46 protein-coding genes are annotated in these 56,671 nt (G+C 34.2%); 31 read left to right on the top strand and 15 right to left on the bottom strand.

Going from position 1 to position 56,671, the window contains the following annotated elements:
• Positions 1-138: 138 nt before the first annotated feature.
• Positions 139-432: a helix-turn-helix domain-containing protein gene (locus OEA66_RS19955; RefSeq protein ID WP_267283066.1), complete on the bottom strand. Its 294-nt coding sequence runs from the start codon at positions 430-432 to the stop codon at positions 139-141.
• Between the two features lie 183 nt (positions 433-615).
• Between OEA66_RS19955 and ccoN the strand changes: the two genes are divergently transcribed.
• The 5 genes from ccoN (at position 616) to OEA66_RS19930 (ending at position 12,925) form a co-directional block, all read left to right on the top strand.
• Positions 616-2,895: a cytochrome-c oxidase, cbb3-type subunit I gene (ccoN, locus tag OEA66_RS19950; RefSeq protein WP_267283065.1), complete on the top strand. Its 2,280-nt coding sequence runs from the start codon at positions 616-618 to the stop codon at positions 2,893-2,895.
• Positions 2,896-2,913: 18 nt separating this feature from the next.
• Positions 2,914-3,786 (top strand): cbb3-type cytochrome c oxidase N-terminal domain-containing protein, encoded by an 873-nt coding sequence (locus OEA66_RS19945; RefSeq protein ID WP_267283064.1) that lies wholly within the window; start codon positions 2,914-2,916, stop codon positions 3,784-3,786.
• Positions 3,787-4,203: 417 nt separating this feature from the next.
• Positions 4,204-9,237 carry a translocation/assembly module TamB domain-containing protein gene (locus tag OEA66_RS19940; protein WP_267283063.1) on the top strand — a complete coding sequence of 1,678 codons (5,034 nt, stop codon included), beginning with the start codon at positions 4,204-4,206 and terminating at the stop codon, positions 9,235-9,237.
• A gap of 94 nt (positions 9,238-9,331) precedes the next feature.
• Positions 9,332-11,680 carry a translocation and assembly module lipoprotein TamL gene (gene tamL, locus OEA66_RS19935; RefSeq protein ID WP_267283062.1) on the top strand — a complete coding sequence of 783 codons (2,349 nt, stop codon included), beginning with the start codon at positions 9,332-9,334 and terminating at the stop codon, positions 11,678-11,680.
• A 312-nt stretch (positions 11,681-11,992) separates the two neighbouring features.
• A complete protein-coding gene (locus OEA66_RS19930; protein WP_267283061.1) occupies positions 11,993-12,925 on the top strand; it encodes a YihY/virulence factor BrkB family protein in 933 nt (310 codons plus the stop codon).
• A gap of 41 nt (positions 12,926-12,966) precedes the next feature.
• Here the strand turns inward: OEA66_RS19930 and argS are convergent, their stop codons facing one another.
• The 3 genes from argS to OEA66_RS19915 all read right to left on the bottom strand — a co-directional run bounded on the left by argS (position 12,967) and on the right by OEA66_RS19915 (position 19,299).
• On the bottom strand, positions 12,967-14,727 hold the full coding sequence (argS, locus tag OEA66_RS19925) for an arginine--tRNA ligase (RefSeq protein WP_267283060.1): 1,761 nt from the start codon (positions 14,725-14,727) through the stop codon (positions 12,967-12,969).
• Between the two features lie 84 nt (positions 14,728-14,811).
• Positions 14,812-16,272, bottom strand: a complete 1,461-nt coding sequence (locus OEA66_RS19920; RefSeq protein ID WP_267283059.1) for a SusD/RagB family nutrient-binding outer membrane lipoprotein — start codon at positions 16,270-16,272, stop codon at positions 14,812-14,814.
• 12 nt (positions 16,273-16,284) lie between these two features.
• Positions 16,285-19,299 (bottom strand): SusC/RagA family TonB-linked outer membrane protein, encoded by a 3,015-nt coding sequence (locus OEA66_RS19915; RefSeq protein ID WP_267283058.1) that lies wholly within the window; start codon positions 19,297-19,299, stop codon positions 16,285-16,287.
• A gap of 136 nt (positions 19,300-19,435) precedes the next feature.
• Here OEA66_RS19915 and rnhB point away from each other — a divergent pair, with 136 nt between their 5' ends.
• Positions 19,436-20,020, top strand: a complete 585-nt coding sequence (gene rnhB, locus OEA66_RS19910; protein ID WP_267283057.1) for a ribonuclease HII — start codon at positions 19,436-19,438, stop codon at positions 20,018-20,020.
• 329 nt (positions 20,021-20,349) lie between these two features.
• Here the strand turns inward: rnhB and yidC are convergent, their stop codons facing one another.
• From yidC to OEA66_RS19895, 3 genes are all read right to left on the bottom strand, one after another.
• Positions 20,350-22,173 carry a membrane protein insertase YidC gene (yidC, locus tag OEA66_RS19905; RefSeq protein WP_267283056.1) on the bottom strand — a complete coding sequence of 608 codons (1,824 nt, stop codon included), beginning with the start codon at positions 22,171-22,173 and terminating at the stop codon, positions 20,350-20,352.
• Between the two features lie 323 nt (positions 22,174-22,496).
• Complete coding sequence (pyrG, locus tag OEA66_RS19900) at positions 22,497-24,104, bottom strand: CTP synthase (protein WP_267283055.1); 1,608 nt, start codon at positions 24,102-24,104, stop codon at positions 22,497-22,499.
• Between the two features lie 172 nt (positions 24,105-24,276).
• Positions 24,277-24,843 carry a YceI family protein gene (locus OEA66_RS19895; RefSeq protein ID WP_267283054.1) on the bottom strand — a complete coding sequence of 189 codons (567 nt, stop codon included), beginning with the start codon at positions 24,841-24,843 and terminating at the stop codon, positions 24,277-24,279.
• Positions 24,844-24,949: 106 nt separating this feature from the next.
• Between OEA66_RS19895 and OEA66_RS19890 the strand changes: the two genes are divergently transcribed.
• From OEA66_RS19890 to OEA66_RS19865, 6 genes are all read left to right on the top strand, one after another.
• Entirely contained in the window at positions 24,950-25,078 is a 129-nt protein-coding gene (locus OEA66_RS19890) for a hypothetical protein (RefSeq protein ID WP_267283053.1), read from the top strand.
• Positions 25,079-25,357: 279 nt separating this feature from the next.
• Positions 25,358-26,710 carry a DNA repair protein RadA gene (gene radA, locus OEA66_RS19885; RefSeq protein ID WP_267283052.1) on the top strand — a complete coding sequence of 451 codons (1,353 nt, stop codon included), beginning with the start codon at positions 25,358-25,360 and terminating at the stop codon, positions 26,708-26,710.
• Between the two features lie 69 nt (positions 26,711-26,779).
• Positions 26,780-28,318 carry a zinc-dependent metalloprotease gene (locus OEA66_RS19880; RefSeq protein ID WP_267283051.1) on the top strand — a complete coding sequence of 513 codons (1,539 nt, stop codon included), beginning with the start codon at positions 26,780-26,782 and terminating at the stop codon, positions 28,316-28,318.
• A gap of 101 nt (positions 28,319-28,419) precedes the next feature.
• Entirely contained in the window at positions 28,420-29,091 is a 672-nt protein-coding gene (locus OEA66_RS19875) for a class I SAM-dependent methyltransferase (RefSeq protein ID WP_267283050.1), read from the top strand.
• Positions 29,088-29,795, top strand: a complete 708-nt coding sequence (locus OEA66_RS19870; protein ID WP_267283049.1) for a VanW family protein — start codon at positions 29,088-29,090, stop codon at positions 29,793-29,795. The genes OEA66_RS19875 and OEA66_RS19870 overlap by 4 nt, the downstream gene beginning before the upstream one ends.
• Positions 29,792-30,385 (top strand): acyl carrier protein phosphodiesterase, encoded by a 594-nt coding sequence (locus OEA66_RS19865; protein ID WP_267283048.1) that lies wholly within the window; start codon positions 29,792-29,794, stop codon positions 30,383-30,385. The genes OEA66_RS19870 and OEA66_RS19865 overlap by 4 nt, the downstream gene beginning before the upstream one ends.
• Positions 30,386-30,389: 4 nt before the next feature.
• On the opposite strand, the gene OEA66_RS19860 is transcribed toward OEA66_RS19865, so the two are convergent.
• Both OEA66_RS19860 and OEA66_RS19855 read right to left on the bottom strand, forming a co-directional pair.
• A complete protein-coding gene (locus tag OEA66_RS19860; RefSeq protein ID WP_267283047.1) occupies positions 30,390-30,890 on the bottom strand; it encodes a DUF6702 family protein in 501 nt (166 codons plus the stop codon).
• 273 nt (positions 30,891-31,163) lie between these two features.
• Entirely contained in the window at positions 31,164-31,406 is a 243-nt protein-coding gene (locus tag OEA66_RS19855; protein WP_267283046.1) for a hypothetical protein, read from the bottom strand.
• A 116-nt stretch (positions 31,407-31,522) separates the two neighbouring features.
• Here OEA66_RS19855 and OEA66_RS19850 point away from each other — a divergent pair, with 116 nt between their 5' ends.
• The 14 genes from OEA66_RS19850 (at position 31,523) to OEA66_RS19785 (ending at position 45,377) form a co-directional block, all read left to right on the top strand.
• The gene (locus OEA66_RS19850) at positions 31,523-32,050 is read left to right on the top strand and encodes a HupE/UreJ family protein (protein ID WP_267283045.1); all 528 of its coding nucleotides are present in this window, start codon (positions 31,523-31,525) and stop codon (positions 32,048-32,050) included.
• A 485-nt stretch (positions 32,051-32,535) separates the two neighbouring features.
• Positions 32,536-34,914 (top strand): M1 family metallopeptidase, encoded by a 2,379-nt coding sequence (locus OEA66_RS19845; protein ID WP_267283044.1) that lies wholly within the window; start codon positions 32,536-32,538, stop codon positions 34,912-34,914.
• A 151-nt stretch (positions 34,915-35,065) separates the two neighbouring features.
• Entirely contained in the window at positions 35,066-35,344 is a 279-nt protein-coding gene (locus tag OEA66_RS19840) for a co-chaperone GroES (RefSeq protein WP_076557986.1), read from the top strand.
• A gap of 107 nt (positions 35,345-35,451) precedes the next feature.
• Positions 35,452-37,077 carry a chaperonin GroEL gene (groL, locus tag OEA66_RS19835; RefSeq protein WP_267267484.1) on the top strand — a complete coding sequence of 542 codons (1,626 nt, stop codon included), beginning with the start codon at positions 35,452-35,454 and terminating at the stop codon, positions 37,075-37,077.
• Between the two features lie 241 nt (positions 37,078-37,318).
• Complete coding sequence (locus tag OEA66_RS19830) at positions 37,319-38,188, top strand: TIR domain-containing protein (protein WP_267283043.1); 870 nt, start codon at positions 37,319-37,321, stop codon at positions 38,186-38,188.
• A gap of 5 nt (positions 38,189-38,193) precedes the next feature.
• Positions 38,194-38,424 carry a hypothetical protein gene (locus tag OEA66_RS19825; RefSeq protein WP_267283042.1) on the top strand — a complete coding sequence of 77 codons (231 nt, stop codon included), beginning with the start codon at positions 38,194-38,196 and terminating at the stop codon, positions 38,422-38,424.
• Positions 38,425-38,452: 28 nt separating this feature from the next.
• Entirely contained in the window at positions 38,453-39,310 is an 858-nt protein-coding gene (locus OEA66_RS19820; protein ID WP_267283041.1) for a TIR domain-containing protein, read from the top strand.
• Positions 39,311-39,478: 168 nt separating this feature from the next.
• Complete coding sequence (locus OEA66_RS19815) at positions 39,479-40,408, top strand: Kelch repeat-containing protein (RefSeq protein ID WP_267283040.1); 930 nt, start codon at positions 39,479-39,481, stop codon at positions 40,406-40,408.
• Between the two features lie 161 nt (positions 40,409-40,569).
• On the top strand, positions 40,570-40,800 hold the full coding sequence (locus OEA66_RS19810) for a hypothetical protein (protein WP_267283039.1): 231 nt from the start codon (positions 40,570-40,572) through the stop codon (positions 40,798-40,800).
• Positions 40,801-41,156: 356 nt separating this feature from the next.
• Positions 41,157-41,690: a hypothetical protein gene (locus tag OEA66_RS19805; protein WP_267283038.1), complete on the top strand. Its 534-nt coding sequence runs from the start codon at positions 41,157-41,159 to the stop codon at positions 41,688-41,690.
• A 79-nt stretch (positions 41,691-41,769) separates the two neighbouring features.
• On the top strand, positions 41,770-42,360 hold the full coding sequence (locus OEA66_RS19800) for a hypothetical protein (protein WP_267283037.1): 591 nt from the start codon (positions 41,770-41,772) through the stop codon (positions 42,358-42,360).
• A gap of 420 nt (positions 42,361-42,780) precedes the next feature.
• Positions 42,781-43,206, top strand: a complete 426-nt coding sequence (gene arr / locus OEA66_RS19795; RefSeq protein ID WP_267283036.1) for an NAD(+)--rifampin ADP-ribosyltransferase — start codon at positions 42,781-42,783, stop codon at positions 43,204-43,206.
• 276 nt (positions 43,207-43,482) lie between these two features.
• On the top strand, positions 43,483-44,475 hold the full coding sequence (locus OEA66_RS19790) for a T9SS type A sorting domain-containing protein (RefSeq protein WP_267283035.1): 993 nt from the start codon (positions 43,483-43,485) through the stop codon (positions 44,473-44,475).
• A gap of 137 nt (positions 44,476-44,612) precedes the next feature.
• Positions 44,613-45,377, top strand: a complete 765-nt coding sequence (locus OEA66_RS19785) for a DUF3575 domain-containing protein (RefSeq protein WP_267283034.1) — start codon at positions 44,613-44,615, stop codon at positions 45,375-45,377.
• Positions 45,378-45,432: 55 nt separating this feature from the next.
• On the opposite strand, the gene OEA66_RS19780 is transcribed toward OEA66_RS19785, so the two are convergent.
• Positions 45,433-45,648 (bottom strand): hypothetical protein, encoded by a 216-nt coding sequence (locus tag OEA66_RS19780; protein WP_267267522.1) that lies wholly within the window; start codon positions 45,646-45,648, stop codon positions 45,433-45,435.
• A 375-nt stretch (positions 45,649-46,023) separates the two neighbouring features.
• Between OEA66_RS19780 and OEA66_RS19775 the strand changes: the two genes are divergently transcribed.
• Positions 46,024-46,374 carry an FEKKY domain-containing protein gene (locus tag OEA66_RS19775; RefSeq protein WP_267283033.1) on the top strand — a complete coding sequence of 117 codons (351 nt, stop codon included), beginning with the start codon at positions 46,024-46,026 and terminating at the stop codon, positions 46,372-46,374.
• Here OEA66_RS19775 and OEA66_RS19770 read toward each other — a convergent pair.
• The 3 genes from OEA66_RS19770 to truA form a co-directional block, all read right to left on the bottom strand.
• Positions 46,369-48,126: an ABC transporter ATP-binding protein gene (locus tag OEA66_RS19770; protein ID WP_267283032.1), complete on the bottom strand. Its 1,758-nt coding sequence runs from the start codon at positions 48,124-48,126 to the stop codon at positions 46,369-46,371. The genes OEA66_RS19775 and OEA66_RS19770 overlap by 6 nt on opposite strands.
• Positions 48,127-48,233: 107 nt before the next feature.
• Positions 48,234-48,590, bottom strand: a complete 357-nt coding sequence (locus tag OEA66_RS19765) for a hypothetical protein (protein ID WP_267283031.1) — start codon at positions 48,588-48,590, stop codon at positions 48,234-48,236.
• Between the two features lie 29 nt (positions 48,591-48,619).
• Complete coding sequence (gene truA, locus OEA66_RS19760) at positions 48,620-49,354, bottom strand: tRNA pseudouridine(38-40) synthase TruA (protein ID WP_267283030.1); 735 nt, start codon at positions 49,352-49,354, stop codon at positions 48,620-48,622.
• 199 nt (positions 49,355-49,553) lie between these two features.
• Here truA and lpxK point away from each other — a divergent pair, with 199 nt between their 5' ends.
• From lpxK to OEA66_RS19740, 4 genes are all read left to right on the top strand, one after another.
• Positions 49,554-50,582, top strand: coding sequence for a tetraacyldisaccharide 4'-kinase (lpxK, locus tag OEA66_RS19755; protein WP_267283029.1), 1,029 nt, complete (start codon positions 49,554-49,556; stop codon positions 50,580-50,582).
• 126 nt (positions 50,583-50,708) lie between these two features.
• Positions 50,709-51,224 carry a TlpA family protein disulfide reductase gene (locus OEA66_RS19750; RefSeq protein ID WP_267283028.1) on the top strand — a complete coding sequence of 172 codons (516 nt, stop codon included), beginning with the start codon at positions 50,709-50,711 and terminating at the stop codon, positions 51,222-51,224.
• 72 nt (positions 51,225-51,296) lie between these two features.
• A complete protein-coding gene (dinB, locus tag OEA66_RS19745) occupies positions 51,297-52,391 on the top strand; it encodes a DNA polymerase IV (RefSeq protein ID WP_267283027.1) in 1,095 nt (364 codons plus the stop codon).
• 42 nt (positions 52,392-52,433) lie between these two features.
• Positions 52,434-53,906 carry an alpha-amylase gene (locus tag OEA66_RS19740; protein WP_267283026.1) on the top strand — a complete coding sequence of 491 codons (1,473 nt, stop codon included), beginning with the start codon at positions 52,434-52,436 and terminating at the stop codon, positions 53,904-53,906.
• 140 nt (positions 53,907-54,046) lie between these two features.
• Here the strand turns inward: OEA66_RS19740 and OEA66_RS19735 are convergent, their stop codons facing one another.
• Positions 54,047-56,188 carry a S9 family peptidase gene (locus OEA66_RS19735; protein WP_267283025.1) on the bottom strand — a complete coding sequence of 714 codons (2,142 nt, stop codon included), beginning with the start codon at positions 56,186-56,188 and terminating at the stop codon, positions 54,047-54,049.
• An 86-nt stretch (positions 56,189-56,274) separates the two neighbouring features.
• Entirely contained in the window at positions 56,275-56,421 is a 147-nt protein-coding gene (locus OEA66_RS19730) for a hypothetical protein (protein ID WP_267283024.1), read from the bottom strand.
• Between the last annotated feature and the right edge of the window lie 250 nt (positions 56,422-56,671).

Below are 56,671 nucleotides of genomic sequence, written 5' to 3'. Positions count from 1 at the left end.
TTCCCATAGCCCCGATCGAAACGACATCCTTTTGTGATGAGGAACGATGAGCAAAAGATACAGTGGAGAGCGGGATAAAGCTCACAAAAATAATACCTCAGAAATTTCTGAGGTAATAGTTATTATATAATAGGTAAGTTATTGAAAATTCTGAGGTAAAGAAATATTGTTTTTTTTCATATACTCTACCAACTCATTGTATTTATCCTCGTAATCATTATTGCCGCATTTATGAGAAATACTGCAAATATCAGACGGTTTTATATTAAGAATGTCAGAAATTTTTGTGAGAATATCAAGATTGATTTTTACTTTGGAGTTTTCGATATCTGAATAGGCTTTCTGTGAAATTCCCATTTCAAACGCCATATATTCTTGAGTGAAATCCTTGTCACGTCTTATTTTTCTGATATTTTGTCCACAAATCTTCATCTCACAATTGCTTTAGTAGTTTTTGGTATATTTTAGAAGTATATCTAATAGCCTCACACAAAGTTAGTAAATACCTTTGTCAAAACATTACACACGCAGCATGATATTTATTTTTGGGTAAACAAAACCTTTATTAAAGGGAGATTCAACGAAAAGTATTGTTCGCTGCAAGACACAAGACTTATGGAGACGCAAAAATTTCATTATGACAATAATATTGTCAGAGCATTCCTCTATGCGACTATCGTATTTGGAATTATAGGATTTATTTTAGGCTTAACGGCCGCCTTGATGCTTTTTTATCCTGAATTGCCAGAATTTTTATTCGGAACTGATGATACTACCATCCAAAGTTTAAGAAGCGGAAACATTCAGGGATTGATTAATTCTCAGGGAGCTTTAGGTTTCGGAAGAATCAGAATGCTTCATACGAGTGCGGTAATTTTTGCCTTTGTGTGTAATTCATTTTTCTGCGGTGCTTATTACAGTATGCAGAGACTTTTGAAAACCAGAATGTACAGCGATACTTTATCATGGATTCACTTTTGGACATGGCAAATTATGATTATTGCGGTTGTTGTTACTTTTTTAATGGGAATCAACACTTCAAAAGAATATGCAGAGCACGAATGGCCGATTGATATTTTAATCACTTTCTCATGGGTAATTTTCGGAATCAATATGTTTGGAACGATTGCTAAAAGAAGAGTGCGTCATTTATATGTAGCGATTTGGTTTTACATTGCCACGTGGATTGCAGTTGCGATGCTTCATATATTTAATAATCTTGAAGTTCCATTATCATTTACAAGCTGGAAATCATATTCTGCTTATTCAGGAGTGAAAGATGCATTGGTTCAATGGTGGTATGGTCATAATGCAGTTGCATTTGTATTGACGACACCCGTTTTAGGTCTAATGTATTATTTTATGCCTAAAGCAGCAAACCGACCGGTGTTCTCATATAAATTATCTATCATTCACTTCTGGTCACTGATCTTCGTATATCTTTGGGCAGGACCTCATCATCTTCAATATACTGCTTTACCAGCGTGGGCTCAAGCGGTAGGAACTGGTTTTTCTATTATGCTGATTGCTCCATCTTGGGGTGGAATGCTAAACGGATTGTTAACGTTAAGAGGAGCATGGGATAAAGTAAGAGAGAATCCTATCCTTAAATTCTTTGTTGTTGCTGTAACCTGTTACGGAATGGCAACTTTTGAAGGACCGCTTTTAGCGACAAAATCTTTAAACAAAATTGGACATTATACCGATTGGGTTATTGGTCACGTTCATTTAGGTGCTTTAGGCTGGAATGGTTTCATGGCATTCGGAGTTGTATATTATTTAGTTCCGATTATGTGGAAAACCGAACTTTGGTCTAAAAAATTAGCAAACTGGCATTTTTGGTTGGGAACTTTAGGAATTATTTTCTACGCCGTTCCTATGTATATCGCAGGATTTACCCAAGGTTTAATGTGGAAACAATTTAATCCTGACGGGACTTTATTATGGAAAAACTGGTTAGATACTGTAACAGCTATTATTCCTTACTTTAAATTAAGATTTTTAGGCGGAATATTTTATTTAGGAGGTGGTATTTTAATGGTCGTAAATGTTTATAAAACAATAAAAATTGGATCATTTCAGAAAAATGTTCCCGCAGAAGCTCCGGCTTTAGCCAACGTTGGCTCCGGCAGAAAAGAAGGCGAAGGCGTACATCTATGGCTGGAAAGAACTCCTCATCTATTATCAATATTAGCTTTTGTAGCCATTGCAATCGGTGGATTGGTAGAAATTGTTCCAACACTGACTGTAAAAAGCAATTTACCACAAATATCTGCAGTGAAACCATATTCGCCACTGGAATTGGAAGGACGAGACTTATATATAAGAGAAGGTTGTAATTCTTGTCACTCACAAATGATCAGACCTTTCCGTGATGAAGTTAACAGATTTGACGGTAAAAACGGACAATATTCTAAAGCCGGAGAATTTATTTATGACAGACCATTTTTATGGGGATCAAAAAGAACCGGACCCGATTTACACAGAGAAGGTGATCGAAACCCAGATTCATGGCACTTTAAACACATGTATAATCCGAGAATTACTTCTGCAGGTTCAATTATGCCACGTTTTCCTTGGTTGATTACAAATAAACTTGACCGTTCAAGAATGGTAGATAAAATGTCTTTAATGAAAAACACATTCGATGTTCCTTACACAAAAGCACAAATAGATTCAGCCAATAAATGGGCAGATAATCAGTCACGAGCAATTGTAAAAAGAATTTATGCTGAAGCAACCGATGTAAAAGATCAAATGGATAAAGAGAAAGTTGCACGAGGAAACAGTTTCGTTCCAATGGAACAGAGAGAAATCATCGCAATGATTGCTTACCTGCAAAGATTAGGAACAGATATTAAGACAACAGACGTTAAAACAGCAAGTGTAGATTAATTTTAAACAGTAATTAAAATGAAAAAGAGAACACCTATATCTATATATATTGCAATAACAATAGGAATTACAATATTGGCGTTTGAAATGTTCGCACAAGAGACCAACTATTTTTCAACACCTTTTTTCTGGGCATTGCTGATTATCATTACGATTTTATTGCTCATTATGAATTCTATCGGAGATTTGGTTGAAAATGAAAGATTCAGCAGACTGTCCGAAGAAGAAAAGCAAGAATATATTAGTGATAAAACAACTCCGTATTATCAAAAACTTTGGAACTCAGCTTTTAAAAAGCAATCTCAGGCTGAAGAAAAAGATATTCTGATTGATCATGGTTTCGACGGAATTACAGAATTAGACAATTCTTTACCAAAATGGTGGATCGGACTTTTCTATTTCGGAATCGTTTTCTGCGCTGTCTACATCATCGCATTTGCTTTCACAGATTACGCTCATCCCGATGCAGAATATGACAAGGAAACAAAAATTCAATTAGCTTCCATTGAAGAATATGAAAAAACTGCTCCCGCAATCAATCTGGAAACCGCAAAATACAGCGCTGAATACATCACAGAAGGCGAACAATTATTTAAAACCAATTGTGTAACCTGTCATGCAGAAGGAGGAAAAGGAGGAATTGGCCCCAATCTTACCGATACACACTGGATCAACATCAAAGAAAAAAATTTATTTAAAAATGTTTTCTGGATGCTTGAAAATGGCTCACCCAACAACCCCACCATGCGACCTTTTATCAAAGAAGGAACGATTACCGGAAGAGATGCCGAAAAAATAGCTTCCTATATCTATCACATTAATCAGGAAAAAGCTCCTATAACAGAAAAGCAAGGCGGCGCAGCTCCACAAGGCGAAATCGCAAAGTGGTAAGAATAATTACTCATCTAAATATATAAAACTATGAATTGAATCTCCATCAGATGTATGTCTCGGTTGTAACTCAACTAACATCTGAAAACCTATTCACTTTAAATATTCCATAATATTTAATATCAACCGAGGCATACATCAACACAAAAACCTGTTCTTTGAGCAGGTTTTTGTCGTTTGAAAAAGATACCACATACGCATTAAATTTCCATCATTTACTATGGTTGGCAAACATATTGCTGATTGTTTCCAAACAAAGTCTCTTTCTAAAGACTTTTTTATATAAAATAATCATGGTAAAGCTCATCAAATTTCAAATATTCAAGATATAAGACAGAAAGAAATATCATAAACATCGGTGAAATCACGATTCGCCAGCTTAAAAACGAATTGTATATTTGTCTAAATCACGAAAATTTGAAACTGAAATTCAACACACGAAAAATTCTCAGAGGTATTGTTATTACAATTATCTCTATCATTGTTTTAATTATCCTACTGATTTTAAGTTTAAGACTTCCCGCAGTACAGAATTACGTAAAAGATAAGCTAATTGTTTATTTAGAAAAAAAAATCAAAACAAAAGTAAGTCTCGACAAAGTATATATTGGTTTTCCCAACAGTTTGGTAATGGAAAATTTATATCTGAAAGGTCAGAATATCGACACTCTGTTAGCCGTAAAAAAATTGGACGTAGGTCTGGATATGTGGCAACTGATGAAGTCCAAAGCAGATTTGACGTCGATTGACATGGAAGGAGTCCGCGCCAATGTGGTGAGAAATCCGCAAGGAAAATTTAATTTTGATTATATTATTGATGCTTTCGCAACTTCTGAAAAAGAGGAGACGCCATCAAAACCTTTCATTATTTCATTAGATAAAATTAAATTAAAAGATATTGGGATTACATTTAACGATCAGCAGTCCCGAAATGATATCAAGGTCTATTTTAATTCATTTGATACAAGAGTAAAAACATTTGATCTTCAGAATAACAATTATGCCGTTAATGACATTAATCTTGATGGTTTAAAATTAAAGCTGAAACAGGATCTGGTAGAAGAAGTAGCCAAAAATGTAGAAGAAAAAGTAGATTCTCTGAATCAGAAAAAGCCGATGAAATTGGGCTTGAACGGAATTAAACTGACCAATTTCGATATCGATTACGGCGACGATAATTCAAAGACTTTTGCGAAGGTTTTGTTTAAAGAATTAAGCACAAAAGTAAACAGCATCGACCTTGAGAATAACGATTATAATGTTGGAAATATCTATCTGAGACAGGCAAACATCAACGCTAATTTATTCCTGCCCACAGAAAATGCCAATCCGAAAAAGGATGCTCAGCCTGAAGTTTCTAAAGTATCCGCGAAAGAAAAAGCGATGAAAGTGATTTTAGGAAAACTGCTTTTGGATGATGTGAAAGTGGCATACAACAACACCGCAGTCGCTCCTACCCGATCAGGAATGGATTTTAACCACTTAAATTTTGCTAAATTAAATCTTGACGTCCGCAATTTCAAAATGGAAAACAACGGTTTTGCAGGCTCTGTGAAATCAGCGGAAATTCAGGAAGCACGAGGCTTAAATGTACAGAAATTCAATACCGATTTTGTATATGATGAAAAACAGGCTTATCTGAAAAACCTTTATTTACAGACTCCGAAAACGATCTTAAGAGATGAAGTTGTTTTAAATTATAACTCAATTGAGCAGTTATCTTCCAATTTGGGAGCAGTACAGATTTCAGCCGATATCCGCGATTCTAAAATTGGTTTTTCTGATATCTTAAATTTGGTTCCGACCTTAAGAAATACAGCGCCATTCAATAAATATCCGAATGCAACTTTAAATGTCAACGCATTTATCAGAGGAACGGTGAACGATCTTGCGATTCAGAATCTGAAAGTTTCAGGTTTGGATCAGCTGAAAGTTTTAGCTTCCGGGAAAATCAAAAATGCGATGAATCCGGATCAGTTGTATTATGATCTGAACGTCGCAGAACTCTCTTCATCATCAAAAACAATCTATAATTTAGTTCCGAAGAATACGATTCCAAATAATATTACTTTGCCATCTTTCTTCACGGTTCGTGGGACGGCAAAAGGAACGACTCAACTGGTGGATACTAATTTACGCCTGACTTCCACTTTAGGAAATGCAGCAATTATCGCGAAAGCAGATTTACGCAGAAAAAACAGAGAGACTTTTGATGTGAAAGCCAATCTACAAAGTTTGCAGATTGGAAAACTGATTCAGAATAAAGATTTAGGAAGCATAACCGCGCAAATTAATGCGAAAGGACAAGGTTTTGATCCGAAAACGATGTCTGCGGTTTTGTCGGGCGATGTGAGATCGGCAACTTACAATGGTTATACCTACCAGAACATGAATCTGAAAGGAAAAATCAACCGTGGCGCTTACGATATTGATCTGAACTCAAAAGATCCGAACGCCAATTTACATCTTGCGGCTTCAGGAGTTTTCAACGATAATCCGTCGGTGAAAGTAAATGGAAATATCAACAAATTAGATTTAAACAAACTCGGATTCTACAGCTCGCCAATGATTATTGCAGGAGCGATTGACGGTGATTTTAAAACTTTAGATCCGGATAATCTGAATGGATATTTAAATTTAAAAGATTTCGCAATTTCAGATACAAAGGAAGTTTACCCAATTCAGGAAGTGAATTTACTGGCAGTTTCTACAGCAGATTCCACGCAAATAAAATTCAATTCTCAGATTGCTGATGTTGAACTGAACGGAAAATACAGACTGACGCAGATTTTTGGAGCATTAATGCAGACCATTAATCAGTATTATCAGTTTCAAAAACCGTCGGCTGCACAGAAAGTTGATGCCGGACAGTTTTTCACTTTTAATGCTAAAGTTAAAAATGATGATCTGATCAGAAAATTTGTTCCCGAACTGAAAAGTTTTGAGACCATCAACATCAACGGAAATTACAATGCCGATTCTCAGCAAATCCTTCTGGACGCACAGATTCCGCAGGTTTTATATGGAACCAATACTTTAGAAAATACAAGCTTAAAAATCACCAACGAAAACCAGGCATTACAATACGATTTGAGTGTGGCATCACTGGCCAGCGAAAGTTTTGCTCTGAAAAAAGTCAATATCAACGGTGATGTTGCTGAAAATGTGATCAATTATAACATTACGACGAAAGATGATAAAGATGAAACGCAGTTCCTGATTGCAGGAAATGCGAAATCGATGAACGACATCACTGAAATTTCCTTAAATCCAAACGGTTTAAAACTGAATTATATGGATTGGACGGTTGCTGAAAACAACAAAATTTCCATTTTCAGTCAGGGAATTGTGGCGGATAATTTCACCCTTTCGAATTCGGGAGCAGAAATTTCTTTACAGTCTGAAAGCAGTTCACCAAGCAGTCCGCTGAATGTTTCATTAAAAGATTTTAAGATCGAAACAATCACAGAAATCATTAAAAAAGATTCACTTTTAGCCAAAGGAACCATTAACGGAACCGCTCAGCTGAGAGATTTAACGAAAAATATGACCTTCACTTCAGATATTGATGTGACAGATCTGTTTGTCTTCGGAAGTCCGGTTGGAAATTTAGATATTAAAGTCAATAACCAGTCTGCAAACCTTTTGAATGCTGATATTGCGCTTTCCGGAAACAATAATGATGTGAAAATCTTAGGAAATTACAACACTTCTTCCAGCAGTTTTGATTTAAATCTAAATATGAATCAGCTTCAGATGAAAACATTACAGGGTTTCACGGCAAATGCGATCACAAATACTGAAGGTTATCTTTCCGGAGATCTAAAAATTACCGGAACTACGACTGCACCGAAGATTTTGGGTGATGTAAAAATGAATAATGTCGGATTGATGATTGCTCAAACCGGAAGTGATTTCAGAGGAATTAATGATAAAATTGGTTTTACCAACCGAGGCATTGAGTTTGACGATTTCAAAATTAAAGACAAAGACGGAAATTCTTTAAATATCGACGGACAGGTTCTTACACAGACCTACAGAGATTTTGCTTTCAATCTTGATTTGGATGCTAAAGATTTTAAAGTAGTGAATTCAGAGAAATCCAATGATGCGATGATGTACGGGATCTTAGCGATTGACGCAGCTTTGAAAGTGAGAGGAAATTTAGACTTACCAAAAGTTGACGGAAGACTGGCGGTTTCAGAAACAACTGATTTCACATTTGTACTTCCTCAATCAAGCCCATCTTTGCAGGAAAGAGACGGGATTGTAGAATTTATCGACCAGGATCAGATCGCTTTAAACAAAACCATCACTGCAGATTCTGTAAAAGCTGAAAGCCCGATCAAAGGTTTGGATGTTAATGTAAATATTGAGCTGAGCAAAGAAGCAAAAATGTCGATTGTGATTGACAAAGCGGCCGGAGATTTTGTAAAACTTCAGGGTGAAGCTGATCTGACAGGTGGTATTGATCCATCAGGAAAGGTAACTTTGGTCGGTGTTTATGCTGTTGAGCAGGGAAGTTATGAAATGTCTGTAAGCGTTTTGAAAAGGAAATTTGACATCCAAAAAGGAAGTACAATTACATGGACTGGCGAACCGACTACGGCCAATCTTGATATTACGGCAATTTATAAAACGCAAACCGCACCGATTGATTTGGTGGAACAACAGGTCGATCAGGCAAATCTAAACCAGTATAAACAGAGAATTCCATTCAATACCTTGCTGATTTTGAAAGGTGAATTGTTGAAGCCTGAAATTTCATTCGATATTACGACAGACGAGAAAAATAATGCTGTTTCTTCTGAAGTAACCCAAACGATCGATGGAAAACTGGCACAATTGAGACAGGATCCGAATGAGATGAACAAGCAGGTTTTTGCCTTGCTTCTACTGAACAGATTTATCGGTGAGAATCCTTTTGAGAGCAACTCGGGAGTTTCTGCAGAGACTATGGCGAGACAGAGTGTGAGTAAAATTCTTTCTCAGCAGCTGAATAATTTAGCCGGAGATTTAATCAAAGGAGTTGACCTGAATTTTGATCTGGAATCGACAGAAGATTACTCTACAGGAACACAAAATACGAGAACCGATCTGAATGTTGGTTTAAGCAAAAGATTACTGAACGACCGACTGAAAGTTTCTGTGGGAAGTAATTTTGGTGTGGAAGGTGAAGCAAGACCGGATGAAAACACAACGAATATCGCCGGAGATGTACAGATAGATTACGCCCTTTCAAGAGACGGAAGATATACGCTGCGAGCTTACCGTAAAAATGAATATCAGGTTGCATTGCAAGGACAAATCGTGGAAACGGGACTTGGTTTTGTGATAACGCTAGACTATGATAAATTCAGAGATATTTTCAGAAAATCGAGAAACAACCGTAACCGGGAAGGCGTTCAGAATAAAAGAAATAAGGATAAAGAGGTCGTAGAATTCAAATAATTTTTCACTGTTAAACTTGGACAAACGTTTAAAAAACAATTTATCCAAAACAGAATTTTAAAAAATTGACCTTTGAAAAGACAAGTATTAAAACATGAAAAACAAACTCAATATATACTGTAAATATTTTTTGGTTTCAGGAATGACTGCGACAATAGTTTCCTGCAGCAACACCAAATTTCTAAAAGACGGCCAGCTTCTCTACACCGGAGCGGAAGTAAAAATAGAAAGTGATTCGCTGACCAAGAAGGAAAAATCTGCGCTGGAATCTGCTTTAGAAGAAAATCTTACTCCGAAACCGAACTCCTCTTTTTTAGGTTTAAGGCCAAAACTTTACGCTTACAATGCTACCAAAGAACCCAAAAAGGAAAAAGGTTTAAGATACTGGCTGAAATATAAATTCGGAGAAGAGCCTGTTTTATTGGGCGATGTTGACCGTGAATTTAATAAAGATATTATCGTTAATTATTCCGAGAATAAAGGATATTTTAATGCTAAAGCGAAGTACGATACTGTTTCAAAAAATAAGAAAGCGCAGGTGATTTACACGTTGAATCCTGGTGGAAGATATTTAATCAGCAATGTAAAATTCCCGGCCGATTCAAGTCTGATCAATAGCGAAATTCAGATTTTAAAGGAGAAAACATTACTGAAAGCCGGAAATCCTTTTGACCTTGATGTTATAAAAGCGGAAAGACAGAGAATTGATGATGGTTTGAAAGATAAAGGTTTCTATTACTTTAATCCTGACAACATAATCGTTCAGGCCGACAGTACCGTCAGCAAAAATCATAAGGTAGAGATGATTGTCAAGTTGAAAGACAACACTCCGAAACTTGCGACCGAGCAGTTTACCATTGATAAAGTGGTGGTTTTCCCGAATTATAATCTTCGTGACGCGAAAAGAGGATTGTACAATATTCCGATGAGTGAAGATTCTTTAAAAGGATACGAGTACAATGATATTTATGTCGTAGATCCAAAAAAGAAATTCAAACCAAGAATGTTTGACCGTGCTTTGTATTTTGACAAGGGAGATATTTACAACCGAAAAGATCATAATTTATCGCTTAACCGACTGATCAGTTTGGGTGTTTTTAAATTTGTGAAAAATGAATTTGTGGTTTCAGATTCTTTAAATCATAAGTTTGATGCATATTATGTTTTAACACCGAGAGAACTTCAGTCATTACGTCTTGAAGCTTTGGGAAGAACCAATTCTGCCAATTACGCTGGTAGTGAACTGAATTTAAACTGGACTCAGAGAAATTTCTTCCGTGGAGCAGAACAGTTCAAAGCATCCGTTTATGGCGCTTTTGATGTTCAGATCGGCGGTCCTGCGGAGGCTGAAAACATTTTCAGAGCGGGAGCCAATGCACAGCTTTCGATTCCGAGAATTGTGGCGCCATTTAGATTTAATTCTTCGAGTGCCTTTGTTCCGAGAACCAATATTAAACTGGGATATGAGTTTCAAAACCGAACGACTTTATATTCTTTGAATACTTTTAATGCTACTTTCGGTTATCAGTGGAAAGAAAATGTGAGAAAGGAACATGAACTTAATGTAATTGATGTTTCACTGATTCGGCCAGCTGATGTTACTCCAAAATTCCTACTACAGTCTGCAGATAATCCGTATTTAAGGAGAATTACAGAACAGCAGTTAATTTTTGGCCCTACTTATTCTTATACCTACTCTACCACGATGCTTCCTCAGAAAAACACATTCTACTACAAAGGAATGCTTGATTTGGCAGGAAATATTACAGGTCTCGTTACGGGTGCCAACGTGAAAGAAGGAAAAGAAAAAAATATTTTTGGAGTTCCTTTTAGTCAGTATGCTAAGATAGAAAACGATGTTCGTTTCTATCATAAGTTTACGGAAAAGACTTCATTAGCTACACGATTCATTGCAGGGGTCGCTCTTCCGTATGGAAACTCAGAACATATTCCTTTTTCAAGACAGTTCTTTGTGGGAGGAAGTAACAGTATAAGGGCTTTCAGAGCGAGAACATTAGGACCCGGAAGTTATGATCCAAGGATTGGAGAATCTACCAGAGCCAACTTTGATCAGGCAGGTGACGTGAAATTAGAACTTAATGCAGAATACAGAGCTAATTTATATAAATTTTTAAATGTTGCGGCATTCGTGGACGCCGGAAATATCTGGTTGATCAATGATGAATTTAATGATGCGGGAGAGAACACAAGACCAGGTGGGAAATTCTCAAAAGATTTTCTCAGCGAAATTGCAGTTGGAGCAGGAGTCGGATTGAGATTAGACTTTTCAATTTTAATTTTAAGACTTGACTTGGCAATGCCATTGAGAGTTCCTTATTATGAAAAAGGCGACCGGTGGGTTTTAGACAGAGTGAAATTTGGCGAAGGAAGCTGGAGAAGAGACAATTTAATTTTAAATATTGCGATTGGATATCCATTCTAAGATGCATTTGGCTGATGGCAATTGGCTTTTGGCTTTTAGCTATCAATTACACATATTTCAATCAATAATTTTTTTTTCTCAATAGGAACGGGCTTTAGCCCGTTTTTGTTTTATACTAAGCATGGCTTTAGCCAAAACTTATATATGATAATATTTTAATTAAAAAATCAGGTAAATTATTTGACTTTATATCCTGAAAATTACTTTAAGGAATAATCTTTGTGTTAAATCCTGCAACAGCAACATTCCTTTCATATTGAAGATGATATTGCTTAATCATTCAATTAAATCACTCAAATTAATATTCTTACCATGCTAAAAGAACTAAAATTTTTCTGGGAAACCGTCAAAGAAACATTTACTGAGTACAACAGCTCTTCTGCTTCCAATGATTCAGCGAGTTTGGCATATTATGCTATTTTTTCAATTCCTGGACTATTAATTATTATTATTTGGCTTGCAGGATACGTCTTCGGTGAAGAAGCGATACGTGGACAAATCAGTTCACAGATCAGTGGATTGATGGGTCAGGATGTTGCCAAAAGTATTCAGGATATGATTGCCGGAGCATTGATTGATAAGGAAAATATATTTATGAAAATCGTAGGAATCGGATCATTGATTTATGGTTCCACCACCCTGTTTTTTCAATTGCAGAAATCTTTGAATAATCTTTGGGATGTAGAAGCCGCACCAAAAAAAGCTTTAATTAAATTTCTTTTAGACCGAGCCAACTCATTGGGAATGATTCTGATTTTAGGATTTTTACTGATGATTACCATGGTTCTATCTTCCTTAATCGGGCTTTTTAATAATTTCATTACCACTTATTTCGGGCTTGAAACCTATATTATTGTAGAAATTATCAATTTCAGCATTGGCTTTTTAATTATTGTTGTGCTTTTCGCATTAATGTTTAAAGTACTTCCCGATGTAGAAATCAGCTGGAAATCAGTTTGGAAAGGTGCGCTATTGACCGCAGGATTATTTACTTTAGGTAAATTTTTATTGAGTCTTTATTTTGGTCAGTTCAAACCTACCTCAGCTTTCGGAACTGCAGGAACCGTGATTTTAATTATGATGTGGATTAATTATTCGTGTATGCTGGTCTTCTTCGGAGCCGAATTCACCAAGGTTTACACATTAAGAAAAGGCTACAGAATTGTTCCTTCAAAACACGCCAAATGGAGCAGTGCAAAATTATACAGAGAAAGTCAGTTAAAAAATGAAGCCTCTCAGGTTTAAATACAAAAAAGCCTCTTAGAAATTTCTGAGAGGCTTTCGTTTTACATTCTGTTGACAGTTCCTATTCCTAGAAGTGACAGAGATTTTTTTATTGTTTGCGCTGTGAGATTGGATAAATTCAAACGAAATTGTTTTAATTTCTCATCTTCAAGCTTTAAAATTATATTGCTTTGATAGAATGAATTGTAGGATTTCACTAAATCATAAAGATAATTTGCAACTAAAGCCGGACTCAATAATTCAGCTGCCTTTTCAACAACAGATTTATAATTTGCCAACTGCATAATTAATTCTTTTTCATGTTGATTTAAACCTACCTCAGCAATTTCTCTATTCAAATAATTTGCCTTCGTCAATAAAGACTGAGTTCTTGCATAAGTGTAAAGAATAAAAGGACCTGTATTTCCATTAAAATCAATACTTTCTTCAGGATTGAAAAGCATTTTCTTTTTCGGGTCAACTTTCAGCATAAAATATTTCAATGCAGCCTGACCAATAATCTCATACGAAGTTTCTTTTTCTACGTCACTAAGACCTTCTAATCTGCCTTGCTCGATTGCTTTTAATTCTGCTTCATTATGCATTTCCTGCATCAGTTCATCTGCATCTACAACAGTTCCTTCACGCGACTTCATTTTCCCATTTGGTAGTTCGACCATCCCATAAGATAAATGGAACAACTGATCTGCCCATTCATAGCCTAATTTTTTCAAGACTTTAAACAAAACCTGAAAATGATAATCCTGTTCGTTTCCTACGGTATAAATTAATTTCTGAAGATTATTTTCTTTAAAACGTTCAACCGCTGTACCCAGATCCTGCGTCATATACACAGAAGTTCCGTCTGAACGAAGCAAAAGTTTCTGATCTAAACCTTCATTCGTCAAATCACACCAAACCGATCCGTCTTCTTTCTGATACAAAACTCCTTTATCTAAACCTTCCTGAATAAGATCTTTTCCTAAAATATAGGTATTGCTTTCATATTGAATCTGATCGAAATCTACGCCAAGTCTTTTATACGTTTCACCGAAACCTTTGTAAACCCATGAGTTCATTTCGTTCCAAAGATTTCTCACTTTTTCGTCGCCGTTTTCCCAATCGAGAAGCATTTGTTGAGCTTCTTTCATCAACGGTGCATCTTTTTTAGCCTGATCTTCAGAAATACCCTGCTCTACTAAAGCTGCAATTTCTTTTTTATATTCCTGATCAAATTTCACGTAATAATTTCCTACAAACTTATCTCCCTTCACATGATTCGTTTCCGGAGTTTCGCCTTTACCAAATTTCTCCCAGGCCAACATCGATTTACAGATATGAATTCCTCTATCATTGATAATCTGAGCTTTCAATACATCATAACCCGCTTCTTCAAGAATCTGAGCCACAGAAAATCCTAATAAATTATTTCTGACATGCCCTAAGTGAAGCGGCTTGTTGGTATTCGGCGAAGAATACTCTACCATCACAGTTGCATTTTTCTTTTCAATTGTTGCAAAACCTTCTGTAACCGATTTAAACTGGTCTACAAAAAATTGATTCTTAACTTTTACATTTAAAAATCCTTTTACAACGTTAAAACTTACCAGCAATTCGGTTTGAGTCGTTAAAGCGTCACCCAATTCTACCCCGATACTTTCAGGATTTTTCTTCAATTGCTTAACCAAAGGAAAAGTTACAATCGTAAAATCTCCTTCAAACTCAGTTTTATTCTCCTGAATTTCCAGTTTTATATCTTTTAACTGATAGACGTTAAGAATAACTTCTTCCAGTTTCTGTTCTATGATATCTTTAATATTCATTATTCTAATTTGAAGTACAAATATACGGAAATAAAAAAACCGCACTAAAGCGGTTTTTGATATGAATGTTAAAATAGATTTGGGTTAATTGATGTCCCAGAAAAGCTTTGTAGTTAGCTTATCTCCTCCTATTGCTGAAGACGCAGATGTCCAATTAGCACCATTTACAGTTTGCTCATTAATAGGATATGTTAATCTTGTAGGAACTTTTCCATCGGCTGCTGGAGTTGCATTTGGAGCAGTTAGAGTTGGATAGTCTAATCTTCTATAGAAATTCCAAGATTCAAAACCTCTGTTGTACATTGCTATCCAAGCTTGCTCGCCAATTCGCTGTTTCCAATTCGCTGCTGAATAAGCGACGTTAGGACTAGTAAGATAAGTAGCAATATCTGCAGAATTTATTCCCCAATATTGCATAGAGGCTCTAATAGCATTTTCATAATAAACTTGTGCTGGACTGGCCAAACTGTATCCTCTTGCAGCACCTTCTGCTAAATAAAAATTAATTTCAGCTGCATCAAATAAAACTCCTGGTTCATTTGGAGAAAGTAACCCTTCTCCGATACTGGAGTTTTCATCATAGATATTTGCCAACCCTACTACTCCTCCTACATATGTTCCATCAGACATCGCCTCAAAATAAGATGCTCTACGGGGATCATTTAGTGAATTCATTGAATTTACAATACCTTCTTCTGCAATAAAGTCTTGTCTTCCGCTCGCAATAACTTCTGCATATATTCTGTTAAAATTAGGCGATGTGCTATCATACTGAAATAAGGTATTTCCAGAATTAGCAGTTATAACTCCTGCATTCGCTGCAGATTCTACTGTTTGTTTAGCCAAAGTAGGATTTACATCCGCCAAATTAATTCCTATTTTAAGTTTTAGACTGTTTGCAAACGTAATCCAGCCAGAAACATTACCATTATAAAAATTATCTCCAGAAGTAAAACTAGGATAGCCGGAATCTAAAGTTGAAAGAATAACATTTAATCTACTTACAAGATCTTCATAAATTGTTTTAGCATCGTCATATTTCGGAAGAACAATAGTTTCTGGTTTTAATGCCTGAGAATATGGGACATTTCCAAAACTATCAACTAAAACCTGATAAGTATATATTTCAACCAAATTGACGATTGCTAATTTATTTGCCTGTTGTTTTTGCCAAACCTGTTCAGTCATTGCTGTAGGCTTTGTTTCTTTAGCAATTCCTTTTTTGGCTTCATCAAGATTCCCTAAAACATCAGTATATAATGCAAGCCACATATTGTCTGGTACTCTCCTCGTTCCCGTAAAAATAAATCTTGCATCATTTCTATATGTTGTACTTGCAAGATAGTGTTGCATAAATCTAAAAACATTTAGGTTTACACTCGGTGTTATCATTTGATCAGTAAGTTCCTTTTGAGCATTAGTAAAAAGCACCTCTGCAGAAACAACATATGGCTGACTTTGATTATTATTGAAATCTTCATCTCCATTGACACAACTTGTCAAAAATAAAGATCCTATAGTTAGTATTGAAAATATCTTTTTCATTTTAATTTCTTTTTAGAAGTCTAATTTAACATTGAATGAATAAATGCGTGTAGTAGGCATAACCCCTGATTGGTAACCTTGGATATTTCCTGAAGATGTTCCAGCTTCAGGATCTGCATCAGGTAGATTTTTGTGAATAATCCATAGATTTTGTCCCATTAAGCTAAAGGTCATCCCTTTAATAAAGGTATTTCTTAGCAAATCTGTCGGTAGTGAATATGAAATTTTTGCCTCTCTAAGTTTCACATAAGAAGCATCATAAATAAACGCCTCTTGTGGAAGACCTGCATCAGTTCCGAACGCTCCACCGGCTGTTGAAGCATCAATTCTAATGTCATTTGGAGTTCCGTCCTGTTTTACACCAGAAAGAATCACACCACCACCATCTGTAAGGCTATTTCTAATAGGATTACCTAAATCGTTTAATCCTGCTGTATATCCATAGAGCCCCGTATATCCTCCATAAGATTGGTCAAGGGAATAAACACTTCCTCCTTTTTTCACATCAATTAAGAAACCTAATGAGAAATTTTTATATCTGAAAGTATTGTAAACACCACCCATCCATTCGGGCTGAATATTTCCTAAAACTCTGTCGGAAGCAACTAAATAATAACCATCTTCATCAACGACCTTATTTCCATTTGCATCATATACAAAACCAGTACCTCTGAATGTACCATAAGCTTCACCTACTGTAGCATTCAACGTTGTTTCCTGAAAGCTTGCAAGTTGCAAATTTTGTCGTCCCTGGCTTAAAGCTTTTACTATATTCTTATTTTTAGACCAATTTAAATTGATATCCCATTGAAAATTATCACTTTTTATGGGCACAACGGTTAGAGCTACTTCAACTCCCTTATTTTCTGTTTCACCAGCATTTATTAAAGAAAAGCTGTACTTAGTTGAAGGAGACTGAGGAACGCTAAATAGTAAATCTTGAGTATTTGTTTTATATAAAGATACATCTAGAGAAACTCTTCTTTTAAACATCGAAGTCTCCAAACCAACTTCCCAGCTCTTTTGTCTTTCTGGTTTTAAGCTTTCAAAATCAACATATGTTGTGCTGATATCTGCCATAGGAATCCCATTTACAGTTCCTCTATTACCATAGAAACCAGGTCTTCCAAATGCCATATCATTACCTACTTCGGCATAGCTTAATCTTACTTTACCAAAATTTAACCAATTAGATTTAAAAAGTTCTGAAAAGACAAAACTCGAACCTAAGGAATAATATGTATAATTTCTGTTTGATTTTGGCAATGCACTCGATGTATCGTTACGAACGGTTCCTTCTAAGTATAAAAAACGATCATAATCAAAAGATGCCTGTGCATAAACACCTGCTTTTTGACCTCTGATATTATTTTCAACAAGTGGAAAACTTGCTCTCGAGTTAGAAACCGTATATAAGTCCGGAATAATTAAACCTCCAGTTGTAGAGTTTTCAGTACCACGAGCGTGTTGATCCATAAATTGCCCACCCGCTACAAATTGAGCATTAAATTTATCAGACAGACTCAAACTATATCGACCGATTAAATCATACGTCTGTCTCATGATAGTATCATCAAATACCCAATATCCAGAAGTTTCATCAGCTTGTGCTAGACCAAATTCTTCTGCATGGCTACCTAGTGCTTTCCTGATTTCCTGTTTACTACTTGTATAATCAATCGTTGCTCTACCTAAAATATTGAATTTTTTGGTTACGTCATACGAAAGCTCTGCACCTGCTATTAATCTTGTTTTATCATCTGAGGAATAGTTTTTATAACGATCCCAGTAAGGATTGTTCCAATAATATGGAGAAAGATTTCCTCCAGTTGGATCTACCATATTCCATGTATAATTTTGACCAGTTCTAAAAAATTCATTTCTTAATTCTAAAACATCTACATTTAGTGGCCACCATTGTCTGAATCCTGTAAGTATATTATCTCCGTACCCGACAGAGTTTCTACCTACAGTGGTTTGATCATTAAATGTTAAAAATGTTCTAGCTGTAAGTTTATCCGAGAATTTTCTGCTAAAACTACCACTAAACATATTTTTATTTAGTCTACTATTGGGCAAGACTCCAGTTTCGTAGTTATTGGTAACTGTCAAATTATAAGTATTTACATCATCCCCGCCATTTAAATTGAAACTATTAACAAAAGCTAATGAGTTTTCAAAAAATTTAGATGGATCATTTTGTGCAGCAACCCATGGCGTAGGTTTTCCGAAATTTGGATTTCCTGGAACAAAAGAATTCCATTGGTAAACAAGTAGATTGGGATTATATGCTGCTCCATAAGATGCATCATCACCTATCGGAGCTATTGGAAAGTCGTAACCACTTGCAGTAATGAAACTATCTTCACCTCCATATCCCCCACCGTAAGTTTTTTGATATTTTGGAAATGTCGTTTTATCAATTGACCCAACAGAAACCGTAGAATTAATTGACAAACCTAAAGTCTTACTTTTTTTACCTTTTTTAGTTGTAATTATAACCGCTCCATTAGCCGCCATACTGCCATACAATGCAGTTGCGGCAGCTCCTTTAAGAACATTTATAGATTCAATGTTATTAGGATCGATATCTGCAGTCGCATTTCCGAAGTCAAATCCATCTCTCCCCCTTGATGCATCACTCGAATTTAAATTACCACTTATGATTGGAACTCCATCCAATACTATCAAAGCTTGGTTATCACCTGTGATACTTTTGGTTCCTCTCAAAACTATATTACTCGATCCGCCAAAGTTTCCATTATTCTTAATTTCCATACCCGCTACTTTACCCGATAAATTGTTGATAAAATTGTTGGTTGGTACAGAATTGACTTTTTCAGCATCTAGAGTTTGAGAAGAATATCCTAGTGCTTTTTTTTCTCGTTTGATTCCAAGTGCAGTAACAACTACGCCCTCTATTTCTTGTGTTTTTAAGGTATCACTCGGCTTTATTTGTTGTGCTTGCGCAACTACAAAAGACGAGGAAAGTACTACAAGTAGTACACCTGATGTTAATTTCTTCATATTAATACATTAATTTTGCGTTAACAAAGTTGTAAAAAGTTATGATATAAAACTGTTAAAATTTCTAAAAATTGTTATTTTTAACATAATATTTGTTTTTCACAGTATTTTAACAACTCCCAATCGTTAAAAATTTATGGATTTACTAAAGAAATGGTCAGAAAATTACATCGAAGCAGGATGTGATGAGGTAGGAAGAGGTTGTTTGTGCAGACCGGTAGTCGCAGCGGCAGTCATTTTAGATGAAAATTTTGAGCAAAATCTTGTGAATGATTCCAAGAAATTAAGCTTTAAAACGAGAATGGATTTAGATAGTTACATTAAAGATAATGTAAAAAGTTTTGCTATTGCTGAGCTTCCTCCGTCATTTATTGATGAGCATAATATACTGAACGCCAGCATCCATGCAATGCATAGAGCATTAGACAAACTAAGTATAAGACCAGAATTTATTTTGGTTGATGGAAATAAATTTCATCCGTATAATTTCATTCCGCATCAATGTGTGATTAAAGGAGACTCTAAATTTCTATCCATTGCAGCAGCTTCTATTTTAGCAAAAAATTATCGAGATAAATTGATGATTGATTTACATGAAGAGCATCCTGAATATGGATGGAATACAAACTTTGGTTACGCTACAAAAAAGCATCAGGAAGCTTTGATAAAGCACGGTATCACAAAATATCATCGTCAATCTTTCCGTTTAAAATATGATTAAAATAATTCAATTGAAATTATCATTTTGAAAATACTCACATTCTAATTTAAAACACTTCTAAACAAAACTCTTAAATTATTAATCGAATTACATATTTTAAATATTTAAGATTTTCTTTTGTTAATAAATCATCAATGATTAAAATATATTTATCATATTGATTTATCAGTGATAAGAAATTAAAAATTAATTTTTGCGGTTCACATAACTTTATGATAACCATTTAAATTAATTTGATTTTAACAAGCTTTTTAAGCTCAGTCTATTCTAAAAAAAGGACAAATAAAAAAGGAAGCAATATCTTGCTTCCCTTTTTTATCTATTATAAATTATTTCTTTTTACCTTTTTGCTGCTCTTGTACTTTCTGGGCATCCTGAGCTTTTTCCATCATTTCTCTCATTTTCTTTTGGAATTTACCTTCTGATTTTGGCTTTTCTTTATTCGCCTGAATCTGAGCGTGAATTTTCTTTTCATCCAAAATCACATATTTAATAACGAGAATAATTAAGATATTAATGGCATTCGACACAAAATAATACCAAGATAAACCTGATGCCGATGTATTCAGGAAGAATAAGAATGTAATTGGGAAAATATACATAATCACTTTCATATTCGGCATACCTTCCTGTTGAGGTTGCTGCATATTTCCTGAAGTCATTACTGTATAAATCAAGATTACAACTGTACAAGCCAATGCAAATACACTTAAATGATCTCCTAAGAATGGAATTTTAAATGGCAATTTAATCAAATCATCATACGCTGTCAAATCTTTTGCAAACCAAAACCCCTGTCCTCTCAAATCGATAAAGTTCGGGAAGAATCTGAATAATGCATAGAAAATAGGAATCTGCACCAACGCCGGAAGACATCCCGCCATTTGATTTACACCCGCTTTTCTGTAGATTTCCATTGTTGCCTGCTGCTTTTTCATCGGATCCGCATCCTTGAATTTTGCATTCGCTTCATCAATTTCAGGACGAATCACTTTCATCATTGCACTCAATTTATGCTGTTTGTACATAATTGGTGACAAGATTAATTTAACAATAATCGTCATTAAGAAAATCACCCAACCCGCAGAGATTCCCCAGCTTGCGATAATTCCGTATAACCACATAAAGAAATAACGGTTCATCGCTCCAATAAATGCCCATCCTAATGGAAGAATTTCATCAAAGTTTTTATCGTAAGATTTTAATAATGGTAAATCTAACGGCATAAAATACCACGTGAAGTCCTGATTCAATTCTCCTCCGTTCATTGAAACAAATCCTTCGAAGTTTAATTTTTTTAAATATTCACCTTCTTCGATTGTTTCCTGATTTCCTTTGCTGTTTGTGAAACCTGTTTTAGATTCTATTACGGAAGAGAAAAACTGCTGTTTTACACCAATCCAGTTAAGGGTTTCTTTAGGCTCATCCATTGTTGTTCTTCCATCATACTCATAATCTTTATAATTATTAAAGGCATAAGAAAATTCTGAATGTGTTTGTTCCTGAGCTCTACCTTTTTCCAGATTTCTAACTTGATAATCCCAGATAAAATCTGCTTTGTTATCAGAGGTTACATTCGCCAAACCTTGAGTTCTTACTTTAAAATCTAAAGTAAATTGATCTTTAAGTTCAGCTTTTGGATTATTATTTAAAGTATAAATAAACTGAATCGCTGCTCCAGCATGATTTGCCGTTAAAGTAACAGAATTTCCGTTAACAACCGGAAAGAATACCAAATCTTTGGTATTAACTGTTTTTCCTTTTTTATCTTTAAACTGAAAACCGTAGCTCGAGTTATTTTTAGTAATCAGATTAAGCGGAAGATCTGCCTTATCAGTTTTGTGATCGTAAGCTTTGTACTTAAGAAGTTCTACTTTTGAAACCTGACCTCCTAAACTTGAAAATTCAAGCTTCAATTGGTTGTTTGCCAAATTTGAAACCTGAATAGAATTCGGAGTTACATTGGGATTGATATCTGCTGCCGGAGTTGGTTTTACAGCTGTTTTAGCCTGTTCTGTTTTTTGTTGTTCAGCTTTCAGTTTATCTTCTTCAGCGCTATTTCTTTGGAAATAAAACATGAATCCCATAAGAACCAAACATAAAACCGCAAAACTAATAATCTGACTTTTATCGAGTCCGTTGTTCTGTTGCATTTTATTTTTATTAAAATTTTTAAAATTAATTTTAAACATTAAGGTTATTAAAATACTAAAAGTCATTAAGTTATATCTAAATATATTTTAAGCACGCTGCCTTAAAATTCTCTTGCTAATCCTTAATAATTCTTTGTTCTTAAATAATTTTAATGTCTTAATGTTTAATATATTTATAATTATAGCAATGCTATAATTTAGAGTCGACAAAAATACTGTTTTTTTATCAAAACTCTATACTATAATATGTTACTATATAATAAACTCAGGCTGAGAATCATCAGTCTGAGTTTATATATAACGTTTGTAATTTTATAATTACTTTATTTTGCTGAACAAGCTTTAATGAAAGCTCTGAACAAAGGATGTGGTGTTGCAACCGTACTCTTATATTCAGGATGGTATTGTACACCAACGTAGAAAGGATGATCTGTCATTTCTAACGCTTCTACCAAACCGGTTTCGGGGTTTGTACCTGTTGCAATAAAACCATTGCTTTCAAATTCCTGAATATATTCACTGTTAAATTCATAACGGTGACGGTGTCTCTCAGAAATATTTTTGCTTCCATAAATTTCATTTAATTTTGAACCGTTCTTCAAAGCACATTTCCAAGCCCCAAGACGCATTGTGCCGCCTTTATCAACTACATTTTTCTGCTCTTCCATTAAAGAAATTACAGGATATTCTGTGGAAGTATCAAATTCCATTGAGTTTGCTTTTGTATATCCTAAAACATTTCTTGCAAATTCAACAGTCATAATCTGCATTCCCAAACAAATTCCCAACATTGGAACTTTATTTTCCCTTGCGTATTGAGCAGTAAGGATTTTTCCTTCAATACCTCTGTCGCCAAAACCTGGAGCAACCAAGATACCGCAAACTCCGTCTAACGATTCTTTAATATTTTCTTTGGTTAAATCACCACTGTAAACCCATCTGATTTTCACTTCAGTTTCCAAATCTGCGCCTGCATGTTTGAAAGCTTCTGCAATTGAAATATAAGAATCCTGAAGGGAAATATACTTTCCAACTAAAGCAATTTCTACAGTTCTTTTAGGATTCTGGAATTTTTTAAGGAAAGTTTTCCAATCTTTAAGATCAGCTTCTTTATCACTTTTTAAATCTAATCCTTTCAGAACTACATCGTCAAAATCTTGTTTCTGAAGGTACATCGGAACTTCATAAATTGTTTCCAAATCTTTACATTCAATTACGTTTTCTAAAGGAACGTTACAAAACTGAGCAAGTTTTGCTCTTTGATCTTTCGGAATTTTGTGTTCGGTTCTACAAACTAAAACATCTGCCATAATTCCGCTTTCCATCAACTGACGAACGGAATGCTGAGAAGGTTTTGTTTTTAATTCTCCACTTGAAGCCAAATAAGGCAATAAAGTCAGATGAATCACCATAGAATTTTTCTCACCCAATTCCCATTTCAACTGACGTACAGTTTCAATGTAAGGTAAAGATTCAATATCTCCAACAGTTCCACCGATTTCAGTAATGATGATGTCGTAGTTCTGTTTAGATAAAATTTTAATTCTACGCTTGATTTCGTTCGTAATATGAGGAATTACCTGAACTGTTTTCCCAAGAAAATCTCCTTTTCTTTCCTTTTCGATTACAGTTTGGTAGATTTTTCCTGTCGTAACGTTGTTGTTTTGAGAAGTCGGAGCATCAAGATAACGCTCATAGTGTCCTAAATCCAGATCCGTCTCCGCACCATCTTCGGTTACATAGCATTCTCCGTGTTCATAAGGGTTTAATGTTCCTGGGTCGATATTAATATAAGGATCCAGTTTTTGAATCGTTACATTAAATCCGCGTGATTTTAGTAGAAGTCCCAGAGAAGCAGAAACGATTCCCTTTCCCAAAGATGAAGTTACACCTCCTGTCACAAAGATGTACTTTGTATTCTTTTTACTCATTAGATTAGGTTTGTGCAAAGTTAGGACAAAAAGCAAAGCAAAGCAATTTTGTTGCCCTTTTAAATTCTGAATTAAGTTTATTTTAATTGAAAAACTCCTTGTTAAAAAGAAAAAAGGTTTCCCAAAAAAATTGAGAAACCTTCACCTAAACCAAATTATATATATATGAAAATTATTGTTTTACCAATTCAAAATAAGTATTGATCTCAACATCTTTTGCAACACCTGCTCCAGTCGGATCATATTTGATATTGTAATCTAAACGATTGATTTTAAACTTTGCCTGAAAGCCTAAAACTTCTTTTCCTTGCTGATTTTTAGCAATTCCACCAAAAGTTACAGGAATACTTACATCTTTAGTAACGTCTTTAATCGTTAATTTACCTACAAGTGTATATGTATTGTCTTTTTCTTTTACAGATTTTCCTACAAATTTCATCGTCTGAAATTTTTCAGCATCAAAGAAATCTGCACTTTTAAGATGCTTATCTCTCATATCCACTCCTGTATTTATAGATTCAATAATTACTGTAAAGTTAAATTCAGCTCTATCTAAATCTGCTTTATTCGTAACAACATTTCCATCAATTTTGTCAAATCTTCCCTGTACAAAGCTAATTCCCATATGTTTAATATTGAAATTAACAGAAGAGTGCATCGGATCAACAACCCAAGTAGATTGTGCAAAAGTGAACATGCTTACCAAAGCAAAAACAAAACTTAAAAGTATTTTTTTCATTTTTTAAAATTTATATCAACAAATATAGACAGTATATTTTTATTGAGTATTGACTTATGGTAAGTTCTTATTTTTAGATGAAATAAGTTTTAAATAAAATAGATGAATGAAGAAAAATAACAGAAAAACTATTATTGAAATACCATACATCATTGTCATTAGAAGATTTTCATTTTTAGATTCAAAAAAATATAAAAATGGATTATTTCCAGAAATCACTAAGAAAAACAAATAAATAATTTCGAATAGAATAGCAATTTTTATAACTGAGTTATAATTCTTTCTAAAGATAATAACCGTAACCAATCCGATTGCTGTAATTATTGAGCAAAAGATTAAAATTAAATAAGAGCACATTCCAAAATCGCCACCCGGTAATTTCAAAAGTTTAATAGTCCATTCTGTAAATTGAAAGTGCAAAAGCGACATCACAACAAAGATTATTAAACTCAACAAAACATTTTTCATATCTTAAAATTAAGAAAATTTCAAAAAAAATCTTCAACTTCGCAGTATGGCAAAACTTAAAACAGCATATTTCTGTCAAAATTGTGGTTCACAATATCCTCAATGGACCGGGCAATGTAAAAATTGTCTTGAATGGAACACTTTAGTGGAAGAAGTCGTAGAAAAAACCTCATCTAAAACACCTCCTTTTTCAAAATCAAAACAGCACGTAATCAACATTATCGAAGTTGAGGCGATTGAAGAACCAAGAATAAAAACTCCTTCTGATGAACTTAACAGAGTTTTGGGCGGCGGAATTGTTTTAGGATCTGTTACTTTGATTGGTGGAGAACCCGGAATTGGAAAATCCACTCTCCTTCTTCAACTTGCATTAAAGATGAAAAAGAAAATCTTTTATGTTTCAGGGGAAGAAAGTGCATCGCAAATTAAAATGAGAGCCGATCGTTTGGCTGAAATTAAAAATCCAAACTGTTTTCTTTATACAGAAACTTCGCTGGAAAAAATTCTTCACGAAGCTAAGAAACTAGAGCCTGATTTTGTCATTATTGACTCCATCCAAACTTTACAGTCGCAATTAATTGAAAGTTCACCAGGAACTGTTTCTCAAATTCGCGAATGCTCGAATGAGATTATTAAATATGCCAAAGAAAACAATGTTCCCGTATTTTTAGTCGGTCATATTACAAAAGATGGGCAAATTGCAGGTCCAAAAGTTTTGGAGCACATGGTCGATGTTGTTTTAAATTTTGACGGAGATAGAAATCACCTTTTCAGGTTATTGAGAGCCAACAAAAACCGTTTCGGTTCCACTGCAGAAATTGGTATTTATGAAATGGTTTCTCAAGGTTTGAAGGAAATCAAAAACCCTTCCGAAATTTTAATTACTAAAAAATCCGAGGAACTTTCCGGAAATTCCGTTGCAGTAACTTTGGAAGGAAACCGACCGATGCTTTTGGAAATTCAGGCTTTGGTAAGTACTGCAGTTTACGGAACACCACAAAGAAGCTGTACTGGTTTTGATTCTAAAAGATTAAATATGTTGTTGGCAGTTTTAGAAAAAAGAGCGGGATTTCAATTGGGTGCAAAAGATGTTTTTCTCAATATTACAGGTGGAATTAAAACGGATGATCCCGCTTTAGATTTAGCAGTTGTCGCATCCATTCTTTCATCCAATGAAGACATTGCTATTTCTGAGCATTTTTGTTTTGCAGGAGAAATTGGTTTAAGCGGAGAAATTCGTCCAATTGCACAAGCCGAACAGAGAATCACGGAAGCCGAGAAATTGGGTTATGAGACAATTTTCATTTCTAATTTAAATAAACTTCCAAAGAAAAAATTCGGAATTAAGATTGAAGAAGTAAGTAAAGTTGAGGATTTTCACGAAAGACTTTTTAATTAAGTACTGTTGTAAAAACAATTCGCTAAAAACATTATATTTACACAATAAAACTTTTAACTTCAGATGATTATGAAAATTAAAATTACCTTTTTTATGCTGTTTTGCAGTATCGTAATTTTTGCTCAAAACAGGGTATTCCAGAATACAATCAGTGAAAACAGTTTAAGTGAGCAACAAAAGCTTGATAAAACTTTATCTGCGACATATCTTCTTACTAAATATTATGCTCAATCTTCATTTAATTTAAAATCTGATTTTGAGATTGTTTTACCAAGCAACAGAATTATTAAAGCCAAATTTTCTAAATCATTTTTGTACAGCAACAAAGCTGAATCTTCGGTTTTCATTATTGAAAATGAGCCAAAATCTGAATTGGTTTTGTCTAAAGCAGGAAATGCAATTACAGGAATGTACACTTCAATTTTAGGAGAAAAAGTAATTTTTCATCAGCTTGAAAACAATTTATTTGCCGTTTCTACTGTAAACGAATCAGCGTTGATTAGCAGAGATTCGAAGACAGATTATATTTTGCATGATTCTTCAGTTTCACAAAAAGTAAATTCTAATGTTTGCTTACAAGCTACCGCAGTTTGTCCTGCGACAACAATTGACGTATTGATTGTTTATACTTCTGCAGCCAGAGCAGCATGGGGCGGAGTTTCACAAAGTAATTCTTTTGCAGCTACTTCTATTACTAATTTTAATACGGCTTTAATAAATTCAGGAGTTACAAATACGACAATAAATCTGGTTTATTCAGGAGAAATAATCTACACAGAATCCGGAAATATCTCTACCGACCTATCTAGATTCAGAACTGTAAATGACGGATATTTAGATGACGTTCATACTTTAAGAACTACTTATGGAGCCGATCTTTGCGCTCTGGTTACTTCAACACCTACAAATACTTGCGGATTGGGTTACCTGAATACAAATCCCACAAACTATAGTGCTAATAATGCTTTCACGGTAACACTTTTCAATTGTGTAGTAAATAACTATAGTTTAGCTCACGAAATGGGTCACAATATGGGCTTAAATCATGATTGGTATGTTTCTACAAGCACATTACCTTGTGAAAATCACCATGGTTACTCCAATCAAAATGCGGTAAATTTGGGAACTTCCAGTATAAATTCGCAAAGATGGAGAACAATTATGGCCTACAACGATGAATGCGCAAATTCCGGAATTTCATGTACAAGAGTTAACAGATGGGCAAATCCTGCTGTGAATTACAACTCTGAGCCAACAGGAATAGCCATTGGAAACCCAAATCCCTCCAATGAAGCTTTTGGTTTTTCCCGTTTTGCGTGTGTGGTTTCTCAATTTATGCCGACCGCAAATTTAGGTACTGTTGAAATTAAAAATACAGACGTAAAAGATTTTACAGTTTTCCCAAATCCGGCAAAAGACGAAATTAATATCTGGATTAAAAATGATGAAATTTACACTTTTAAAGTCATCAATGTTTTAGGTCAAATTGTTCTTACAAGTGATAAAAAAACCATCAATCTTCAAGGTTTACCTTCAGGAGAATATTTTCTGAGTGTCTACACAGATAAAAATTCTTTTGTAGGAAGTAAGAAATTTATTATTAAATAATTTAGTTTTAAATAAAATGATCAATCCTCTGAATATATTTGTTCGGAGAATTTATTTTTATGTTTATCTTCAGCTTAAATTTCCTGTAGCAATTTTTCATAATGAGTAAAAAAAGTATCTATCAATATTATAACAATCTCGCAAAAACGTATGATGAAAACCGTTTTGAAAACACGTATGGAAAATATATTGATACTCAGGAAAGACATTTTCTGAATTCATTTTTCAGAAACAAAAACTATAAAAACATCTTGGACTTAGGATGCGGAACCGGAAGACTGATGAATTTCGCTACTCATGGAGCTGATTTTAGTGGAGAAATGATTAATGTCGCACAACAAAAACACCCTAAAAAAGAATTTGCAATCGGGAATATTTCAAAAATTCCTTTTAGCATACAATTTGACTGCATTTTCTGTTTTCATGTAATTATGCATCAAACAAAAGATGAAACTTTAAAATTCCTGGAAGAATGTTCTAATAAATTAAATGAAAACGGAATTTTAATCTTTGATTACCCTACCAGAAAACGAAGAAAAGTAATTTCGGAGCAAGAAGATTGGCATGCAAGCAATACTTTTACAAACTGTGAAATTTTTGAACTGACCAAAAACAATTGGAACATTAAAAAACAAAACGGAATTTTACTTTTTCCAATCCATCGCTTTTCAAAAAAAACAAGAAATTGGTTTCTGGATTTAGACATTTTGCTTTGCAATACATTTTTAAAAAACTGGGCGTCTTATAAGATTGTTATTTTAGAAAAGAAATGAGAAAAATTGCAAGAAGACTTATTCCTTATTCTTTAAAACTTCAATACAGGTTATTGCAGAGATATTTTGACGATCAGAAAAATTCTTTCATTTACTCAAAAACTTTCGATAAAAATTCGATCGGTGAATTTGAAACAGAAATAAAACAGGTGATTCGAAAAGGAGATTTTCACGAAAACAAAATCCACAATTTGAAGATTGTTGCTGATAAAATCAATCGCCTCATCATTCAACCTAATGAAGTTTTTTCATTTTGGAAAACAGTTGGAAAACCTGATGCAAAAAATAATTTTAAGCAGGGAAGAAATTTAATTAAAAATAAAATCTCCAATGAATTTGGTGGCGGAATTTGTCAGTTTTCATCAATAATTTACTTTTTAGCATTACAATCAGGCATGAAGATCATTGAAAGGCATGCTCATTCTATCGATATTTACAGAGAAGATGAAAGATTCACTCCTTTAGGTTCAGATTCAACGGTAGTTTTCGGTTATAAAGATCTTCAGATTCAAAATACATTGTCTTTTCCGATTCAGTTTGAAACCATCGTTGAGGATAACGAATTATGTTTAAGATTAATCTCTCATCAGAAAATTAACACACAAAGAATCACTTTCAATTATACTGAAGTAGAAAATGGAGTTTGGGCAGAAACCTTTTTAAATGATGGAAGTTTGCTTAAAAATTTTTATATTCGTTTATGAACTATCTCGCTCACTCTTTTCTCTCTTTTTCTGACGGGCAGATTGTCGGACAGTTTTTGGAAGATCACATCCGAAATAATGAGCGTTTTTCTTTCCAAAAAGACATTCAGGATGGAATTACAATGCACAGGGCAATTGATACATTTACCGATTCTCATCCTGCGATTCATGAGGCAAAAAAAGTTTTCAGTCCACTTGTAAGATTGTATTCCGGAGCATTTGTAGATGTTTCGATGGATTATTTTTTGGCAAATGACTTGACTTTAAATTCCTTAAAAGGCTGGAAAAATCATTCTCAGAAAGTTTATCGGGTTTTAAACCAAAACATCCACCTTTTCCCTGAAAATTTCAGACTTATGCTTTCCAGAATGGAGACCGAAGATTGGCTTTACAATTACCGGACAGATCGCAGCATTGGTTTCAGCATGAAAAATGTTTTGAATAAAGCGAAATATTTAGATAAAGATATTCCGGTATTCGAGGCTTTTTTAGAAAACAAAGATGTTTTGCAGAAATGCTATGACGATTTTTTTCCTGATCTTTTAGCTCATGCAAAAGCTGAAAATGAGTTACTGCAACTTCGAAAATAAATTTTTAAAACTGTTGAAACAAATACCGATTCGGATACGTCAGTTTTTCACTTTTACGGTTTCCGTTGACGATGATGTGAACGAGATTAATCTGGTCGTCGAATAGATTATACAGAAAACTCACAGCAGCTTCTACTTTTTTAGGAGTTTCTACTTTTTCAGATTCCAGATAAATATTGACTGATTCGCTGTCTTCTTCGTAACCAACGTAATTTACTTTTAAAAACTGGTTATCTGATTTTAATTTAAAATATTCAGAACTGTAGTTTTTCAACGCTTCATTAAGTTGAGCTTTATATTTTGGATCATTAAAATGAAATGGCTTTCCATATTTTTTACTCAAACCATTTTCTAAATCATCTAAGAAAAATCTTCCGGTAATCTCAAAAGTTTTTGATTTTGAATTGTAATTAATTTCTACAGAGCCGACGTGGTAAGGGTGTTTTTTTTCTGTAAATGAGAAAAAAATAAATAGAATAGAGAAAAAGAAAAGTACTTTTTTCATTTTATTAAATCGAGAATTTTTTCGGGATTTTGTCTCATATCAAAGAATAGTAAGATGATAATTTTCGTTTCGTTTTCTTTTCTGAAAAGCATTCTTACATGCTTTTTCCCTATTAAGACACTTCTTGTATTTCTTATCGATTTTTGAAACTTTGATACTTTCCATCTTCCAAATCATTTGCAATCTTTTTTACATCTTCAAGGAAAATTACAATTTCACGATTTGTCCAAATCTTTTTAAGAAATTCTATATTTTCAATTAAAGTTTGCTCTGCTATTTTTGAGAATTCGACTTGCATATTTCCTCATCAATCAGTTTAAAGAAATTTCTTTTTGAAATTAAATCTTCCTCTTTTAAAGAGTCACCATATTTTTCAACTTCCTCAAAAACGTAAGATGGTAAACCTTCAATAGTTTCATATTCGTTTTGCACGATTTTTACGCCCTTCAATTTTTCTAAAAGTTCTTTTATAAAAGGATAGTCTTCTTTATTTTCTATTTCTATTGTAAGGTTCATCACTTCAATTTTATACAAAGTTAAAATAAATTTTGTATCATCGCATTTCAAAAAATAATCGAACAATGCAGGACTTTTTATTTTATTTAAAACTCGGTTAGGAACATATTATTTCATTGGATGCGCTTGATCATCAACTTTTTGTCTTAGCCTTAATTGCCGTCTATACTTCAAAAGACTGGAAAAAAATTCTGATTCTTGTTACTGCATTTACCATCGGACATTCCATCACTTTGGCTTTAAGTATACTTGATGTAGTAAGACTTCCGTCTGATTGGGTTGAATTTTTAATTCCGCTGACGATTGTTTTGACTGCAGCCGGAAATATTTTAATGAAAAATAAAAAACAGACTCAGAATAAAACCAATTACTATTTAGCTTTATTTTTTGGTCTCATCCACGGATTAGGCTTTGCCAATACTGCGAGAGTGATGATTGCGAAAAGTCAGAGCATTGCGGTTCCGCTTTTGGGTTTTAATATCGGTTTGGAAGTCGGCCAAATTGTGATTGTTCTGGCCATTTTAGTATTACTCTTTGTTCTTTTAAACCTGTTTAAAGTAAATAAAAAAGACTGGATTTTATTTGTTTCTTCGGGAGTTTTTGCACTGGCTTTAAAAATGACTTTAGAGAGAATTCCTTTTTAAATCAATCATTGGCTTGGTTTTTTGAGATCTGCAAAGTCTACTATTTTCCTGCAGCGAAACTTTCTTCACGTTGTACACCTATTCTTTGAAAAACATCCTTTCACATTGTAAAAACAAAAGTCGACACCGTGCCAATATTAAACAACAAGACAGGAATATTATTCCACATTGCAAAAATATCAAGTTACATAGAAAGAATGTAAGTCTACATTCCAAGAATATAACTCCGCATCGAAAGAATATACCATCACATAGGAATAATATAAAATCACATCACCAGAATATAAAAACATCTGCCTCAAATATTATTACTTTGCGATCAATATCTCGCCATCTTATTGCTTTTGAAAAACATTTTACAGTTTCTTTTAAACTGAATATTTTTTAAGATCCGCCAATTCCCGAATAATCATATCTCTGGCAGCAACATTTCCAAATTTTCAAATACTTATTATTATATTTGATCATTCTTAAATTATTCGTTCATGCAATTAAAAATAACGGTACTTTCGGTATTCCTCTATATAGGTGTTTCTGCCCAAAACATTCAAAACAATCCGGGAAGCAACCACGGAAACAGATTTGAACAGTTGGGGACTACCCTACCTACTCCAAACGTTTACAGAACAGCTTCCGGAGCGCCGGGACAAGCGTATTGGCAAAACAGAGCAGATTACGATATAACCGCATATCTCGACGAAGATAAAAGAAATCTGAAAGGTTCGGAAACGGTGACCTATCATAATAATTCGCCGGATGATTTAGATTATATTTGGTTACAGTTGGATGAGAACCAACAATCAACGGTTAAAAAAGCGGATTATCAGTTCTCTTCTACCCTTCCAAAATCTTTGAACGACCAGCAATTAAAGACGACAGATCTTCCCGCAAAAGATAATGGGTATGGCGTTAATCTTGAAAAAGTAACCGACGCTTCGGGAAATCCTTTAAAATACACCGTCAATAAAACGATGATGCGTATTGATTTGCCTAAAGTTTTAAAGAAAGGTGAAAAATTTATATTTAAGATCGATTGGAATTACAATATCCCAAACCGTATGAAAATGGGCGGCCGCGGCGGTTATGAAAATTTTGCAGAAGACGGAAACGATTTGTACACCATCACCCAGTGGTTCCCAAGAATGTGTGTATACAGTGATTTTCAGGGTTGGCAGAATCATCAGTTCACAGGAAGAGGTGAATTTGCCTTAGTTTTTGGGAATTATAAAGTTTCGATGAACGTTCCGGCTGATCATGTGATTGGAGGAACCGGAGAATGTAAAAACTACGAGCAGGTTTTAACTCCTGAACAATTATCAAGATATAAAAAATCACAAACTTCGAATGAGCCGGTAGAAATTGTGACTTTGGAGGAAGCTAAAAAGGCAGAGAAAAATCATTCAAAACAAAGAAAGACATGGGTTTTTGAGGCAAAAGATGTTAGAGATTTTGCATGGACAGCTTCAAGAAAATTTGTCTGGGATGCCATGGGCGTTACGATTCCTGAAAACAACAATAAAGTAATGGCGATGAGTTTCTACCCGAAGGAAGCTTATGGCTTATATAGAAAATTTTCTACGAAAGCTGTTGCTCATACGATTAAAACCTATTCAGAATTCACGATTCCCTATCCTTATCCGGTTGCACAGTCTGTGGAAGCTTCGAACGGAATGGAATATCCGATGATCTGTTTCAATTTCGGAAGAACCGAAAAGGACGGAACCTATTCTGAAGGCACGAAAAACGGAATGATTGGGGTAATCATTCATGAAGTAGGACACAACTTTTTCCCGATGATTATTAATTCAGACGAAAGACAGTGGAGCTGGATGGATGAAGGTTTAAATACATTCACAGAATATTTAACGGAAGAAAAGTGGGATAATAAATTTCCGTCAAAACGTGGTCCGGCTTGGACAATCGTTGATTACATGAAGCTTCCGAAAGATCAATTAGAGCCAATTATGAGTAATTCTGAAAATATCATTCAGTTTGGTCCAAATGCTTATGCTAAACCAGCAACTGGTCTGAATATTCTTCGTGAAACAATTATGGGAAGAGACCTTTTCGATAAAGCATTTAAGACGTATTCAAAAAGATGGGCGTTCAAACATCCTGAACCGGCAGATTTTTTCAGAACGATGGAAGATGCGAGCGGTGAAGATTTGGATTGGTTCTGGAGAGGCTGGTTTTACGGCACCGATCCTGTAGACATTGCGATTGATAAGGTTACGATTGCAACTCCCGACTTAACTGCGGTAAAACAAGCTGAGGAAACCAAATATAAAGTTGAAAAACCTTTGCAAAACGAATTTGAAGACATCTCAAAAATCAGAAATAAAGAGAATAAAACCATCACTTTTGAGGTGGAAAAAGACAAAGATCTTCAGGATTTCTACTACCGTTACGACCGTGGTCAGGAAAAAGTAAATTCTGATAAAGAATATAGTATCAAAACAGAAAGTAGCGAATCTTTAGATAAAAAAGATCAGGATAAATTTAAAAATATTACAGCGTATCAAATCGATTTTGTGAACAAAGGCGGTCTTGTAATGCCGATTATCTTAGAATTTACCTTTGAAGACGGATCAAAATTAAAAGATAAATCGTCTGCTCAAATTTGGAGACATAATGAGAATAAAGCATCAAAGACCTTCTATTTTGACAAGAAATTAAAATTTGTTCAGCTTGACCCAATGAGAGAGACTGCAGATATTGATACATCAAACAACTTCTGGAGCAACGACCAGGCAGGTTCTGAAACTTCAAAATTCCAGGTATTTAAAGAGAAACAAAAAGCAACAGTAAGAGGCGGCGCCAACGGAAAAGTGAATCCGATGCAGGCTGCAGGAAAGAAAAACTAATAAAATTAGAAAAGGATGGTAAATTTTGCAGTCCTTTTTTTCTGCCAAAATTTCACACTCCGTCTCAAAAGTCTGCCAAAATTTTAAAAACCTCTTCTTGGCATACAATTAGACAATTCCAACACAGAAATAATTAAAAATAAAATATATTATGTCAGTAAACTTTAAACCATTAGCAGACAGAGTTTTGATCGAGCCAATCGCTGCAGAAACTAAAACAGCTTCAGGTATTATTATTCCAGACACCGCAAAAGAAAAACCACAAGAAGGTACAGTAGTAGCAGTAGGTCCTGGAAAAAAAGATGAGCCTACAACTGTACAAGTAGGTGACAAAGTTCTTTATGGAAAATATTCAGGTTCTGAATTAAAATTAGACGGAAAAGATTTCTTAATTGTTAAGGAAGCTGACCTTTTAGGTGTAATTGGATAAGAGTCCATAAACAAGACATCAGATTTCAGACTATTCAAATTAAAATCAAATTAAAACAAATGTTATGTGTCTAACTTTTGACATCTAACATCTAATATCAAATCAAAATGGCAAAAGAAATAAAATTCGATATCGAGTCAAGAGACGCTCTAAAAAGAGGAGTTGATGCATTGGCTAATGCAGTAAAAGTAACTTTAGGACCAAAAGGTAGAAACGTTGTCATCGAAAAATCTTTCGGTGCACCTCACGTTACTAAAGATGGTGTTTCTGTAGCAAAAGAAATCGAACTTGAAGACAGAGTAGAAAACATGGGAGCGCAAATGGTAAAAGAAGTTGCTTCCAAAACCAATGATATCGCAGGAGACGGTACTACTACCGCTACTGTTCTGGCACAGGCTATCGTAAGAGAAGGTCTTAAAAACGTAGCTGCAGGTGCAAACCCAATGGACTTGAAAAGAGGTATCGACAAAGCAGTAACTGCTGTTGTTGCCAACCTTAAAGAGCAGTCTAAAGAAGTAGGTGATTCTACAGAAATGGTGAAGCAAGTTGCTTCAGTTTCTGCAAACAACGACGAAACGATCGGTTCATTAATCGCTGAAGCTTTCGGAAAAGTAGGGAAAGAAGGGGTAATCACTGTAGAAGAAGCTAAAGGTATCGACACAACTGTAGACGTTGTGGAAGGTATGCAGTTTGACAGAGGATACCAGTCGCCTTACTTCGTGACAAATCCTGAGAAAATGTTAGCTGAATTGGAAAATCCATACATCCTTTTAGTAGAGAAAAAAATCTCTTCAATGAAAGAATTACTTCCTGTTCTTGAACCAATTGCTCAAGGAGGTAAATCTTTATTAATTATCTCTGAAGAAGTTGAAGGTGAAGCTTTGGCAACTTTAGTGGTAAACAAATTAAGAGGTTCTCTTAAAATTGCTGCTGTAAAAGCTCCAGGATTTGGTGACAGAAGAAAAGCAATGTTAGAAGATATCGCTATCTTAACTGGCGGACAGGTAATTTCTGAAGAACAAGGTTTCACAATGGAAAACATTACCATTGATATGTTGGGAACTGCTGAAAAAGTAACGATCGACAAAGACAACACAACAGTTGTAAATGGTGGTGGTGAAGAAAGCAAAATCAAAGGCAGAGTAAACCAGATCAAAGCTCAGATGGAGACAACTACTTCTGACTACGACAGGGAAAAACTACAGGAGAGACTGGCTAAATTAGCTGGTGGTGTTGCCGTACTTTATGTAGGTGCAGCTTCTGAAGTTGAAATGAAAGAGAAAAAAGACAGAGTTGACGATGCATTAAACGCTACAAGAGCTGCTGTTGAAGAAGGTATCGTTGCAGGTGGTGGTGTTGCTTTGGTAAGAGCTATTGAAGCTTTGGCTAATCTTACAGGCATCAACGCTGACGAAACTACGGGTATTAAAATCGTAAAAAGAGCGATCGAAGAGCCATTGAGACAAATCGTTGCCAACGCAGGAGGTGAAGGTTCTGTAATCGTTGCTAAAGTTGCAGAAGGAACTGCAGATTTCGGTTACAATGCAAAAACTGACGAGTATGTAAACATGCTTGAAGCAGGAATCATCGACCCTACGAAAGTAACAAGAGTTGCCCTTGAAAATGCAGCTTCAGTTTCTGGAATGCTGTTAACAACTGAGTGCGTAATCACTGAAATTAAGAGCGCAGAACCTGCTATGCCAATGGGAGGTGGAATGCCAGGAATGATGTAACGCGGCGTGTCGCCGAGACAATTATATATAAACCGTTCAGATTTTTCTGAGCGGTTTTTTTTGTTTAAATCATAGCTTCCTGTAAGAATCAGATATTATAGTATTCAATTTCGTAAATAATATGATGATAATAAAAAGCAAGTACATAGTTCGCTGATTATAAGCGAAAATAACCCATAATTCATATGTCTATATTGTAGAGTTTCTTATATTTGTGAGTTATCAAATTCGCTAAAAACCTATGGCTAAAAAGGCAAATGAACACAAAGAAATTCCTCAAACTACACTATTAATCTCTCAGGGAGAGTTTAAAAAATCTTTAGCTGAGAGAGTCCAAATTGGAGAAGAAATTTTACAGAAGAAAATTACAACAGTTCCTGAATTCGAAGAATTAAAAGAAAGATATAATATTTGGAATGATTATAATTCTGAATACCTAAAACAATCTTTTAATAATGAATACAATGAATATAGGGATAGGTACGATAAATGTGCGCTGTTTATTGGTTTTGCACAAGGAGTTAGAGCACAAACACCAAATGATAAAATATCAAATTTTCAAGAAATACTAAGTGCAAAAATTTTTAATTTGAAAAAATTAGAAATTAAAGCTGATTTATTAAAAAGTAAAATTGAGAAAAGTAAAAACAAAAAAGAAGATATTATGATTTCTAATAAAATTTTTATTGTTCATGGTCATGATGAAAGAACTAAAATTGATGTAGCTAGAACTATTGAAAAACTCGGATTAGATCCAATTATTTTATCAGAACAACCAAATCAGGGACAAACTATTATTGAGAAATTTGAACTTCATTCAGACGTTGGTTTTGCCGTCATTATTCTAACAGCAGATGATTTAGGAAGAACGAAAGAAGAAACAGAAGATAAATATAGAGCAAGGCAAAATGTACTTATTGAAATGGGTTACTTTATTGGTAAATTAGGAAGAAATAAAATATTCCCTCTTTACGAAAATGGTGTCGAACTTCCTAGTGATGTGCATGGAGTTTTGTACACTCCTCTTGATGAAATTGGAAATTGGAAATTTAAATTAGCAAAAGAATTAAATGCTTTCGGGTATAATGTCGATGCAAATAAAATATTGTAGGTATTATGAAAAAATACAATTTTGAAGATTTTGATATTGGTGATAGTGTTTATCATAAATCAAATAAAAAAATAATAATGATAGTTATTGCAACTGATTCTGAAACAAAAGAAATTAAATGTAGATGGATTGACAACAACGGTCAAAAGACGGAGGAAGAATTTCTATTTGCTGAACTAATTAATGCTGATGATTTCGACAGAAGTAATACGATTAAATATAGATCAATACTTTAGCTTTAATAACACATAATTTTATTATTTTATGAAATATTACCACACTTTAATAATTACAAAAGATAATAGTGTCGAAAGAATAGTAGATTTATCAGAAGATGATTTATTAAAAAAAATTATTGAACCCTATGAGCAAGCAGGAATTATATTTATCAATGGAACGTCAATTAATTCAGTTGATATTGGGAGAATTCACATTAGAGAAACTTCCGAAAAGTATAATGTGATAAGCGAAAGATTATATCAAGAAGAGAAGTTTAGACGGGATATGAATACTAATTTTATTGATTTGACAGCCTACGGAAACTATGAAAATGCATTTTGGGAAGGGGTTGATGTTCTAGACAATTATATTCAAGGTCCAGCCGGATATAAAATTGCTGAAGAAGAAAAGAAGCATAAGGAAAAGAATAATTTGGAGACTAAAGTTGCTGGCAATAAGGTATTCATCGTTCATGGGCATAATGAAGAGATGAAACAAACAACAGCAAGATTTTTAGAAAAATTTGATTTAGAGCCTATAATTCTACATGAACAACCCAATCAAGGAAGGACTATTATAGAAAAATTTTCCGATTATAGTGATGTGAGCTATGCGATAGTACTATTATCGGCTGATGATTTGGCTTTCATAAAGAATGACACTCCGGACAATGCAAAATTTAGAGCCCGACAAAATGTCATTTTAGAATTAGGGTATTTTCTTGGCAAGCTTGGAAGAGATAAAGTGGTTGCTATTTTTGAACAGGGTAAGGATATAGAGATTCCATCAGATTTCAGTGGAATCCTTTATTTAGGCTACTCTGGTGATGAGAGTTGGAAATTGATGTTAGCAAAAGAGTTGAAAGCTACTGGTTTTGACATAGACTTAAATAATTTACTTTAATACTCCACGCTGGTGCGAGCGTCTCGCTCGTACCCACAGACATAAAAACCGCTCAAGCCCGAGCGGTTTTCTCTTTTCAGCATAATCTGTAAATAAAAAACCAACCCGATGTCCCGGATTTGTAATCCGTGACTTTTTCCTATCTTTAAAACCAAATCCCACCCCCGATTGAAAACAAGACTACTACTACTCCTTTCACTTTTCGGTTTATGTTTAGCCAGTGCACAAACCCTTAATTTTAAACATCTTGCAGATATGTCTATTCGCAGAGGAGCGACAAGCAGTGCCATTGCAGGTGACAATATCTATGTGAGCAATGGGTATAAAGATGCAGATGGCAATGCTACTATTATTGAGAAATACAGTATTAAAGATAACCGCTGGAGTATCATCAACTCCAGTCTGGTTCCTAAAAGGTTTGCCAATTCGGAGACTTACGGTAATAAAATTTATATTTTTAACGGGTGGGGAAACAGCCATCTTGAAATTATAGACCTTGAAACTCATCAAAAAACGAAGGGAGCTGTTAACCGTGCCTACACAGGAAATGCAGGTTCTGCCATCCATAACGGAAAAATATATACGTTCGGCGGAAGTGGGCTCAACAATGCCGCCACCACAGTATTTTCTGACAGGTTTCAGTATTACGATATTGCTTCAGACACATGGCACACTTTACCAAATATGCCAACAGCCAGAGAAGCAAAGGGCAAAATTGTGAATGATAAGCTTTATGTTATTGGTGGTTTTAACGGCACATCATCCCGGCTGGTGAATGTGTATGATCTAAACAAAAATGAGTGGACTGAGCAATATATGATGCCTGCTGCGATATCGGGTCATTCATTAGCGGTATACGGTAATAAGATTTTCATTGCAGGCGGTTATAATAATCAGAATTTTCTGGCCTATTTTGATACAGAAACCAATAAATTACATAGGTTATCATCCAATATGATTCCGAGACGACATGCTGCTGCGGAAATATATAACAATAAATTATACATTATGGGTGGAAGTACAGCATCCTCAACCAAATCAGCTATTAAAAGCATTCAGGTTGCAGATATTAGCGAAGAAGCACTTTCCGCTAAATAAACGAATGAAGATGTATTCGCTACTCAAAGTCTCCCGACTTTCAGGCAGTAAAGCAAATTCCAAAACATGAACAAACTCCAAATTATAACAACCCTACTTTTATTCATTTTCCTAACCAACTGCAAAAACTCAGAACCCATGAAATACAAAGTTGGTCAAGAATGGAATTACAAAACCCGAAAAGGAGAAGAAAAATCTACCGTAAAATTTTGAAAATAGAAGAATATCCAAAACACGGAAAGGTGATTCACATCTCCATTGGTAATTTGAAAGTTGGCAATCCTGATGTAGAAAATGGTTTTGCCAAGGAGTTGACGCACATTCCGATTTCAGAGGAAGTTTTAGATAAAAGTGTTACTGTTTTAAAACGAAAAAATCAAACTTCCGAATAAAATTGAAGGTTACGATTACTGGAAAAAAGAATTTGATCAGGGAATTGCCGGAGTCTTTTCAATCTCAGTCTCTGAAATTGTAGATTTAATGGAAGAATCAATCATCACCGGACACGGTGTTGTGGTGTAAATCCCTCTCCTCTATGCTGGTGCGAGTGTCTCGCTTGTACTATAATAAAAAGTATTAATTCAGTTTTCAAAATAAAAACACGCTGTGGCAGATACATAATCCATTATTTTTAACACATTATATATCTGCGCTATTAAGTTCAAAATAATGTGTATATAATGAAAACAATGTGTAAATTTGAAGCCACTCAACAACCTGTGAATAAAAAAAATAATTAAATAAAACTATGACCAAACAATTAAAGTTTGCAGTTGTACTTTTAGTTACAATTGCAAGCGTGAATCTAAACGCTCAAAAAAAATCACCTGCAAAATCTGCAAAACCAGCCACTGAAAAAGCATCAGCCAAACCTACCAAACAGGAAACCATGGATTGGATTGCTGAAAAAATGAAAGAAAAATTAGCAGGAAACAGAGTATTCATATCTTACTCAAATGGTGAATTTGTATACAGAAAACAAGTAGGTGTTTACAGCTGCAATACGACAATATATTTAAATAGAATTACCGGTTCGTCTCCCGAATATTCTGATGACTTTTTTATAAAAGGTTCAGTGATAAGTTTCTCAGATTGTGGCAAGGAATATGAGTTCAGAAATTCATCGTCGAACAATATCTCAATCGGAGGACCAAATTATAATGATTATGCAGACCCTTTTGAATTCAAAAATGATAACAGTTTGGTTGAAAGATTAAAGAAAGCTTTTGCAACTTTAATTGAATACAACTCATCACAAAAAGGAGCTAATGAAAAGTTCTAATAGTTAAGATTTTTTTTTGAAATAACAAACCGCTCAATTCGCAGAGCGGTTTTCTTTATTTTTACACCTCAAATAAGAAATGAAGAAAATAGAAACAAAAATTGATGAAGCATTTATTAACACTTTCCTGCTTCCAAGAGAAAAGGTAGTGACAGATTTTTTAATGAATGTTTTGAGTTCGCAATATCAATTCAGAGAAGATGATAGAAAGATAGAGGTGATCAGCTTATATTATTATGCTCCACAACCACTATCCTTTCTGTTTGCTTTGCCTAGTTATGAATATTACGCTCCGGATAAAACCACGCAGATTGCAGAGTTACATTTAAAAGAGCATTCTCTGGAAGACTATTCTTATTTTGATGTTCAGGAGTTGTGTAAAACGGTTTTGGATGAAAATAATATCGATTATTCAGCCTATCTCAATCCTGAAAATCATTTGGATTTTGCAAATTATTGGAAAAATCAAAACGGATTGGAAATTGATTTCATTAAAAACTGCTGGAAAAACGCAAAAGAAAACACCTGCTCAAAAATGATCGGATTTTTAGAATCATCAGACAATTCTTCCGGAACATTTGATTTAGATAATGGTTTTGAACTTCCATTTGAAATAGAAATTGATGAGTATTTAAAATCCAGAGGCTATCTGATCAATAAAGAAATTTAACTTGATAAAAATAATTTCATATTGATATGATGTAATTTTATATTATAGCAACCTAGAGTAATATTCTTCCACTATAAAACAATATTCTTGTGACCTTAAGTAATATTCTTGCACCATTGTTTTATATTAGAACGATACAATTTTATATTATAGCAACTTAGAGTAATATTCTTCCGTTATAAAACAATATTCTTGTGACCCAAATTAATATTCTTGCAACATTATTTTATATTGGCACGATACAATTTTATTATTATAGCAATGTAGATTCATATTCTTCTCTTGCAAAACTCCGTTTTCGCAGAATTGTCTCGTGTAATTTATATAACAAATCAAAATCGCTCAATTCACAGAGCTATTTTTCCATTTCAAAACAAATTCCTAAGTTTACACGTTCTTCAAACCTAAAAAACTCTCACATTGGAAAACAAAAAAGACGAAAAAATTCTTGATAAAGGCCCGTTTTACCATGGTACAAAAGCCGATTTGAAGATCGGAGACTTGCTTAGTGCAGGTTTCAATTCAAATTATCGTTCTGAAGTCATTATGAATCACATTTACTTCACTGCCTTAGAAAACGGAGCAGGATTGGCTGCTGCTTTGGCTGAAGGTCATGGTCATGATCGAATTTATATTGTAGAACCGACAGGAATATTTGAAAACGATCCAAATGTAACCGATAAAAAATTTCCTGGAAATCCTACCCGATCTTTCCGAAGTACAGAACCTTTAAAGATTATGGGCGAACTGAAAGATTGGATCAGACTCTCCGATGAAGAATTGCAAAACTGGAAAGAAGGAATTGCAAAACTCAGAGAAAACCCTGATGCAGAAATTATCAATTGATTCGCTCAGAAGTTTTAGCTTTATTATAAAATACTTTTACCATGAAATATCTACTAACATTAAAAAGAAAGAGAGCCATGAACTATTATCCAATGAAACGGTAATATTTATGACACCGAGGTAAGCAATAAAAAATCACTGATAAAAATTGTACGAAAATAAAAACTTCATTCACCAAAAAAAATTCCACTTCATTCAAGTGGAATTTTTTTATCCAAAATCAAATAATTATGAAAAATATTTCACAAATAATATATCTTTATGAAAAATAATAAAATGAAAAAAACTCTACTTATTTTAATTTCTGCAACAGGAATATGGTCTGCCCAAACCATCACAAAAGCTTTCAATGATCCTATTGTTGGGGAAACTGTGAACAATGTGAATGTCAACGGAACAGTTAATAATTCCGCAACAGGAAACAATGCGACTTTCACAAATACAACTTTAACGGCAGGAACGGCAACCTCAACAACATATTCTGCACCTACTACATCCGAAATTTCTACTTTTCCCGGATCAACCATAAAAATGACAGGTGACGGAAATATCGCACTTTATAAACAGACCGCAACAAAACTTGAAATTACAGGATTGGTAACTCCTGATGCAACATTAAATTTTTCTGCAAACAACGGTACCATCATCACTTATCCTGCAAGTTTTGGATACAATGAAACCGATCAGGCACAGGGAACTTTTACTTCCACAACAGCTTCCGGACTGTTCAAAGGAACTATTGTAAATACGGCAGATGCAGCAGGAACGCTTCTTATCGGGAACAAAACCTACCCAAATGTTCTAAGAATAAAATCGGTACAAAATTTTAATCTTTATCAGTCTACGGATACGTTTTTCGTCTTTTCTATAGGAACGGTAACCAATACTTCGTACAGCTATTATAGTGGCACAACAAAATTTGCAATTTTAACTTCTACAAGCGGAAACATCAGCGTTCCTCTTTTAAGTATCAATCAATCTACATCCGGAGCTACTGCATTAAACGAAGCATTTTTAGCTGTTTCAGATTTAAAATTAAAAGAAAAACTAAGTATTTATCCGAACCCTGCTCAGGATTTCATTCAGATAAAAGGTGAAATTTCAAATAATTCTCAAGTTAATATTTACGGTTTAGACGGAAAATTAATTAAAACAAAAGATTTAAAATCAGGAAAAGTTGAAATTTCCGAATTACCTCCTTCTGCGTATTTTATAGAAGTTTTAGGTTCAAATAAACCAAAAGAAACTGTTAAATTCATAAAGAAATAAAATTATTTTTATAAAATTTACAACCGTTCTAAGATTTTAGAACGGTTTTTGATTTAACGTTTTTGTAATCAAATGTTCTTTCATTTGTTACATTTCCCAATCACATTTATATTTATTTTAGATTAAAATTTACAGCCATGAAAAAACTACTTTTACTAGCCCCGTGTTTTTTGCTTTCGGAAGTTTATGCCCAAGAAAACATTTCAAAATCTGAACAAATACTTCCTTTAGAAAAAATGAATATTATTAAAACCAATATTACCGGGTATGCATTCAGAAATATCAATTTATCTTACGAAAGATCTATTAATCGTTGGTTTGCCATTAATGTAGGCTTCGGAACCGTTGCTGAAGGTAAAGTTCCGTTTATGAATGCTTTTTTGAGTGAAGAAGATGAAAAAGATTTTCAGAATCTGAGAATTAAAGCGACCAATTTTACAATAGAACCTAGATTTTATATTGGTGAAGGATATGGTAAAGGATTTTATTTTGCACCTTATTACAGATACTCAAAAGTTTCTACCAATACTTTTGACTTCACTTACGATTATTCAGCTTTTAACACAACTATTCCTATTCCGCTAAAAGGTTTAGGTGATGCAAGTGGAAACAGTGGTGGTTTAATGGTTGGTGCACAGTTTTTCCTTAATAAACAACACAGTTTTGTTCTGGATTTTTGGATTGCCGGAGCACATTACGGAACAGGAAAAGGAGATTTCAGCCTGACAAGCGATTTTGTTTTGACTCCTGAAATGCAGGCTCAATTGAAAAGAGAAATTGAAAATCTTGATATTCCTTTTGTAGAATATACGGTAGAAACCAATTCGAATGGTGCGAGAGTAAAAGTTGACGGACCTTGGGCAGGATTCAGGAGCGGGTTTTCACTCGGTTACAGATTTTAAATATTTTTAAACATAAACAAAATCGCCTCAGAAAATTCTAAGGCGATTTTTATTTTTAGCTGTTGTAGCATTCTTTGAATCTTGAAATCAAGTTATCCATCGTGTGGCGTTGTACAAAAACAGTCTTTATATCTTCATATCTCGGAGATTTATAAAATACTTCATGGAAATCCATACTTCCGTTACCAACTTTTACAATTTTTTGAACGTCGATGTTCAATTTTTTCAATTCATCTTTTAAGACCTGAAATTCGTCTTGAATATTATTCATCTTTATATTTTTTGTTTAGTTAAAAAAAAGCAACTTTTATTCTATTAACCCCCATTAAAAACAACGAATGATTAAATTTTTAATAAATTTAGCAATTATATCTGAAATAACCACAGGGTTTTGGGAATAATTTGCATTTACAACAGATTGCAAAAACTATACCTAACTAAGTAGTCATGAATCAAAAGTGAATTTAATATTAACTGAATGTTAACAAATCTCGATTTAAAGCCATTTTCCGTAATTGATTCTTTTTGAATCAAATAACAGAAAATGAGTTATATTTTTAAATTTATGATAGAAAAATTTAAATGAGTTTTGAATAAATTTTAACTTAAACTCATTTTAAGCATCAAAAAAGAAAATAAAAAACCCATGAATTTCATCAAAGCAGCTTCCATTTTGGGATTAATTACATTCTCAACCTTCATTTATTCTCAGAATTATGAGCCGGTTATCCTTGAAGTTAAAAAAGGAAATGAAAATAAAAATGTCTCAGATAAAAATGAAAAAGCAAAGTATTTTATACAATTTGGAATTATGTCTAAAAAGCATGACCAGTTTAAAGAAAAATATGGAGTTCAAGTGGTTTACGAAAACTGTGTGATCACAGCTTATATGTCTGAAAAAGCCAAAAAGAACAATCAGGAAGTTGCCCAATATTTAACAGGAAAATACGGAGATAGCTGGAAAAAAGATTTAAAAATAACTCCTTATGGATTATAAACTCGGTTTGTCTTCCATCTCAACTTCATGTCTTACCTGAGCTTTGTATAATGTGGCGTAATATCCGTTTTTATCAAGAAGTTCCAAGTGTTTACCTTCTTCAACGATTTTACCATGCTCCATTACAATGATTTTATCAGCTTTTTCGATGGTGGAAAGTCGGTGTGCGATAATGATTGATGTTCTGTTTTTGGTAATTTTTTCGGTTGCTCTTTGAATTAATTTTTCACTTTCGTGATCAATTGACGAAGTTGCTTCATCCAAAATAAGGATTTTCGGATCTGATAAATAGGCTCTTAAAAACGACAATAATTGTCTTTGTCCAAGTGAAATAGACGAACCTCTTTCGCTTACAACATATTCGTAGCCTCCGGGAAGTTGCTCGATAAACTCATCGACTTCAATTTCCTTTGCTCCTGCTTTTATTTTTTCTAAAGTAACGTCATCATCGCCAAATGCAAGATTTTCATAAATACTTCCGTGGAAAAGGAAAACATCCTGCAAAACAACGCCAATGTGACTTCTCAGATTATACAGTTCATAATCTTTCAATTCAACATCATCGATAAAAATTTCTCCTGAATTAATATCGTATAATCTTGTTATTAAGCTGATAATGGTAGATTTTCCGGCTCCGGTTGCACCTACTATTGCTACAGTTTCTCCCGGATTTACTTTAAAATCAATTCCTTTTAAAACTTCCTGCTTTTCATCATACGCAAAACGAACATTTTTGAATTCAATCTTTCCTTCGAAATGATCTTTCTTTACCATTCCTGTATTCGGCATCGCATAATCTTCATCCATCAAACCCAAAACTCTTTCGGCACCGACAATTCCACGTTGAATATTGTTAAAACGGTCTGCAATTTGTCTCAAAGGACGAATTAACATAGAAATAAACTGAATAAACGCAATCACAACACCTGCACTGATTGTAATATAACCTCCGTAGAAAAGTACAAATCCGATGAAAAGCGAAGAAATCAATTCAACAACAGGAAAAAACAGTGAGAAAATAAAAACCGTTCTTAGTAAAGCAGTTTTTAAAGTAATATTAATTTCATCAAACTTCTCAAACTCAGATTTCTGCCTGTTGAAAACCTGAATAATCGGCATTCCTGCTAATCTTTCCTGAACGAATGAGTTTTGATTGGAAGTCCAGGTTCTTTCGTCACCAAAAGCTTTTTTCAATCTTTTTTGGAAAAAACGGGTAATAACAAGCATTAAAGGTAATATCGCAAGAGAGATGTAACTCAAATGCACATCAACCTGAAACATCATAAATAAAACGAAAATAATTCTCAAAACATCCCCGAAAACCATCAGAAAACCATCTGTATAAACTGTAGCAATCGTTTCAACATCACCAACAGCTCTTGTCACCAACTGACCAAGCGGAGTTTTATCGAAAAAAGCCGTTCTGAAATAAATTAATTTATTATACAACCTCTCCCGAATATCTCTGATTACATTTTGTGAAATATAATTGGAAAAATAAACCAAAAAGAAATTTAAAATCGTTTCTGCAAAAACCAACCCTACCAAAGCATAAATATGCTTCATCATTAAGGCTTTGTCTTTCAGTTTCGTAATATCATTATCTACAATCTGCATCGTAAGATAAGGTCTGTAAGTAGAAACTATAGAAAGTATAACGGAAATAATTAAGGTAACAATAAACCAGCTACGAAACTTCATCCCAATGAAGAACAGCCTCTTTACAATTGCCCACGTATCTTGTTTTTTCATTATAGAATTGACGTAAAGAATTAATTTGAAAAAATTCTCTGCAAAAATACGGCTTTATAATTTTAAAGACTGAAAAACTGAGATAGAAAATTACAGATATCTATTATTTACAAATGAATATCTTTCTTGTCTTCAACTCCGATTTCTTCAATTTCCCAGACCGGACTTTTTGAAACTTCCTTTTTAAATCTATTTTCTAAAATTCTGTACACTCCATAAACAGCACCTATTGCAAATATCCAACTGATAATATTTATTCCTGAAAAACCTGCGTAGTTATTATCATTTAAAGCATTGGGATCTGTTAGTGCAACGTAAAACCCATAAGAAAACAGAAACAAAACCTGAAATCCCAGATAAACACCAATAGCTAAAAGCCCAAGTTGCCATTTTATTTTGCCAAATCTCTCAGCCAAACCAGCGTAATAACGATAAGCACCTACAAGAATAATAATTGACATCATAGTTTTAATTTTACTTAAATATAGAAATTCTATTTAAAATCGTACCCAACATCTACTAAAAAAAGTGCGTGAGCCGGCGCAGAAGTTCCTGCAGAATTTCGGTTTTTATTTTCGATTACTTTTCTTACATCTTCAGGCTGAATTTTCCCTGAACCCACCTCAACCATAGTTCCAACAATTGCTCTCACCATATTTCTAAGAAATCGGTTTGCCGAAACAGTAAATTTCAACTCAGTTCCGTTTTGTTCCCATTCTGCTTTGTACATTTTACACAAATTGGTTTTGTTGTCAGTGTGAAGTTTCGCAAAGCTTGTAAAATCCTCATATTCAAATAAAATTTTACACGCTTCATTCATTTTATTGATATTTAAAGGCTTCCTCCAATGTTGCCAAGCTGAATCCTGCGTAAATGGATTTTTCTCTAAAGAAATATAATATTCATACGTTCTGAAAGTTGCATCGAAACGGGCATGAAAATCATCTTTAACCTTAAAAATTCTTTTAATTGAAATATCAGCTGGAAGAAAACTGTTGAGTTTATGGGAAAATTGGTCGCTCAATTCTTGCTCGGTTTCAAAATGGGCAAACATTTTCTTGGCGTGAACTCCGGTATCGGTTCTACCCGCACCTGTTGTTTTTATTTTTTCTCTTAAAATCGTTGAAAGTGCTTTTTCCAATTCTTCCTGTACGGAAATATCTTTCGGCTGAATCTGATAACCAAAATAATTTTTCCCGTTGTATGAAAATTCAATAAAATATCTCAATGTAAATAAATGTTTGATTATAGAACTAAAATTTAAAATCTCAAACTCCGAATTTCAATAAAAACCTCATCTTTAATTTTAATTCTAAAACGTTCTTGCAAAAATACTTTAATTTATGACAAAAAAATTACAGATTTATTTTGAAAACTGACGAAAAACATCTTCAAAAGGATTTAAAAATTCTTATTTTTGCCAACGTATGAAAAGATGGTATCTCTATCCTTTTTCTTTAGGTTATCACATGGTTACGGGCGTCCGAAACACGATGTATGATCTGGGAATATTTAAATCTACGAAATTCAAAACGCCGATAATTAATGTCGGTAATCTTTCTGTGGGTGGAAGCGGAAAATCGCCAATGGTGATGTATCTCGCAAAATCGCTGTCTAAGTATTACAGAACAGGAGTACTTTCCAGAGGTTACGGAAGATTGACGAAAGGATATGATGTAACCAACTACGACAGTAATTACAAAACTGTGGGCGATGAAGCGATGCAGCTTTTTGAGCGTTTTAAAAACCGTTTTGTGATTGCAGTTTCCGAAGACCGAGTTCCCGGAGCAAAAAAAGTGATCGATGATATGGATTTAGATGTTTTGATTCTCGATGATGCAATGCAACACAGAGCTATCAAAGCAGGATTTAACATCTTGATGACTGATTTTAATGACCCTTATTTTAAAGATCACCTTCTTCCTGCAGGAGATTTAAGAGAATCCAGAGCAGGATCACAAAGAGCAGATATCATTATGGTCAGCAAATGTCCTGATGAACTGACTGAAGAAACCAAACAATATTACATCTCAAGAATCCGACCGACAAAAACACAGAAAGTTTTTTTCTCATCAATCGGTTATGATGAAAATGTTTACGGTACAAGAGACAAAATGCTTCCTGATAACAATCTGAATTATTACGATATTCTTTTGATTACAGGAATTGCCAACCCGAAACCGCTGTTGACGCATTTGGCTAAATTTTCTCAACGTGTAAAACATCTAAAATTCAGAGATCATCATAATTTTTCTGATGCAGACATTAAAAACATTGTTGCAGAATATCAGAAACTGGGTGAGTACAAATTAATTCTGACCACAGAAAAAGATTATGTTCGTCTAAAAACTTTCGACCGTTTACGCGATTTGGTATATTATTGGCCAATCAATGTTGTGATTGATAAAAAGGAAGAATTTAATCAGGTGATTATGAATTACGTGAATAAAAAATAAAAAAATCTGCAGCAGCTGTTGCAGATTTCTTGTTTATTGATTATTTCAATTCTTAAATTTCTGCCAATTCATATTATTTCAGTCTTATTTTACGTTTCAATGTTTAGATTTGTAAAAAATTTAGATATGAAGCAGATAATGATTGTCATGATGTTGAGTATTTTTACTTTAGGTTGCGCGCAAAAAGCACCTGAAGTTTCGAAAACTCAATTTTCTAAGGAAGCATTAAATCAGAAGTTAGAAGATGAAAACGGAAAGAACATCAGCGTTCAGGAAATATTAGACCAACATAAAGGAAAAGTTTTGGTAATTGATTTTTGGGCAGGTTGGTGCAGAGATTGTCTTAAAGCGCTACCAAAAGCCGAAGAACTAGAGAAAAACAATCCAAATATTGATTTTGTATTCTTTTCTCTGGAAAGATCAAAAGAGAAGTTTGACAACAGTCTGGAAAGATTTAATATGAAAGAAAAAGAAAATTATTGGTTTTCTTCAGGCTGGGAAAATAATTTTAACAAATATATTGATCTCAACTGGATTCCGAGATATATGGTGATTGATCAAAAATCAGGTATTGCAAAATATTATGCTATTTCTCCCGAAGATCCGGAAATTCAAGCTACGATTGACAGACTTTTGAAGTGAGATGAAAATTGAGATTGAAGCTAAACTTCAAAAACTTTGAACTAAAAATAACAGAATCCATATCTTTGTGATATGGATTTTTCTTTTCCACAACGCAAAATAATTCATGTCGATATGGATGCATTTTATGCTTCCGTAGAGCAATATGACAATCCCGCATTGCGTGGAAAAGCGATTGCAGTTGGCGGTGGACATCGTGGTGTAGTTTCTGCGGCAAGCTATGAAGCGAGGAAATTTGGAGTACGTTCTGCGATGGCGAGTAAAATTGCCAAAGAAAAGTGTCCGCATCTTATTTTTGTTCCGCCAAGATTTCCGAGATACAAAGAAATTTCAAGAAAAATACGTGAGATTTTTTATGAATATACCGATTTGGTAGAACCGCTTTCCTTAGATGAAGCCTATCTCGATGTTACCGAAAATAAAAAAGGTATTGAATCTGCCAATCAGATTGCAAAAGAAATCCGTCAGAAAATATTTGAGCAAACGGGTTTAACGGCTTCTGCCGGAATTTCTGTCAATAAATTTTTAGCTAAAGTTGCTTCAGATATTAATAAACCGAACGGACAAAAAACCATTCATCCCGACAAAATAGAAAAATTCCTTGAAGAATTACCCGTTGAAAAGTTTTATGGCGTAGGAAAAGTAACCGCTAACAAAATGTTTAGTCTGGCAATTTTCAAAGGTAAAGATCTAAAGAAGAGATCACTGGAAGACTTAACGAGACTTTTCGGTAAGTCGGGCAAATATTATTACAATGTCGTTCGCGGAATTCATAATTCGGAAGTAAAACCTAACCGCATCCAGAAAAGCGTTGCTGTGGAACGAACTTTCTTTGAAGACCTTTCAGAAGAACAGGAAATCAACGAAAAGCTTGAAAATTTAAGCCAGGAACTTCATCAGAGACTTCAGAAAAACAACATTCTCGGAAGATCTTTAACTTTAAAAATCAAATACAAAGATTTCTCATTATTTACAAGAAGTTTCACTAAAGAAGAATATTTCAGTTCGCCCGAACAGTATTTTGTTACTGCAAAAAAACTTTGGGAGCTTCGTCCTTTTGATAAAGCGGTACGATTATTGGGTTTATCATTATCTCACCTCAACACAGAAGAAAAAAAGCAAATCTCAGTTCAGCTTAAAATTCCGTTTGAGGATTTTGAAAATTAAGCATTGAATCTATCAATGTCATTTTACCAAATACTATAAACTATGAACGAAACCATGATTCAGTTTTTCCACTGGTACTCAGAAGGAGATTCAAAACTATGGAAACACGCCGAAGAACAGGCAAAATATTTATCTCAACTAGGAATCACATCGGTATGGTTTCCTCCGGCTTACAAAGGAACAAATGGTGGATATTCTGTAGGATACGATGCTTACGACCTTTTTGACCTTGGAGAATTTGATCAGAAAAATTCTAAACCTACAAAATACGGAACAAAAGACGATTATCAGAAGTCAATTAAAGCACTCAAGAAAAACAACATTCAGGTAATTGTTGATATTGTTTTGGGGCATAAAGCAGGTGGTGATGAATTGGAAAAATTTAAAGCAGTAAAAGTTGACGAAAACAACCGTGAAAAAATAATTTCTTCAGAAATTGAGATAGAATCTTATACCAAATTTACATTTCCCGGACGTGGAAAAAAATATTCAGATTTTGAATGGAATTTCACCTGTTTCAGCGGGGTGGATTATGCAGAAGGAAAAGATTCACACATCTACAAAATCAAATCTGAATATGGCGATGATTGGGAAGAAATGATTGATGACGAAAAAGGAAACTACGATTATCTGATGTTCAATGACGTGGAACACAGAAATCCTCATGTACGTGAAGAGCTCAATAAATGGGCAAAATGGTATTTTGATCAAACTGATTTCGACGGAGTAAGATTAGATGCCCTAAAACATATTTCTTTTGATTTTTATAAAGAATGGTTGACTTTACTACGTTCAAATTCAGGTAAAAACATTTTTGCAGTCGGAGAATATTGGGCTCCAGGACAACTTAATTTATTACAAAAATATATTGAAGCTACAGAAGGATGTATGAGTCTTTTCGACAGCTCACTTCACAATAATTTCCACACTGCGTCTAAAGAGGGAGATTCTTATGACCTGAGAAATATTCTTACAGGAACTTTAACAGAAGCCGACCCGATGCATTCGGTAAGCTTAGTTGACAACCACGACACACAACCTCTGCAAGATTTGGAAGCCCCGGTTGAAGCATGGTTTAAACCCATTGCTTATGCGCTCATTTTGTTAAGAGACAAAGGGTACCCTTGTGTTTTCTATCCTGATTTATATGGAGCGCATTATAAAGATAATGACCGTGAAGGAAATGAGCAGGAAATATTTTTGGATAAGGTGGATGGAATTGAAGAACTTTTAAAAGCACGTAAAGAAAATGCTTACGGAATTCAAAGGGATTATTTTGAAGATGCCAATTGTTTAGGCTGGATTCGTGAAGGCGATGATGAACATCAAGGTTGCGCGGTTGTGTTAAGCAATAAAGATTCTTACGAAAAGCCAATGGAAATGGGAGAAAAGTATATCGGAAAAATATTTTATGATGCCTTGGGAAGATCCGAAGAGAAAGTAGAAATAAGAGAAGACGGATGGGCAGACTTTCCGGTCCCTGCGGGAAATGTGAGTGTTTGGATTCCTGAATAAACTCTTTTTAAGCTCTCTTAGATTTTGCTGATGGCGCAGATTTATTAAACCATTATAAATCAGCAAAATCTCCGAGAGAAAAGCTTTTTTATAATTAAAACAAAAAAATCCAGTCTAAATTAGTAGACTGGATTTTATTATTATTTCTTTAAATATAAATCAAAATAATCTGTGACTTTCTGCATCAGATGCACTCTGTCTTTTCCGATGACATTATGAGGATGTCCCGGGTACACAAAATAATCCATCTGAACACCCTGATCAACTGCAGATTTAATGAACTTCATAGAATGTTGCCAAACGACTACATCATCCTGCGCACCATGAATCATCAGTAATTTTCCTTTTAGATTCTGAACTTTATCCAAAAGATTTGACGTTGCATAGCCTTGAGGATTTTCCTGTGGAGTATCCATATATCTTTCACCGTACATAATTTCGTACATACTCCAGTCGATGACAGGACCTCCTGCAACTCCTACTTTAAATACATCCGGTTGACGAAGCATGAAACTCGTTGTCATAAATCCACCAAAACTCCATCCGTGAATTCCCATTCTCTCAGAATCTACGTAAGGAAGTGATTTCAGGTAATTAACACCTTTCATCTGGTCATTCATTTCAGTTGTTCCAAGATTTCTAAAAACTGCTTGTTCAAACTTCATTCCTCGGTTTGAAGAACCTCTTCCGTCCATCGTGAAAATCACATATCCGTTTTGTGCCATATATTCATACCAAAGATTTCCTGAAGCCGGGAAAGTATTGGTTACAAGCTGTAAATGCGGACCGTTGTATAAATAAACAATTGCGGGATATTTTTTATTAGGGTCAAAATTGGTTGGAAGAATAACTTTTCCGTACAAAATCGTTCCTTCATCAGCTTTTAAAGTAATATTTTTTATTTCCGGACGGTCGTAGTTTTTCAATGGATTATCCGATTTCAGAAGATTCGTAGCTTTTAACGTCGCTGTATTAAGAATATCTGCAACTCTTGGTGTCGTTGTATTGCTGTAAGAATCGTATAAATAATTACCATCACTGCTTAATACTCCTGAATGAACTCCTTCTGCATTGTCTAATCTCTGCGTTTTGAAAGTATTCCAGTTTATTCTATATAAATGCTTCTCAGTCGGAGTTTCCTGTGTTGAAGTATAATAAATTTCTTTTTTCTTTTCATTAAAACCTAAAATATCGGTTACCAACCACTCCCCTTTTGTAATCTGAGCAATAAGACCTTTTTCTAAGCTGTAATGAAACAAATGGTTATATCCCGTTCTCTGGCTTTGCCAGATAAAATCTGTATTTGAATTTGGAAAAAACGTCAGCGGATGTTGCGGTTCTACATATTTATCGCTCGTTTCTTCAAATAATGTATTGATGAAATTTCCTGTAACAGCATCATATTTATTCATTCTTAAATGATTCTGACCTCTGTTTAAAACTCCTACAAAAATATATTTAGAATCAGGGCTCCAGGTAATTGCTGTTAAATACTGGTCTTTTTCACCTTCAATTTTCAAAAATGTTGTTGACTGGTTTTTGATATTGTAAACTCCCAATGTCACTTCATGTGAAGTTTTTCCAGCCATTGGATATTTGATATTGGTATTTACAGCAGGAGTTACAGACCAGTCGATGACAGGATAATCTGCAACCATGGTTTGATCCATTCTATAGAATGCTACATTTTCAGAATTGGGAGAAGGGAAAATTCCACTATCGATTCCGAATTCGTTTCTGTGAACATTAGAAGCTCCATTCAGAATATTCTCGTTGGAATCATTCGTTACCGCAACTTCTTTTCCATTTTTGTTGATGAATAAATTATTACCTTTCGTATAAACCAAAGTCTGATTATCAGCAAGCGTTTTTACATTTGCAGGATTATCTCCCAACACAGCTGAACGTTTTACTTTCCAGTCATTTCCGGATTTTTCTACCCAATACATTTGGTTATCAGCTGTAAAATAGGCTTCAGAATTGGTAATAAACTTTACAGGAGGAAGACCTTTCAGCTTTTTATCTGTAAAATTCTTATTAACCCGATACAGGGAAATTAAAGTATCCTGCTTATTTGTTTTAATATCAGTAGCAAGATATCCGCCTTTTACCGCCTGAATATAAGACTTGTTGTCGCTCGACCAAGAAAACTGTGAGATGTTTTTTACGGCAAGATTGGTTCTCATTCCGTTTACAGCTTCCGCCATGGTGAATTTTTGGGTTTGTGCAAAAGCAGTACCGCCCAAAACTACCATTAATAAAGAAAATTGGTGTAGTTTCATTTCTAAAAAATTGAATCTGTCAAAAATAAGAAATAAATGTCACACGTTAAGAAATGTTAAAATAAAACATTGATAAAGTATGATTTTTACTGCTTATACGTAAAAGTTCCTACCAGAAAGTGTCCTGCAGAGTGCGGGGAACTTTCGGAGCTTCCCGAAAACTCGTTACCAGGGTGCGACAGACTTTTGGAGTCTTCCGAAAGTCTGTCGCAAGGGTGCAGGAAGGTTTTCATATCTTGAGATTGCTTTGTTGATTTGCTAATCGCAATGTAGCTGCAGGAATCCCCCTTCTTTGGAGAGGTGCCGAATTTTTGACGGTAGTTTTATAATTATGAATCTAAATATATTATGCTCCAATTTTATTTCTTTGATTAACTTTTAGGTTTCTCCTATCACTGAAATCGCAAATATTTTAATGCTTACAAAAACTTCAGCCCCGATTGAACGGTCTGTTTGAGCTCTTTTTCTGGGATTCGGCGGCGG

It is taken from the genome of Chryseobacterium luquanense (assembly GCF_026460945.1).
In the GTDB taxonomy this organism is placed as follows: domain Bacteria; phylum Bacteroidota; class Bacteroidia; order Flavobacteriales; family Weeksellaceae; genus Chryseobacterium; species Chryseobacterium luquanense.
The sequence above is the reverse complement of the archived record's forward strand: the minus strand, read 5'-3'. Positions and strand labels throughout refer to the sequence as shown.

Coding starts and splice junctions, on each gene's coding strand:
- OEA66_RS19955 (WP_267283066.1), bottom strand. CDS start 432: ATGAAGATTTGTGGACAAAATATCAGAAAAATAAGACGTGACAAGGAT.
- ccoN (WP_267283065.1), top strand. CDS start 616: ATGGAGACGCAAAAATTTCATTATGACAATAATATTGTCAGAGCATTC.
- OEA66_RS19945 (WP_267283064.1), top strand. CDS start 2,914: ATGAAAAAGAGAACACCTATATCTATATATATTGCAATAACAATAGGA.
- tamL (WP_267283062.1), top strand. CDS start 9,332: ATGAAAAACAAACTCAATATATACTGTAAATATTTTTTGGTTTCAGGA.
- OEA66_RS19930 (WP_267283061.1), top strand. CDS start 11,993: ATGCTAAAAGAACTAAAATTTTTCTGGGAAACCGTCAAAGAAACATTT.
- argS (WP_267283060.1), bottom strand. CDS start 14,727: ATGAATATTAAAGATATCATAGAACAGAAACTGGAAGAAGTTATTCTT.
- OEA66_RS19920 (WP_267283059.1), bottom strand. CDS start 16,272: ATGAAAAAGATATTTTCAATACTAACTATAGGATCTTTATTTTTGACA.
- OEA66_RS19915 (WP_267283058.1), bottom strand. CDS start 19,299: ATGAAGAAATTAACATCAGGTGTACTACTTGTAGTACTTTCCTCGTCT.
- rnhB (WP_267283057.1), top strand. CDS start 19,436: ATGGATTTACTAAAGAAATGGTCAGAAAATTACATCGAAGCAGGATGT.
- yidC (WP_267283056.1), bottom strand. CDS start 22,173: ATGCAACAGAACAACGGACTCGATAAAAGTCAGATTATTAGTTTTGCG.
- pyrG (WP_267283055.1), bottom strand. CDS start 24,104: ATGAGTAAAAAGAATACAAAGTACATCTTTGTGACAGGAGGTGTAACT.
- OEA66_RS19895 (WP_267283054.1), bottom strand. CDS start 24,843: ATGAAAAAAATACTTTTAAGTTTTGTTTTTGCTTTGGTAAGCATGTTC.
- OEA66_RS19890 (WP_267283053.1), top strand. CDS start 24,950: ATGAAGAAAAATAACAGAAAAACTATTATTGAAATACCATACATCATT.
- radA (WP_267283052.1), top strand. CDS start 25,358: ATGGCAAAACTTAAAACAGCATATTTCTGTCAAAATTGTGGTTCACAA.
- OEA66_RS19880 (WP_267283051.1), top strand. CDS start 26,780: ATGAAAATTAAAATTACCTTTTTTATGCTGTTTTGCAGTATCGTAATT.
- OEA66_RS19875 (WP_267283050.1), top strand. CDS start 28,420: ATGAGTAAAAAAAGTATCTATCAATATTATAACAATCTCGCAAAAACG.
- OEA66_RS19870 (WP_267283049.1), top strand. CDS start 29,088: ATGAGAAAAATTGCAAGAAGACTTATTCCTTATTCTTTAAAACTTCAA.
- OEA66_RS19865 (WP_267283048.1), top strand. CDS start 29,792: ATGAACTATCTCGCTCACTCTTTTCTCTCTTTTTCTGACGGGCAGATT.
- OEA66_RS19860 (WP_267283047.1), bottom strand. CDS start 30,890: ATGAAAAAAGTACTTTTCTTTTTCTCTATTCTATTTATTTTTTTCTCA.
- OEA66_RS19855 (WP_267283046.1), bottom strand. CDS start 31,406: ATGAACCTTACAATAGAAATAGAAAATAAAGAAGACTATCCTTTTATA.
- OEA66_RS19845 (WP_267283044.1), top strand. CDS start 32,536: ATGCAATTAAAAATAACGGTACTTTCGGTATTCCTCTATATAGGTGTT.
- OEA66_RS19840 (WP_076557986.1), top strand. CDS start 35,066: ATGTCAGTAAACTTTAAACCATTAGCAGACAGAGTTTTGATCGAGCCA.
- groL (WP_267267484.1), top strand. CDS start 35,452: ATGGCAAAAGAAATAAAATTCGATATCGAGTCAAGAGACGCTCTAAAA.
- OEA66_RS19830 (WP_267283043.1), top strand. CDS start 37,319: ATGGCTAAAAAGGCAAATGAACACAAAGAAATTCCTCAAACTACACTA.
- OEA66_RS19825 (WP_267283042.1), top strand. CDS start 38,194: ATGAAAAAATACAATTTTGAAGATTTTGATATTGGTGATAGTGTTTAT.
- OEA66_RS19820 (WP_267283041.1), top strand. CDS start 38,453: ATGAAATATTACCACACTTTAATAATTACAAAAGATAATAGTGTCGAA.
- OEA66_RS19810 (WP_267283039.1), top strand. CDS start 40,570: ATGGAATTACAAAACCCGAAAAGGAGAAGAAAAATCTACCGTAAAATT.
- OEA66_RS19805 (WP_267283038.1), top strand. CDS start 41,157: ATGACCAAACAATTAAAGTTTGCAGTTGTACTTTTAGTTACAATTGCA.
- OEA66_RS19800 (WP_267283037.1), top strand. CDS start 41,770: ATGAAGAAAATAGAAACAAAAATTGATGAAGCATTTATTAACACTTTC.
- OEA66_RS19790 (WP_267283035.1), top strand. CDS start 43,483: ATGAAAAAAACTCTACTTATTTTAATTTCTGCAACAGGAATATGGTCT.
- OEA66_RS19785 (WP_267283034.1), top strand. CDS start 44,613: ATGAAAAAACTACTTTTACTAGCCCCGTGTTTTTTGCTTTCGGAAGTT.
- OEA66_RS19780 (WP_267267522.1), bottom strand. CDS start 45,648: ATGAATAATATTCAAGACGAATTTCAGGTCTTAAAAGATGAATTGAAA.
- OEA66_RS19775 (WP_267283033.1), top strand. CDS start 46,024: ATGAATTTCATCAAAGCAGCTTCCATTTTGGGATTAATTACATTCTCA.
- OEA66_RS19770 (WP_267283032.1), bottom strand. CDS start 48,126: ATGAAAAAACAAGATACGTGGGCAATTGTAAAGAGGCTGTTCTTCATT.
- OEA66_RS19765 (WP_267283031.1), bottom strand. CDS start 48,590: ATGATGTCAATTATTATTCTTGTAGGTGCTTATCGTTATTACGCTGGT.
- lpxK (WP_267283029.1), top strand. CDS start 49,554: ATGAAAAGATGGTATCTCTATCCTTTTTCTTTAGGTTATCACATGGTT.
- OEA66_RS19750 (WP_267283028.1), top strand. CDS start 50,709: ATGAAGCAGATAATGATTGTCATGATGTTGAGTATTTTTACTTTAGGT.
- dinB (WP_267283027.1), top strand. CDS start 51,297: ATGGATTTTTCTTTTCCACAACGCAAAATAATTCATGTCGATATGGAT.
- OEA66_RS19740 (WP_267283026.1), top strand. CDS start 52,434: ATGAACGAAACCATGATTCAGTTTTTCCACTGGTACTCAGAAGGAGAT.
- OEA66_RS19735 (WP_267283025.1), bottom strand. CDS start 56,188: ATGAAACTACACCAATTTTCTTTATTAATGGTAGTTTTGGGCGGTACT.
- OEA66_RS19730 (WP_267283024.1), bottom strand. CDS start 56,421: ATGAAAACCTTCCTGCACCCTTGCGACAGACTTTCGGAAGACTCCAAA.